At 71.4% G+C, this 51,281-nt stretch carries 48 protein-coding genes and 2 pseudogenes; 34 read left to right on the top strand and 16 right to left on the bottom strand.

Annotated features, from left to right (window positions below; all coding sequences use genetic code 11):
- From QMK28_RS17005 to QMK28_RS16960, 10 genes are all read left to right on the top strand, one after another.
- Window positions 1–654: glutamate ligase domain-containing protein (locus QMK28_RS17005; RefSeq protein ID WP_326438741.1), on the top strand; the 654-nt coding region annotated here is incomplete at its 5' end.
- A 66-nt stretch (window positions 655–720) separates the two neighbouring features.
- Window positions 721–2,109: a putative lipid II flippase FtsW gene (ftsW, locus tag QMK28_RS17000; RefSeq protein WP_326438739.1), complete on the top strand. Its 1,389-nt coding sequence runs from the start codon at window positions 721–723 to the stop codon at window positions 2,107–2,109.
- Between the two features lie 6 nt (window positions 2,110–2,115).
- Entirely contained in the window at window positions 2,116–3,213 is a 1,098-nt protein-coding gene (murG, locus tag QMK28_RS16995; RefSeq protein ID WP_326438737.1) for an undecaprenyldiphospho-muramoylpentapeptide beta-N-acetylglucosaminyltransferase, read from the top strand.
- A 28-nt stretch (window positions 3,214–3,241) separates the two neighbouring features.
- Complete coding sequence (locus tag QMK28_RS16990; protein ID WP_326438735.1) at window positions 3,242–4,036, top strand: cell division protein FtsQ/DivIB; 795 nt, start codon at window positions 3,242–3,244, stop codon at window positions 4,034–4,036.
- Between the two features lie 275 nt (window positions 4,037–4,311).
- Window positions 4,312–5,544: a cell division protein FtsZ gene (gene ftsZ / locus QMK28_RS16985; protein ID WP_326438733.1), complete on the top strand. Its 1,233-nt coding sequence runs from the start codon at window positions 4,312–4,314 to the stop codon at window positions 5,542–5,544.
- Window positions 5,545–5,576: 32 nt separating this feature from the next.
- Complete coding sequence (pgeF, locus tag QMK28_RS16980) at window positions 5,577–6,332, top strand: peptidoglycan editing factor PgeF (RefSeq protein ID WP_326438731.1); 756 nt, start codon at window positions 5,577–5,579, stop codon at window positions 6,330–6,332.
- The gene (locus tag QMK28_RS16975) at window positions 6,329–7,057 is read left to right on the top strand and encodes a YggS family pyridoxal phosphate-dependent enzyme (RefSeq protein ID WP_326438729.1); all 729 of its coding nucleotides are present in this window, start codon (window positions 6,329–6,331) and stop codon (window positions 7,055–7,057) included. The genes pgeF and QMK28_RS16975 overlap by 4 nt, the downstream gene beginning before the upstream one ends.
- A gap of 123 nt (window positions 7,058–7,180) precedes the next feature.
- A complete protein-coding gene (locus tag QMK28_RS16970) occupies window positions 7,181–7,792 on the top strand; it encodes a cell division protein SepF (protein WP_326438727.1) in 612 nt (203 codons plus the stop codon).
- 82 nt (window positions 7,793–7,874) lie between these two features.
- Window positions 7,875–8,159: a YggT family protein gene (locus QMK28_RS16965; RefSeq protein WP_326438725.1), complete on the top strand. Its 285-nt coding sequence runs from the start codon at window positions 7,875–7,877 to the stop codon at window positions 8,157–8,159.
- Between the two features lie 49 nt (window positions 8,160–8,208).
- Complete coding sequence (locus QMK28_RS16960) at window positions 8,209–9,414, top strand: DivIVA domain-containing protein (protein WP_326438723.1); 1,206 nt, start codon at window positions 8,209–8,211, stop codon at window positions 9,412–9,414.
- Window positions 9,415–9,766: 352 nt separating this feature from the next.
- Here QMK28_RS16960 and ileS read toward each other — a convergent pair whose 3' ends face one another.
- Window positions 9,767–12,916, bottom strand: coding sequence for an isoleucine--tRNA ligase (gene ileS / locus QMK28_RS16955; RefSeq protein ID WP_326438721.1), 3,150 nt, complete (start codon window positions 12,914–12,916; stop codon window positions 9,767–9,769).
- Between the two features lie 611 nt (window positions 12,917–13,527).
- On the opposite strand from ileS, the gene QMK28_RS16950 reads away from it, so the two are divergent.
- From QMK28_RS16950 to QMK28_RS16930, 5 genes are all read left to right on the top strand, one after another.
- The gene (locus tag QMK28_RS16950; RefSeq protein ID WP_326438719.1) at window positions 13,528–14,172 is read left to right on the top strand and encodes a TraR/DksA family transcriptional regulator; all 645 of its coding nucleotides are present in this window, start codon (window positions 13,528–13,530) and stop codon (window positions 14,170–14,172) included.
- 108 nt (window positions 14,173–14,280) lie between these two features.
- Entirely contained in the window at window positions 14,281–14,934 is a 654-nt protein-coding gene (gene lspA / locus QMK28_RS16945) for a signal peptidase II (protein ID WP_326438717.1), read from the top strand.
- Between the two features lie 62 nt (window positions 14,935–14,996).
- Complete coding sequence (locus QMK28_RS16940; RefSeq protein WP_326438715.1) at window positions 14,997–15,938, top strand: RluA family pseudouridine synthase; 942 nt, start codon at window positions 14,997–14,999, stop codon at window positions 15,936–15,938.
- Entirely contained in the window at window positions 15,935–16,420 is a 486-nt protein-coding gene (locus QMK28_RS16935; RefSeq protein ID WP_326438713.1) for a GNAT family N-acetyltransferase, read from the top strand. The genes QMK28_RS16940 and QMK28_RS16935 overlap by 4 nt, the downstream gene beginning before the upstream one ends.
- A gap of 211 nt (window positions 16,421–16,631) precedes the next feature.
- Window positions 16,632–18,224 carry a Na+/H+ antiporter gene (locus tag QMK28_RS16930; protein WP_326438711.1) on the top strand — a complete coding sequence of 531 codons (1,593 nt, stop codon included), beginning with the start codon at window positions 16,632–16,634 and terminating at the stop codon, window positions 18,222–18,224.
- A gap of 133 nt (window positions 18,225–18,357) precedes the next feature.
- Here the strand turns inward: QMK28_RS16930 and QMK28_RS16925 are convergent, their stop codons facing one another.
- A complete protein-coding gene (locus tag QMK28_RS16925) occupies window positions 18,358–19,647 on the bottom strand; it encodes a mechanosensitive ion channel family protein (protein ID WP_326438709.1) in 1,290 nt (429 codons plus the stop codon).
- 112 nt (window positions 19,648–19,759) lie between these two features.
- On the opposite strand from QMK28_RS16925, the gene QMK28_RS16920 reads away from it, so the two are divergent.
- Window positions 19,760–20,380 carry a dienelactone hydrolase family protein gene (locus QMK28_RS16920; protein WP_326438707.1) on the top strand — a complete coding sequence of 207 codons (621 nt, stop codon included), beginning with the start codon at window positions 19,760–19,762 and terminating at the stop codon, window positions 20,378–20,380.
- Between the two features lie 51 nt (window positions 20,381–20,431).
- On the opposite strand, the gene QMK28_RS16915 is transcribed toward QMK28_RS16920, so the two are convergent.
- The 5 genes from QMK28_RS16915 to QMK28_RS16895 form a co-directional block, all read right to left on the bottom strand.
- Window positions 20,432–21,181 carry an N-acetylmuramoyl-L-alanine amidase gene (locus QMK28_RS16915; protein ID WP_326438705.1) on the bottom strand — a complete coding sequence of 250 codons (750 nt, stop codon included), beginning with the start codon at window positions 21,179–21,181 and terminating at the stop codon, window positions 20,432–20,434.
- 87 nt (window positions 21,182–21,268) lie between these two features.
- Window positions 21,269–22,900, bottom strand: a complete 1,632-nt coding sequence (locus QMK28_RS16910) for an alkaline phosphatase D family protein (protein ID WP_326438703.1) — start codon at window positions 22,898–22,900, stop codon at window positions 21,269–21,271.
- A 147-nt stretch (window positions 22,901–23,047) separates the two neighbouring features.
- Complete coding sequence (locus tag QMK28_RS16905) at window positions 23,048–23,887, bottom strand: thioredoxin domain-containing protein (RefSeq protein ID WP_326438701.1); 840 nt, start codon at window positions 23,885–23,887, stop codon at window positions 23,048–23,050.
- 48 nt (window positions 23,888–23,935) lie between these two features.
- Window positions 23,936–24,640: a hypothetical protein gene (locus QMK28_RS16900; protein ID WP_326438699.1), complete on the bottom strand. Its 705-nt coding sequence runs from the start codon at window positions 24,638–24,640 to the stop codon at window positions 23,936–23,938.
- Between the two features lie 73 nt (window positions 24,641–24,713).
- Window positions 24,714–26,048, bottom strand: a complete 1,335-nt coding sequence (locus QMK28_RS16895) for a DUF2252 domain-containing protein (RefSeq protein WP_326438698.1) — start codon at window positions 26,046–26,048, stop codon at window positions 24,714–24,716.
- Window positions 26,049–26,203: 155 nt separating this feature from the next.
- On the opposite strand from QMK28_RS16895, the pseudogene QMK28_RS16890 reads away from it, so the two are divergent.
- Both QMK28_RS16890 and QMK28_RS16885 read left to right on the top strand, forming a co-directional pair.
- Window positions 26,204–26,359 (top strand): annotated as a pseudogene (locus tag QMK28_RS16890) (PHP domain-containing protein); the annotation flags it as partial.
- A gap of 183 nt (window positions 26,360–26,542) precedes the next feature.
- Window positions 26,543–26,749: a hypothetical protein gene (locus tag QMK28_RS16885; protein WP_326438697.1), complete on the top strand. Its 207-nt coding sequence runs from the start codon at window positions 26,543–26,545 to the stop codon at window positions 26,747–26,749.
- Window positions 26,750–26,832: 83 nt separating this feature from the next.
- Here QMK28_RS16885 and QMK28_RS16880 read toward each other — a convergent pair whose 3' ends face one another.
- Together QMK28_RS16880 and dnaE are read right to left on the bottom strand one after the other, a co-directional pair.
- On the bottom strand, window positions 26,833–27,153 hold the full coding sequence (locus QMK28_RS16880; RefSeq protein ID WP_326438696.1) for a DUF6300 family protein: 321 nt from the start codon (window positions 27,151–27,153) through the stop codon (window positions 26,833–26,835).
- Window positions 27,150–30,668: a DNA polymerase III subunit alpha gene (dnaE, locus tag QMK28_RS16875; RefSeq protein ID WP_443050747.1), complete on the bottom strand. Its 3,519-nt coding sequence runs from the start codon at window positions 30,666–30,668 to the stop codon at window positions 27,150–27,152. The genes QMK28_RS16880 and dnaE overlap by 4 nt, the downstream gene beginning before the upstream one ends.
- A 453-nt stretch (window positions 30,669–31,121) precedes the next feature.
- Between dnaE and QMK28_RS16870 the strand changes: the two are divergent.
- A pseudogene (locus tag QMK28_RS16870) lies at window positions 31,122–31,498 on the top strand (DNA polymerase III subunit alpha); the annotation flags it as partial.
- A gap of 146 nt (window positions 31,499–31,644) precedes the next feature.
- Here the strand turns inward: QMK28_RS16870 and QMK28_RS16865 are convergent.
- Window positions 31,645–31,818, bottom strand: coding sequence for a hypothetical protein (locus QMK28_RS16865; protein WP_326438692.1), 174 nt, complete (start codon window positions 31,816–31,818; stop codon window positions 31,645–31,647).
- A 281-nt stretch (window positions 31,819–32,099) separates the two neighbouring features.
- Here QMK28_RS16865 and QMK28_RS16860 point away from each other — a divergent pair, with 281 nt between their 5' ends.
- The 4 genes from QMK28_RS16860 to QMK28_RS16845 all read left to right on the top strand — a co-directional run bounded on the left by QMK28_RS16860 (window position 32,100) and on the right by QMK28_RS16845 (window position 36,514).
- The gene (locus tag QMK28_RS16860) at window positions 32,100–33,419 is read left to right on the top strand and encodes an NYN domain-containing protein (RefSeq protein WP_326438691.1); all 1,320 of its coding nucleotides are present in this window, start codon (window positions 32,100–32,102) and stop codon (window positions 33,417–33,419) included.
- An 80-nt stretch (window positions 33,420–33,499) separates the two neighbouring features.
- Window positions 33,500–34,534, top strand: a complete 1,035-nt coding sequence (locus QMK28_RS16855) for an ABC transporter ATP-binding protein (RefSeq protein WP_443050746.1) — start codon at window positions 33,500–33,502, stop codon at window positions 34,532–34,534.
- Window positions 34,535–34,847: 313 nt separating this feature from the next.
- Window positions 34,848–35,729 carry an ABC transporter permease gene (locus QMK28_RS16850; protein WP_443050745.1) on the top strand — a complete coding sequence of 294 codons (882 nt, stop codon included), beginning with the start codon at window positions 34,848–34,850 and terminating at the stop codon, window positions 35,727–35,729.
- 59 nt (window positions 35,730–35,788) lie between these two features.
- Window positions 35,789–36,514 carry an ABC transporter permease gene (locus QMK28_RS16845; protein WP_326438689.1) on the top strand — a complete coding sequence of 242 codons (726 nt, stop codon included), beginning with the start codon at window positions 35,789–35,791 and terminating at the stop codon, window positions 36,512–36,514.
- Between the two features lie 376 nt (window positions 36,515–36,890).
- Here the strand turns inward: QMK28_RS16845 and ybaK are convergent, their stop codons facing one another.
- The 4 genes from ybaK to QMK28_RS16825 all read right to left on the bottom strand — a co-directional run bounded on the left by ybaK (window position 36,891) and on the right by QMK28_RS16825 (window position 41,093).
- Window positions 36,891–37,397, bottom strand: coding sequence for a Cys-tRNA(Pro) deacylase (ybaK, locus tag QMK28_RS16840; RefSeq protein ID WP_326438687.1), 507 nt, complete (start codon window positions 37,395–37,397; stop codon window positions 36,891–36,893).
- A 16-nt stretch (window positions 37,398–37,413) separates the two neighbouring features.
- A complete protein-coding gene (locus tag QMK28_RS16835) occupies window positions 37,414–38,160 on the bottom strand; it encodes an LON peptidase substrate-binding domain-containing protein (RefSeq protein ID WP_326438685.1) in 747 nt (248 codons plus the stop codon).
- A gap of 11 nt (window positions 38,161–38,171) precedes the next feature.
- Window positions 38,172–39,308 carry a hypothetical protein gene (locus QMK28_RS16830; RefSeq protein ID WP_326438683.1) on the bottom strand — a complete coding sequence of 379 codons (1,137 nt, stop codon included), beginning with the start codon at window positions 39,306–39,308 and terminating at the stop codon, window positions 38,172–38,174.
- A 186-nt stretch (window positions 39,309–39,494) separates the two neighbouring features.
- On the bottom strand, window positions 39,495–41,093 hold the full coding sequence (locus tag QMK28_RS16825; RefSeq protein WP_326438681.1) for an oxidoreductase: 1,599 nt from the start codon (window positions 41,091–41,093) through the stop codon (window positions 39,495–39,497).
- Window positions 41,094–41,264: 171 nt separating this feature from the next.
- On the opposite strand from QMK28_RS16825, the gene hisD reads away from it, so the two are divergent.
- The 8 genes from hisD to hisF all read left to right on the top strand — a co-directional run bounded on the left by hisD (window position 41,265) and on the right by hisF (window position 47,238).
- Window positions 41,265–42,656 carry a histidinol dehydrogenase gene (gene hisD, locus QMK28_RS16820; protein WP_326438679.1) on the top strand — a complete coding sequence of 464 codons (1,392 nt, stop codon included), beginning with the start codon at window positions 41,265–41,267 and terminating at the stop codon, window positions 42,654–42,656.
- Window positions 42,653–43,774, top strand: a complete 1,122-nt coding sequence (locus tag QMK28_RS16815; RefSeq protein WP_326438677.1) for a histidinol-phosphate transaminase — start codon at window positions 42,653–42,655, stop codon at window positions 43,772–43,774. The genes hisD and QMK28_RS16815 overlap by 4 nt, the downstream gene beginning before the upstream one ends.
- Window positions 43,771–44,367, top strand: a complete 597-nt coding sequence (hisB, locus tag QMK28_RS16810; RefSeq protein ID WP_326438675.1) for an imidazoleglycerol-phosphate dehydratase HisB — start codon at window positions 43,771–43,773, stop codon at window positions 44,365–44,367. Before QMK28_RS16815 ends, hisB begins: the two co-directional genes overlap by 4 nt.
- 88 nt (window positions 44,368–44,455) lie before the next feature.
- Window positions 44,456–44,623: a hypothetical protein gene (locus tag QMK28_RS16805; RefSeq protein WP_326438674.1), complete on the top strand. Its 168-nt coding sequence runs from the start codon at window positions 44,456–44,458 to the stop codon at window positions 44,621–44,623.
- Window positions 44,620–45,264, top strand: coding sequence for an imidazole glycerol phosphate synthase subunit HisH (hisH, locus tag QMK28_RS16800; protein WP_326438672.1), 645 nt, complete (start codon window positions 44,620–44,622; stop codon window positions 45,262–45,264). Before QMK28_RS16805 ends, hisH begins: the two co-directional genes overlap by 4 nt.
- Before the next feature lie 34 nt (window positions 45,265–45,298).
- On the top strand, window positions 45,299–46,033 hold the full coding sequence (priA, locus tag QMK28_RS16795) for a bifunctional 1-(5-phosphoribosyl)-5-((5-phosphoribosylamino)methylideneamino)imidazole-4-carboxamide isomerase/phosphoribosylanthranilate isomerase PriA (protein ID WP_326438670.1): 735 nt from the start codon (window positions 45,299–45,301) through the stop codon (window positions 46,031–46,033).
- 13 nt (window positions 46,034–46,046) lie between these two features.
- Window positions 46,047–46,463, top strand: a complete 417-nt coding sequence (locus QMK28_RS16790) for a RidA family protein (protein ID WP_326438668.1) — start codon at window positions 46,047–46,049, stop codon at window positions 46,461–46,463.
- Between the two features lie 4 nt (window positions 46,464–46,467).
- Entirely contained in the window at window positions 46,468–47,238 is a 771-nt protein-coding gene (hisF, locus tag QMK28_RS16785; protein ID WP_326438666.1) for an imidazole glycerol phosphate synthase subunit HisF, read from the top strand.
- A gap of 180 nt (window positions 47,239–47,418) precedes the next feature.
- Here the strand turns inward: hisF and QMK28_RS16780 are convergent, their stop codons facing one another.
- Both QMK28_RS16780 and QMK28_RS16775 read right to left on the bottom strand, forming a co-directional pair.
- Window positions 47,419–48,051 (bottom strand): TIGR03085 family metal-binding protein, encoded by a 633-nt coding sequence (locus QMK28_RS16780; RefSeq protein ID WP_326438664.1) that lies wholly within the window; start codon window positions 48,049–48,051, stop codon window positions 47,419–47,421.
- Between the two features lie 111 nt (window positions 48,052–48,162).
- Window positions 48,163–48,291, bottom strand: a complete 129-nt coding sequence (locus QMK28_RS16775; protein WP_326438662.1) for a hypothetical protein — start codon at window positions 48,289–48,291, stop codon at window positions 48,163–48,165.
- An 89-nt stretch (window positions 48,292–48,380) separates the two neighbouring features.
- On the opposite strand from QMK28_RS16775, the gene hisI reads away from it, so the two are divergent.
- The 3 genes from hisI (at window position 48,381) to QMK28_RS16760 (ending at window position 51,139) form a co-directional block, all read left to right on the top strand.
- The gene (gene hisI / locus QMK28_RS16770) at window positions 48,381–48,752 is read left to right on the top strand and encodes a phosphoribosyl-AMP cyclohydrolase (protein WP_326438660.1); all 372 of its coding nucleotides are present in this window, start codon (window positions 48,381–48,383) and stop codon (window positions 48,750–48,752) included.
- Between the two features lie 72 nt (window positions 48,753–48,824).
- On the top strand, window positions 48,825–50,339 hold the full coding sequence (locus tag QMK28_RS16765; protein WP_326438658.1) for an anthranilate synthase component I: 1,515 nt from the start codon (window positions 48,825–48,827) through the stop codon (window positions 50,337–50,339).
- 77 nt (window positions 50,340–50,416) lie between these two features.
- Window positions 50,417–51,139: a TIGR02234 family membrane protein gene (locus QMK28_RS16760; RefSeq protein WP_326438656.1), complete on the top strand. Its 723-nt coding sequence runs from the start codon at window positions 50,417–50,419 to the stop codon at window positions 51,137–51,139.
- Window positions 51,140–51,281: the final 142 nt, after the last annotated feature.

Genomic DNA, 51,281 nt, shown 5'->3' with positions numbered 1-51,281 from the left:
GTCGACGGCATCCTGGTCGACCGGGCTTTCGTCGACAACCGTCAGTCGCACGCGCAGGAGCTGGCCGAGGCCGGCGACGTGCACCCGCCCGCGCCGCACAACATCGCCAACGCGCTCGCGGCGGCCGCCCTGGCCCGCGCCTACGGCGTCACGCCCGCCGCGGTGCGCGACGGACTCCGCGCCTTCAGACCCGACGCCCACCGCATCGCGCATGTCGCCGACATCGATTCCGTCGCCTACATCGACGACTCCAAGGCCACCAACACACACGCCGCCGAGGCCTCACTGGCCGCGTACGAGAGCATCGTCTGGATCGCCGGCGGCCTCGCCAAGGGCGCCACTTTCGACGAGCTGGTCACCAGGTCCGCGAAGCGGCTGCGCGGCGTCGTGCTGATCGGCGTCGACCGCGCCCTGATCGGCGAAGCACTCGCCCGACACGCCCCCGATGTGCCGGTCGTGGACCTCGACCGGACCGACACTGGTGCGATGGCGGCGGCTGTCCGGGAAGCGGCGCGGCTCGCCCGGCCGGGGGACACCGTCCTGCTGGCCCCCGCCTGCGCCTCGATGGACATGTTCGTCAATTACCACGAGCGTGGAGACGCGTTCGCCGAAGCCGCGCTCGCTCTGCCGGCCGTCCGCGCCGAGAACGAATAGGCCGTGTTCTGAAAGGGCCGTCGCGCCGTGGACCAACGGCGTGACGCATCACCGGAGGGGACGAGGATGACGGCCGAGCTGCCCGCGAAGTCCGGCCCTGGCAGCGTCGCCCCGCGCGTCGCCTTCGCCCTGCGCGGCGGCGCCACGGCCCGCCCGGTACGGGCCCGCGCACCCCGGCGCACCCCGGCGGCCGGCGCGGGCGGACCGCGCCCCCCGCGCGCGGGCGCGCTGCGCCGGCTCGTGGAGCAGCTGCGGCGGGCCTGGGACCGGCCGCTGACCGCCTACTACCTCGTCTTCGGCGGGAGCATGCTGATCACCGTGCTGGGCCTGGTGATGGTCGCCTCCGCCTCCCAGATCATGGCGCTGCAGTACGGCCTGCCCGCGACCTACTTCTTCCGCAAACAGCTGCTCGCCGCCGTCATCGGCGGCGGCCTGCTGCTGCTCGCCTCCAAGATGCCGCTCAAGCTGCACCGCGCGCTCGCCTATCCGCTGCTGGCCGGCTCGGTCTTCCTGATGTGCCTGGTCCAGGTGCCGGGGATAGGGCAGGCGGTCAACGGCAACCAGAACTGGATCTCGCTCGGCGGGCCCTTCCAGCTCCAGCCCAGCGAGTTCGGCAAGCTCGCGCTGGTCCTGTGGGGCGCCGACCTGCTCGCCCGCAAGCAGGAGAAGAAGCTGCTGACCCAGTGGAAGCACCTGCTGGTGCCGCTGGTCCCGGTCTCCTTCATGCTGCTCGGGCTGATCATGCTCGGCGGTGACATGGGCACTGCGATCATTCTCACCGCCGTCCTCTTCGGCCTGCTCTGGCTGGCCGGCGCCCCCACCCGGATGTTCGCGGGGGTGCTCGCCATCGCCGGCGCGATCGGGGTACTGCTGATCAAGACCAGTCCCAACCGGATGTCCCGGCTCGCCTGCATCGGAGCCACCGATCCCGGCGCGAACGACCAGTGCTGGCAGGCGGTGCACGGAATCTACGCGCTCGCCTCCGGCGGCCTGTTCGGTTCCGGGCTGGGTGCGAGTGTGGAGAAATGGGGTGAACTCCCGGAGCCGCACACCGACTTCATCTTCGCTGTGACGGGGGAGGAACTGGGCCTGGCGGGCACGCTGTCGGTACTCGCCCTCTTCGCGGCTCTAGGCTATGCGGGTATCCGCGTGGCCGGACGTACGGAGGACCCCTTCGTAAGGTACGCCGCGGGAGGTGTGACCACCTGGATCACGGCCCAGGCCGTGGTCAACATCGGTGCGGTGCTCGGCTTGCTGCCGATCGCCGGAGTCCCGCTCCCGCTGTTCTCCTACGGGGGCTCCGCCTTGCTGCCGACCATGTTCGCCGTCGGACTGCTGATCGCGTTCGCGCGGGAGGAGCCCGGTGCCCGAGCGGCGTTGGCCATGCGGCAGCCTGGGGTGAGATGGAAGACGATGAGACGGCGCGTCAAGAAGCGTCCGTCCGGAGAGCGGTGAATTTCGGTGCATGTTGTACTCGCCGGTGGGGGGACCGCCGGCCACATCGAGCCCGCGCTCGCCCTCGCGGATGCCCTGCGCAGGCAGGATCCGACAGTGGGAATCACGGCGCTCGGCACGGAAAAGGGCCTGGAGACGCGGCTGGTGCCCGAACGCGGCTATGAACTCGGGCTGATCCCCGCTGTTCCGCTGCCGCGCAGGCCCACACCAGAACTGATCACCGTCCCGGGACGGCTGCGCGGCACCATCAAGGCGGCCGAGCAGATCCTGGAACGCACCAAGGCGGACTGCGTGGTCGGCTTCGGCGGCTACGTGGCGCTGCCCGGCTACCTGGCCGCCAAGCGGCTGGGGGTGCCGATCATCGTCCACGAGGCCAACGCCAGGCCCGGCCTCGCCAACAAGATCGGCTCCCGTTACGCGAAGTTCGTCGCGGTCAGCACGCCGGACAGCAAGCTGCGCAACGCCCGCTACGTGGGCATCCCGCTGCGACGCACCATCGCCACCCTCGACCGGGCCGCGGTGCGGGCCGAGGCGCGGGCCGCGTTCGGCCTCGACCCCAACCTGCCGACGCTGCTGGTCTCCGGCGGCTCGCAGGGCGCTCGGCGGCTCAACGAGGTGGTGCAGGCGGCCGCTCCGGCGCTGCAGCGCTCGGGGGTGCAGATCCTGCACGCGGTCGGCCCCAAGAACGAAATGCCGCACCTCGACAACATGCCGGGAATGCCGCCGTACATCCCGGTACCGTACGTGGACCGGATGGACCTCGCGTACGCGGCGGCGGACATGATGCTCTGCCGCGCGGGCGCGATGACCGTCGCGGAGCTGTCCGCCGTCGGGCTGCCGGCCGTCTACGTACCGCTGCCCATCGGCAACGGTGAACAGCGGCTCAACGCCCAGCCGCTGGTCAACGCCGGCGGCGGGCTGCTCGTCGACGACGCGCTGCTCACCCCGGAGTGGGTGCTGGGCCATGTGCTGCCGGTGCTCTCCGACGCGCACCGGTTGTACGAGATGTCCCGCGCGGCGGCCGAGTTCGGCCGCCGGGATGCCGACGAGCTGCTGGTCGGCATGGTGTACGAGGCGATCGCAGCACGCCGGGCCGGTCAGTAGGCCCGCAGGAGCAGGAGGCTAGGGAAGCGTGGCCGGACCGACGACCGCCCAGCGCGGCGAGCGACAGGCGTCGCCGTCCGGCCCGCGCCCGCCCCGCGAGCCGGGGCGCGGGCTCCGCATGCCGCGCCGCCGGACCCTGCTGATCTGCGCGATCGTCGCGCTGCTGGTCGGCGCGGGCGCGCTCTGGGCGCTCTACGGCTCCAATTGGCTGCGCGTCGAGCGGGTGCGGACCAGCGGCACCACGGTTCTGACGCCGCGTGAGGTGACCAAGGCCGCGGCCGTGCCGATCGGCGCGCCACTGGCCACCGTGGACGCGGGCGCGGTGCGCGCGAGACTTCTGGAGAAGCTGCCGCGGATCGCCGCGGTCGAGGTCGTCCGTTCCTGGCCGCACTCCGTTGCGCTGAAAGTGAGCGAGAGAACGCCGGTAACCCTTATCGAAAAGGGCGGAAAGTTCACCGAAGTAGACGCCGAAGGGGTGCGTTTCGCAAGGGTCGCAACCGCGCCGAAGGGCGTCCCGCTGCTGGAGATGGATGTGCGGGAGTCGCCGAGCCTGCGCCGGTTCGGCGAGGGACGGCTGCGCCGGGAAGCGGCCCGCGTCGCCGCGGACCTCCCCGAGGCGGTGCACCGGGACACCCGGGTCGTCCGGGTACGGTCCTATGACTCCATCCGGCTGGAGTTGACGGGTGGTCGTACGGTCGTCTGGGGAAGCGGAGAGTACGGACGGGTGAAGTCGAAAGTGCTCACCGCCCTGATGAGGGCCGAACACGACGCCGGGAAGTTCGACGTCAGCGCGCCCAGCGCCCCGGCGGCAGCGGCGAGTTGAGGGTGTTTCGGACACCTCGGCACCCTGGTTCGCTAGCGCTATGGGTGATCACATAGGGTGAAAAGAAAAACGGGAGGTTCGGCGTGTTCATTGAACGCGTGCCACTTGTCGACTTAGTGTCCTGTTCCAAAGAGTCCAGGAACAGTGGCACTGGTAACCCTAAACTTCACCGTTAGGGTTCGGGTCGGCATTCAGGACCGCCCCATCGGCATCAGTCGGCGCACCGCACCATCCATGGGGCGACGACACGTAACTCGAGGCGAGAGGCCTTCGACGTGGCAGCACCGCAGAACTACCTCGCAGTCATCAAGGTCGTCGGTATCGGCGGCGGTGGCGTGAACGCCATCAACAGGATGATCGAGGTCGGTCTCAAGGGCGTCGAGTTCATCGCGGTCAACACCGATGCGCAGGCCCTGCTCATGAGCGACGCCGACGTGAAGCTCGACATCGGTCGCGAACTGACCCGCGGCCTCGGCGCCGGCGCGAACCCCGACGTCGGCCGCAAGGCCGCCGAGGACCACCGCGAGGAGATCGAGGAGGTCCTCAAGGGGGCCGACATGGTCTTCGTCACCGCGGGTGAGGGCGGCGGCACCGGCACCGGCGGCGCACCCGTCGTCGCCAACATCGCCCGCTCGCTGGGGGCCCTGACGATCGGTGTGGTCACCCGGCCGTTCACCTTTGAAGGCCGTCGCCGCGCCAACCAGGCCGAGGACGGCATCGGGGGTCTTCGCGAGAACGTCGACACCCTGATCGTCATCCCCAACGACCGGCTGCTGTCCATCTCGGACCGTCAGGTCAGCGTGCTGGACGCCTTCAAGTCGGCGGACCAGGTACTGCTCTCGGGCGTCCAGGGCATCACCGATCTCATCACCACCCCGGGTCTGATCAACCTCGACTTCGCGGACGTCAAGTCCGTGATGTCCGAGGCGGGCTCGGCGCTGATGGGCATCGGTTCGGCCCGCGGCGACGACCGGGCGGTGGCCGCGGCCGAGATGGCGATCTCCTCGCCGTTGCTCGAAGCGTCCATCGACGGCGCCCGTGGGGTGCTGCTCTCCATCTCCGGCGGCTCCGACCTCGGTCTCTTCGAGATCAATGAGGCGGCGCAACTGGTGAGCGAGGCCGCGCACCCCGAGGCCAACATCATCTTCGGCGCGGTCATCGACGACGCGCTCGGCGACGAGGTCCGGGTCACCGTCATCGCCGCCGGGTTCGACGGCGGCCAGCCGCCGCCGAAGGGCAGCCGCGACAAGGCGCTCGGCTCGACGTACAGCGCCGAGAGCACCGCGACCCCTCCGCCGCAGCAGTCGCGTCCTGCCGAACGCGCCGACGCCCGCCCCGCCTACGGCGGTCTGGGCAGCGTGCCCCGGCACGAGGACGAGCAGGTCTCGGCCGACTCCACGGCGTACGAGGTCCCGACACCCCCCGTCGCCGCGCCGCAGGTCCCGCCGGCCCGTCCTTACCAGGACAGCCAGGCCGAGGAACTGGACGTTCCCGACTTCCTGAAGTAACTGCGCTCTGAAGTGATAGGGCAACAACAGCAGTGATACGCAACGAACCGAACGGCGCGCACTTCGCCTTCACCGACCGGTGGGGCGGGGTGAGCGCCGTTCCGTACGACGAGCTCAATCTCGGCGGCGCGGTCGGCGACGACCCGGCCGCGGTGCGGACCAACCGCGAGCTCTCGGCGAAGCAGCTCGGCCTCGACGCCGGGCTGGTCGTCTGGATGCGGCAGGTGCACGGCCGCGAGGTCGCGGTGGTCGACGGTCCCTGGGGGGATCGCGAGATCCCGGCGGCCGACGCGGTGGTGACGGCCCGTCGGGGTCTGCCGCTCGCGGTGCTCACCGCCGACTGCACTCCGGTGCTGCTGGCCGACCCGGTCGCCGGAATCACCGGAGCCGCGCACGCGGGCCGTCCCGGACTGCTCGCCGGGGTCGTCCCGGCGACGGTCGAGGCGATGCTCGCACTCGGCGCGGACCCGGCGCGGATCGTCGCCCGTACCGGACCGATGGCCTGCGGCCGCTGTTACGAGGTGCCCGAGGCGATGCGGTCCGAGATCGCGGAGGCGGTCCCCGAGGCCTGGGCCACCACCCGGCAGGGCACCCCGGCGGTGGACGTCGCGGCCGGAATCCGGGCCCAACTGGTCCGTTCCGGGGTCAAAACGGTTGAACAATCTCACATCTGCACGATGGAATCGGCAGATCACTTCTCGTACCGGCGTGAGCGAACGACAGGCCGGCTCGCGAGTTACGTCTGGCTGGGCTCGCCCCCGCCGAAGGCTGGAGAGGCCGAGCTGTGACGGATCGCGCAATGGAACTGTCGGACAATCTGGCGCGGGTGGAGGAACGTATCTTCGCCGCGTGCGAGGCCGCCGGCCGTAAGCGGGAGGAGGTGACGCTGATCGTGGTCACCAAGACCTACCCCGCGAGTGACGTCCGGCTGCTGGCCGGGCTCGGTGTGCGGCACGTCGCGGAGAACCGCGACCAGGACGCGGCGCCGAAGGCCGCCGAGTGCGCGGATCTCCCGCTCACCTGGCACTTCGTCGGTCAGTTGCAGACCAATAAGGTCCGTTCCGTGGCGGGTTACGCCGGTGTGGTGCAGTCGGTCGACCGGCCGCGGCTGGTCGACGCGCTGTCCAAAGCGGCCGTGAGCGCGGGCCGGGAGTTGGGCGTTCTGCTCCAAGTGGCCCTCGACGCGGAGCCCGGCGAGCAGAGCGGGCCGGGCACTCGCGGCGGGCTCGCGCCGGAGGACGTCGGGGCGTTGGCGGACACGGTGGCCGCGGCCGAGGGGCTGCGGCTCGACGGACTGATGACCGTCGCACCGCTGGCGGGACCTTACGCTGGGCGGCAACAGGCGGCGTTCGAGCGGTTGATGGAAATCTCATCGAGCCTGCGCGCGGCGCATCCTGCTGCGAACATGGTCTCCGCGGGGATGAGTGCGGACCTTGAGCAGGCCGTGGCGGCCGGTGCGACACATGTACGCGTCGGCACTGCGGTACTCGGAGTCCGTCCCCGGCTCGGGTAACGTCGCCAAACAAGTCGGACCACAGCAGAAAATATGGTCATTTCCGCCGCAGGCGGACAGGCCAAGTGGATCCTAGGCACCCGGTGACGGAGCCGATCCACCACAGAGCGGAGGACGCAGAGAATGGCCGGCGCTATGCGCAAGATGGCGGTCTACCTCGGCCTCGTGGAGGACGATGGGTACGACGGCCCGGGGTTCGACCCCGATGACGAGTTCGAACCCGAGCCGGAGCCCGATCGGGGCCGGCGGCAGCACCAGCCCCAGTCCGAGCCACGCCCGGAGCGCGATGAGCCGGTGCGAGCGGTGCACCCGCCGGCGCAGCGGGAGCCGGTGTCGCTCGGTGCTGAAAGTGGACGACCTGCGCGAATCGCCCCCGTGGCGTCCATCACACCTGAACGCCACAATCTGGAGAAGAACGCACCGGTGATCATGCCCAAGGTCGTGTCCGAGCGGGAGCCCTACCGCATCACCACATTGCACCCCCGGACCTACAACGAGGCCCGTACCATCGGGGAACACTTCCGCGAAGGCACTCCGGTGATCATGAATCTGACGGAGATGGACGACACGGATGCGAAGCGACTTGTCGACTTTGCCGCCGGTCTCGTCTTCGGCCTGCACGGCAGCATTGAACGGGTGACGCAGAAGGTGTTCCTGCTGTCTCCTGCTAACGTCGATGTCACGGCGGAGGACAAGGCTCGTATCGCAGAGGGCGGGTTCTTCAACCAGAGCTGAGACGCACTGACCGCCACACCGACAGTTGAAGCAGTACTGCGGCCGTGAGGCCGGACACGAGCAGGGGAGAGGGACGCGCGGGATGGGCATCGCATTGCAGGTGGTCTACATCGCGCTGATGTGCTTCTTGATCGTGTTGATCTTCCGGTTGGTGATGGACTACGTCTTCCAGTTCGCCCGCTCGTGGCAACCCGGTAAGGCGATGGTGGTCGTGCTCGAAGCCACCTATACCGTCACTGATCCGCCACTCAAGCTTCTGCGGCGGTTCATTCCGCCGCTGCGTCTCGGGGGCGTGGCGCTCGATCTGTCCTTCTTCGTACTGATGATCATCGTCTACATCCTGATCACCGTCGTGAGCCGGCTGTGAACGATACGGTCTTGCCGATTGCCGACGACTACGTTGAGGTGAAGAAGAGATGCCGCTGACCCCCGAGGACGTGCGGAACAAGCAGTTCACGACCGTCCGTCTCCGAGAAGGCTATGACGAGGACGAGGTCGATGCCTTCCTCGACGAGGTCGAGTCGGAGCTGACCCGACTGCTGCGCGAGAACGAGGATCTGCGCGCCAAGCTGGCCGCGGCCACCCGCGCCGCAGCCCAGAACCAGCAGCAGCAGGGCATGCGCAAGCCGGAGCAGCAGGACAACCGCCCCGGCGGAGCCCCCGTTCCCGCCGCCATATCCGGACCGCAGCCAGTGCCTCCGCAGCAGCAGATGGGCCCGCCCCAGTTGCCGGGCGGCGTACCGCAACTGCCCGCCGGTCCCGGCGGCCAGATGCAGCAGGGCCAGCACCCGCAGCAGCAGCAGCAGGGCCAGCACCCGCAGCAGCAGCAGGGCCAGCACGGTCCCGGCCAGATGGGCCAGGGCGGTCCCGGCCAGATGCAGCAGGGTGGCCCGATGCAGCAACAGGGCGGCCCGATGCAGCAGCAGGGTGTCCCCATGCAGCAGCAGGGCGGCCCCATGGGCGGTCCCGGCCCGCAGCTTCCGCAGCCCGGCCAGGGCCCCGGCGGCGACAGTGCCGCCCGTGTGCTCTCGCTCGCGCAGCAGACCGCCGACCAGGCGATCGCCGAGGCCCGTTCCGAGGCCAACAAGATCGTCGGTGAGGCACGCAGCCGCGCCGAGGGTCTGGAGCGCGACGCCCGTGCCAAGGCTGACGCCCTGGAGCGGGACGCGCAGGAGAAGCACCGCGTGGCGATGGGCTCCCTGGAGTCCGCCCGCGCGACTCTGGAACGCAAGGTCGAGGACCTGCGAGGCTTCGAGCGTGAGTACCGGACGCGGCTGAAGTCGTACCTGGAGAGCCAGCTCCGTCAGCTGGAGAACCAGGCCGACGACTCGCTCGCCCCGTCGCGGACCCCCGCGGCCGCCTCGCTCCCCGCGTCCCCGTCGATGGCTCCGGCCGGCGCGGGTTCGATGGGGCACAGCATGGGCGCCAACCAGAGCATGGGCGGGCACGGCGGTCACACCAACCACGGGCAGCAGGGCGGCGGTCAGAACTACGGCGGCCAGCAGCAGATGTCCCCGGCGATGACCCAGCCGATGGCACCGGTCCGGCCGCAGGCGCCGCAGCCGATGCAGCAGGCGCCGAGCCCGATGCGCGGCTTCCTGATCGACGAGGACGACAACTGAGCGGCAGCGCGCTGAGCGCGTAGCCGTCGGCACGGCAAAGGGCCGGGCTCCGAGGATTCAACTCCTCGGGGCCCGGCCCTTTCGCGTGCCCGCGGCCCCGCCGTCGCTGCCCCCTGGCGCTGCCGCCGCCGTAGCCCTCGCGCCGGTACGGGAACGACCCCTCGCGCCGGTACGGGAACGACACGCGCCGGTACGGGAACGACACGCGCCGGTGGGGGAACGACACGCGCTGGTGGGGGAACGACAGAGCCCCCGGCACCCGCTCGCTGCGCGGGTGCCGGGGGCCGCGTGCTCGGCTGGTCGGGCCCTGCCGGCTACGCCTCTCTGGTTGCGCCTCTGGTTGCGCCTCTGGTTACGCCTCGGCCTTGCGCAGCCGGAACGTCAGGCCCAGCGACTCGTCGGTGAAGGGGTCGCCGAAGGCCGCGTCGGCTTCGCCCTCGGCGGTGTCGACCGCGAGGACCTCGTCGGCGATCAGGCCGGTGTGCTCGGTGAGGGCCGCCGCCGTCTCGGCGTCGGCGGCCTGCCAGCGCAGCGCGATCCGGTCGGCGACGTCCAGGCCGCTGTTCTTGCGGGCCTCCTGGATCAGCCGGATCGCGTCGCGGGCCAGGCCCGCCCGGCGCAGCTCCGGGGTGATCGCCAGGTCGAGGGCGACGGTCGCTCCGGAGTCGGAGGCCACCGACCAGCCCTCGCGCGGGGTCTCGGTGATGATGACCTCGTCGGGCGAGAGGGCCACCCTCTCGCCGTCGACCTCGACCGAGGCGGTCCCTTCGCGCAGCGCGAGCGAGAGCGCCGCCGCGTCCGTCTGGGCGACGGCCTTGGCCACCGCCTGGACGCCCTTGCCGAAGCGCTTGCCCAGCGCCCGGAAGTTCGCCTTGGCCGTGGTGTCGACGAGCGAGCCGCCGACCTCGGAGAGCGAGGCGAGCGAGGCGACGTTCAGCTCCTCGGTGATCTGGGCGCGCAGGTCCTCGCTCAGCGCGCCGAAGCCGGCCGAGGCGACCAGCGCGCGGGAGAGCGGCTGGCGGGTCTTGACGCCGGACTCGGCGCGGGTCGCGCGGCCGAGTTCGACCAGCCGGCGGACCAGCAGCATGTCGGTGGAGAGCGCCGGGTCGATCCGCTCCTCGTCGGCCTTCGGCCAGCTGCCGAGGTGCACCGACTCCGGGGCGTCCGGGGTGACCGGGACGATGAGGTCCTGCCAGACCCGCTCGGTGATGAACGGCACCAGCGGGGCCATCAGCCGGGTGACCGTCTCGATGACCTCGTGCAGCGTGCGCAGCGCGGCCGGGTCGCCCTGCCAGAAGCGGCGGCGCGAGCGGCGGACGTACCAGTTCGACAGGTCGTCGACGAACGACGACAGCAGCTTGCCGGCGCGCTGGGTGTCGTACGCCTCCATGGCCTTGGTGGTCTCGGCCACCAGGGTGTTCAACTCACCCAGCAGCCACCGGTCCAGCAGCGGCCGGTCGGCGGCGGCCGGGTCGGCCGCGGAGGGGGCCCAGCCGGAGGTGCGGGCGTACAGGGCCTGGAAGGCGACCGTGTTCCAGTAGGTGAGCAGGGTCTTGCGGACCACTTCCTGGATGGTGCTGTCGCCGACCCGGCGGGCCGCCCAGGGGGAGCCGCCGGCCGCCATGAACCAGCGGACCGCGTCCGCGCCGTGCTGGTCCATCAGCGGGATGGGCTGCAGGATGTTGCCCAGGTGCTTGGACATCTTGCGGCCGTCCTCGGCGAGGATGTGGCCGAGGCAGACGACGTTCTCGTAGGAGGACTTGTCGAAGACCAGGGTGCCGATGGCCATCAGCGTGTAGAACCAGCCGCGCGTCTGGTCGATGGCCTCGGCGATGAACTGCGCCGGGTAGCGCTGCTCGAAGGTCTCCCTGTTCTTGTACGGGTAGCCCCACTGCGCGAACGGCATCGAACCCGAGTCATACCAGGCGTCGATGACCTCGGGGACGCGGGTCGCCTCCAGCGAGCAGCCGTCGGCGGTGCAGCCGAAGGTGACCGCGTCGATGAACGGGCGGTGCGGGTCGAGGGCCGACTGGTCGCCGCCGGTCAGTTCGGAGAGCTCCTGGAGGGAGCCGACGCAGGTGAGGTGGTCCTCGGCGCAGCGCCAGATGGGCAGCGGGGTGCCCCAGTAGCGGTTGCGGGACAGCGCCCAGTCGACGTTGTTGTTCAGCCAGTCGCCGAAGCGGCCCTTCTTGACCGAGTCCGGGTGCCAGTTGGTCTTCTCGTTCTCCCGGAGGAGGGCGTCCTTGACCTGGGTGGTGCGGATGTACCAGGACGGCTGCGCGTAGTAGAGCAGCGCGGTGTGGCAGCGCCAGCAGTGCGGGTAGCTGTGCTCGTACGGGACGTGCCGGAACAGCAGGCCCGCGGAGGCGAGTTCGGCGACGAGTGCCTCGTCGGCCTTCTTGAAGAACTGGCCGCCGATGAGCGGGAGGTCCTCCTCGAAGGTGCCGTCGGGGCGGACCGGGTTGACGACGGGCAGGCCGTACGCCTTGCAGGTCTTGAGGTCGTCCTCGCCGAAGGCGGGGGACTGATGGACCAGCCCGGTGCCGTCCTCGGTGGTGACGTACTCGGCGTTGACGACGTAGTGCGCGTCCTCGATCTCGACGTAGTCGAAGGGGCGCCGGTAGGTCCAGCGCTCCATCTCGGCGCCGGTGAAGGACTCGCCGGTGGCCGTCCATCCCTCGCCGAGCGACTTCTCCAGCAGCGCTTCGGCCACCACGAGCTTCTCGGCCCCGTCACTCGCCACGACGTAGCGCACCCCGGGGTGGGTGGCGATGGCGGTGTTGGAGACCAGGGTCCAGGGGGTGGTGGTCCAGACGAGCAGCGCGGCCTCGCCGGCCAGCGGGCCCGAGGTGAGCGGGAAGCGGACGAAGACCGAGGGGTCGACGACCGTCTCGTAGCCCTGCGCCAGCTCGTGGTCGGACAGGCCGGTGCCGCAGCGGGGGCACCAGGGGGCGACCCGGTGGTCCTGGACGAGCAGGTCCTTCTCGAAGATCTGTTTGAGTGACCACCAGACCGACTGGATGTAGTCGGGGTCCATGGTGCGGTAGGCGTCGTCCATGTCGACCCAGTAGCCCATGCGTGTGGTCAGCTCGGCGAAGGCGTCGGTGTGCCGGGTGACCGAGTCGCGGCACTTCGCGTTGAACTCCGCGATGCCGTACGCCTCGATGTCCTTCTTGCCGGTGAAGCCGAGTTCCTTCTCGACGGCGAGCTCCACGGGCAGGCCGTGGCAGTCCCAGCCGGCCTTGCGGCCGACGTGGTAGCCCTGCATGGTGCGGAAACGCGGGAAGACGTCCTTGAAGACGCGGGCCTCGATGTGGTGCGCGCCAGGCATGCCGTTGGCGGTCGGCGGGCCCTCGTAGAAGACCCACTCGGGGCGGCCCTCGGACTGTTCGAGGGTGCGGGCGAAGACCTTGTTGTCACGCCAGAAATCGAGCACGGCGTGCTCCAGGGCGGGCAGGTCGACCTGGGCGGGGACCTGGCGGTACTGCTGGGGTGGCGTCATCGGGCTTCCTCCGGCGGAGTGCGCTTTCCGTCGGAGGGACGAGAGCGACAGCCCCCGCGGTACCACCCTCCTTGGCCGCCGGACGGGTACGTCCGCGGCCCCCTCATTGGGGTCGCGCTGCCGGTTCTACTCGCTCACGGGGAGCTTTCTTCCAGCGGCTCGGGGGTGATTTTCGCACCGCGCTCGCCCCCGGGCTCGCACCGTCCCCGGGTCGCTCATGACTGCGTACGGAGCTACTCGCCCCTTCCATGCCTCTCGCTCGGGCCAGTGTACGGGCCCGGCCCCAGGCCGGCCGACGGATTTTCCCGCCGGGGGCGCTGTTTTCCGGGGCTTGTACGCCGCGTCCCGGCCGCCCGGGACCCGCCCCGCCGGCTGCGTCGAGTGAGCTGGTCGTGCCGAGGGGCTTGACCCGAATGCCGATCCGCGCGCTCGGAGCGAGTGCGCCGTCGGGTTACCGGGCGAAGACTGGGGCACAACGGATGCAGACCGCGCTGTTCTGCGGTCAAGCCGGGCTATTCGGGCGGCGTGCCCCGTTGCCGCGTGCCTGGAGTCGATTTATCGTTCCGGCACGATTCGCGATCAACATCACAGAATGTGAAGGGGCCGCGGCCATGGTGGCTAAGAAGTCCGCCGCGAAGAAGAGCGCACCAGCAGCGAAGACACCAGCAGCGAAGAAGAGCACAGCCAAGAAGGCGGCACCGGCGAAGAAGGCCGCACCGGCCGAGAAGCCGGTGCCCGTGAAGAAGGCGGGAGCCAAGACTGTGGTTGCTAAGAAGACTTCGGGTGGGGCTGGCGCGGCCGAGCGGGCCACGGCGGCGGCGACCGCGGTGCCCGGGGCGCGGACGGCCGCCGCGGTGCCCGGCGAGCTCCCGGTCCGGCCCGGCGAGGACCCCTGGTCACCGGAGGAGGTCGCCGAGGCGCGCACCCGGCTGGAGACCGAGACGCTGCGGCTGCGCGCCGAGATCATCTCCTCCGAGGAGGCCATCGCCGGGCTGATGCGCGACTCGGGCGGCGGGGCGGGTGACGACGACGCGGACACCGGCACCAAGAACATCACCCGCGAACACGAGATGTCGCTCGCCGCGAACGCCCGCGAGATGCTGGAGCAGACGGAACGGGCGCTGGAGCGGCTGGAGGCCGGCACCTACGGGCTCTGCGAGAACTGCGGCAAGCCGATCGGCAAAGCCCGGATGCAGGCCTTCTCCCGGGCCACGCTGTGTGTGGAGTGCAAGCAGCGGCAGGAGCGCAGGGGCTGAGTCCGGCCGGGGGCGGGCCCCAGGCCCCCGGTACCTGTCCCGGTGTGTCGTACCCTCGTCCTCAGTCAGGCAGGGCCTGGCGCTGGACTCCATAGTTGAGGGATTCACGTGACAGAGGTGGAGCGGACCATCGGTACGCCGGATCCGGATGCCGAGCGGACCGGCGAGCAGTCCGGCGCGCGACCCGTCGAGCCCGCCGGCCCCGCCGAGTCATCGGCCGGGGCCGCGCCCTCGGAGGGGGCCGAGGACGGCACGGCGGGTACGACGGCGACGAGGGGCAAGCGGCGCATCGCGGTGCTGCTCGCGGTCGCCGCGCTCGCCTATGCCCTGGACCTCGGCACCAAGCTGATCGTGGTGGCTCAGCTGGAGCACCACGCGCCGGTCGAGGTCATCGGCAGCCTGCTGCGCTTCGAGGTGATCCGTAACCGCGGCGCCGCGTTCGGCATCGGGGAGGCGCTGACGATCTTCCTGACGCTGATCGCCGCGACGGTGATCGTCGTCATCGCCCGGCTGGCCCGCAAGCTCTACAGCCTGCCCTGGGCGATCGCGCTCGGCATGCTGCTCGGCGGCGCCTTCGGCAACCTCACGGACCGGATCCTCCGCTCGCCCGGCGTCTTCCGCGGCGCGGTGGTGGACTTCATCGCCCCCTCGCACTTCGCCGTCTTCAACCTCGCGGACTCCGCGATCGTCTGCGGCGGCATCCTGATCGTCATCCTCTCTTTCCGGGGCCTCGACCCGGACGGCACCGTCCACAGGGACTGAAGCGCGGGCCGGTCCGCCGGATCGGGTCAGGGCGGCGGCTCGCGGTCCGGCATACTCGTTGGGTGAGTACCCTTCCCGAAACCCGCACGCTGCCCGTCCCCGAAGGCCTGGAGGGCGAGCGCGTCGATGCTGCCCTGGCCAGGATGTTCGGCTTCTCCCGTACCAAGGCGGCGGAGCTGGCCGCTTCGGGAAAGGTCCGGGTGGACGGCTCCGAGGCCGGGAAGTCCGACCGGGTGCACGGTGGCGCCTGGCTCGAGGTCGAGATGCCCCCGCCGGCCGCTCCGGTGCGGATCGTCGCCGAGCACGTCGAGGGCATGCACATCGTGCATGACGACGACGACATCGTCGTGATCAACAAGCCGGTCGGCGTCGCCGCCCACCCCAGCCCCGGCTGGACCGGCACCACCGTCATCGGCGGCCTCGCCGCCGCCGGCTACCGCATCTCCACGTCGGGCTCCGCCGAGCGCCAGGGCATCGTGCACCGGCTGGACGTCGGCACCTCGGGGCTGATGGTCGTCGCCAAGTCCGAGCGCGCCTACACGCTGCTCAAGCAGCAGTTCCGCGAGCGCGTCGTCGACAAGCGCTACCACACGCTGGTCCAGGGCCACCCGGACCCGATGAGCGGCACCATCGACGCGCCCGTCGGCCGGCACCCGACCCACGACTACAAGTGGGCCGTGACCGCTGACGGCAAGCCCAGCGTCACGCACTACGACCTCATCGAGGCCTTCCGCGCCGCGAGCCTGCTGGACGTGAAGCTGGAGACGGGCCGTACGCACCAGATCCGGGTGCACATGGCCGCTCACCGGCACCCCTGCGTCGGCGACCTGACGTACGGCGCCGACCCCACCATCGCCAAGCGGCTCCAGCTCACCCGGCAGTGGCTGCACGCCGTCAAGCTCAGCTTCGAGCACCCCTCCGACGGCCGCTGGGTCTCGTACGAGACCGGCTACCCGGCCGACCTCCAGCTCGCGCTGGACATCATCCGGGCCGAGAGCGAGTGAACCCCGCCCCGTACCGGATCCAGGTGCTGGACGGGTCCGATCTTTCGGGGTGCCACGCGGTGTGCCGCGAGGTCTTCATCGTCGAGCAGGGAATCTCCGAGGCCGAGGAGATGGACGCGTACGACCCGCACGCCGTCCACCTGCTCGCGACCGCGGCCGGCGGCTCCGCGCCGCTGGGCACCGTCCGGTTCCTGTACGGAGCGGGCTCCCGCGAGAAGTACCCGGACGCCGCCCTCGACCACGACAGCACGGCCGTCATCGGCCGGCTCGCGGTCAGCGGCGCCGCGCGCGGCACCGGGCTGGGCGTCGCGCTGGTCCGGGCGGTCGAGGACGAGGCGCGCAGGATCGGGCTGACCGAGATCTACCTGGAGTCGCAGACCCACGCGCTCCGGTTCTACGAGCGGCTCGGCTACACCGCGTTCGGACCGGAGTTCGACGAGGGCGGCGGCATCCAGCACCAGGCGATGCGGCGCTCGCTCTGATCCCACGCCGGGGGCGTGCGGGGGCGCGGGCGGGCGCGTGCGAAGGACGCGGGAGACCGGGCCGCGCGCCGGTCCCGCCGGGCGCGGGGCACCACTGCCGGGCGTACGGGGGGCGCGCTGCGCCGACCCCGTGTTCACGCCGGTTGATCGCGGGCCGTGGCAGTCTTGAGTTCTTGATCGACCACCCCCGACCGTCCGGAGCGTACCGACCGTGGACCAGCTCGCCCTGCTGTTCGTGCTTCTCCTCGGCGCTGTGGTCATGGTCCCGCTCGGTGACCGGCTGGGGCTGCCCGCGCCGGTGCTGATGACGCTGGGCGGCATCGTCCTGGCGCTGCTCCCGTTCGTACCCAACGTCGAGGTGCCGCCCGAGTTCATCCTGCCGCTGGTGCTGCCGCCGCTGCTGTACGCGGCTGTGCAGCGCACCTCCTGGCGGCAGTTCGCGGCCAACAAACGGGCGATCTTCCTGCTCGCGGTGGCCCTCGTCTTCATCACCACGGCGGCCGTCGCGGCCGTCGCCGACGCCGTCGTCCCCGGCCTGCCGCTCGCCGGCGCCGTCGCGCTCGGCGCGCTGGTCGCCCCGCCGGACCCGGTCGCGGCGACCGCGGTGGCGGGCAAGCTGGGGCTGCCGCGCCGGATGGTCTCGATCCTGGAGGGCGAGGGCCTCTTCAACGACGTGACCGCGATCGTGCTCTACCACGTGGCCATCGCGGCGGCCGTCAGCGGCACCTTCTCGGTGCCGCACGCGGCCGGTCAGCTGGTGCTCTCCGCCGTCGTCGCCATAGCGGTCGGCCTCGCGCTGGGCTGGGCGGCCAACAAGCTGATGGGACTGCTCGGCGACGCGACCCTGCAGATCGGGCTCACGCTGCTGGTGCCCTTCGTCTCGTACGTGCTCGCCGAGGAGTTCAAGGGCTCCGGCGTGCTCGCCGTGCTCACCACCGCGATCTTCCTGGCCGAGCACGCGGTGGACGCCGACGACGTGCTCGGCAGGCTGGCCGGCAACACCTTCTGGGAAGTCGTCGACACCCTCGTCACCGGCGTCGCCTTCGGCCTCATCGGCCTGGAACTGCACAACGTCTTCGGCACCGCCTCCGGCCGCTGGCCGCAGATGCTCGGCGCGAGCGCCGCCGTCATCGGCGTCGTGATCGGCGTACGGCTGGTCTGGCTGCTCCCGGCCGCCTACCTGGCCAAACGGATGCACCGACGGCGGGACTACGAGGAGGACATCCCGCTGAGCTGGCGGGAGACCGTCGTCATGTGGTGGGCCGGGATGCGTGGCGTCGCCTCGGTGGCGCTGGCACTCGCCATCCCGCTCTCGGTCGAGGGCGGCGACGACTTCCCGGCCCGCGACGAGATACTCTTCATCGCCTTCGCGGTGATCATGGTCACCCTCGTCTTCCAGGGGCTGACCCTGCCCTGGCTGGTCAAGAGACTCGGGGTGCGCGCCGACGCGGACGCCGACGAGGCGCTGGAACGGCAGCTCGCGATCCGCGTCATCAAGGCGGCCAAGCGGCGGCTGCGCGAGATCGAGGAAGTCGAGGAGCTGCCCGACGAACTGTCGGAACAGCTCACCCGGCGCGCCTACGACATCGGCACCCGGATCTTCCCCGACATCGTCGAGGGCGAGCGGCGGGTCACGCACGACAAGCGGATCAAACGGATCAAGCGGGTGCAGCGCATCCAGGGCGAGATGATGTCGGCCGCCCGCCACGAGGTGCTGGCGGCTCGCAGTGAGCCGGGGACGGATCCGGAGGTTGTGGACCGGGTGTTGCGGCACCTTGACGTGCGGAGCTTGCGGGGCAGTTAGCACGGGGTGGCCGGGCAGGGTTTTTCGGGTTCGGCCCGGTGGGTGGGTGCTCAATCTCGCCCAGCCTTCGTCCGAGAGGTGCCCCCAACGGGCTGAATTCCGCCCGTACCCGGTCCACCACCACCGACATCGACTAGCTGCGCGGCCCGCCATCGTGGCCAGCCGAGCGGCGTGCCCGGCCCTGGGCGTCGTCGTAGTCCTCGCGGGAGGCCCGGTCGCGGGCGCGGCCGTGCGAGTCCGCGGGCGCGGCCTCGGTGCCGGTCGCCGCGCCGGTCGCCGCGCCGGTCGTGGAGCCCGGCTCGCGGTCCCGCGGCCGGTCGGACGGCTCCGTCCGGTCCTGCCCCCGCGCCCGGTCGAGAGCAGGGCTGACGACCGGACTCGTGTCGAGGCCCGGGGCGGGCGCCGTGGCGATGCGGGGCAGGGCGTACGGGTGCTCCTCGTACAGCCAGGTGATCATCCGCTCGCGGACCTCGCAGCGCACGTTCCAGATGGCGTCGGCGTCCCGTGCGGTGACCAGCGCGCGGAGCTGGACGGTGCTCGGGGTGGTGTCGGTGACGGTGAGGCTCAGGCCGCGGCCGTCCCAGTCCGCGCACTCCCGCACGATCTTCTCCAGCTGTACGCGCATCTCGCGGACCGGCGCGGAGTGGTCGAGGTGGAAGAAGACCGTGCCGGTCATCTGCGAGCCGCCGCGCGACCAGTTCTCGAACGGCTTGCTGGTGAAATACGACACTGGCATGGTGATCAGCCGCTCGTCCCAGGTGCGGACGGCCAGAAAGGTCAGCGTGATCTCCTCGACGGTGCCCCACTCGCCGTCCACCACCACCGTGTCGCCGAGCCGCACCATGTCGCCGAAGGCGATCTGGAGCCCGGCGAAGAGGTTGCCGAGGGTGGACTGGGCGGCGATGCCGGCCACGATGCCCAGCAGTCCGGCCGAGGCGAGCATCGAGGTGCCGACCGTGCGCATCGTCGGGAACGTCAGCAGCATGGCGGAGACCGCCACCACCCCGACGACGGCGGTCACCACCCGCTGGATGAGCGTCACCTGAGTGCGCACCCGCCGCAGCCGGGCCGGGTCGCGGGTGGTGGCCGCGTAGCGCGAGTAGCTGGACTCCACGATCGCCGTCGCGATCCGCACCACCAGCCAGGCCGTGGCGCCGATCAGCACCAGGGTGAGGAACTGGCCGGTTCCGGCCCGGTGGTCGCGGGCCAGCCGGGCCTGGTCGTACGAGCCGCGCAGCAGCGCCGCGCACAGCACCAACCGGAACGGGACGCGGCAGCGGCGCAGCCGGCCCCACAGCGGGGTCTCCGGGTGCCGGGCGTCCGTGCGGCGGAGCAGTACGTCGGCCGTCCAGCCGACGGCGAAGGTGATCGCCACCGATCCGCCGATCACGATCAGCGGACGCAGTACTTCCTCTGTGGACACCTCGGTCCTCCTCCAGTCGTCGCGGTCATCGCGGTCGTCGTGGTCGTTACCGCGGGCGCCCCCGTCCGAGCCTGTCAGCCTTCCCGCGTTTCCCGCGACCGTAACTGGCACGATGGGGTCCGTACGAATCAGCCACAAGAAAGAGACACCCGTGACGGACCCCTCGACGATCGTCCTGTTCCACTCGGCCTTCGGACTGCGGCCCGCCGTGCACACGGCCGCCGAGCGGCTGCGCGCCGCCGGGCACGAGGTGCACACGCCGGACCTGTACGACGGGCGGACCACCGACACCGTCGAGGACGGCATGGTGATCAAGGACGAGATCGGCGCGGAGGAACTGCTCAAGCGCGCCGTCAGGGCCGTCGCGCCGCTGTCCGAGCGGGGCCTGGTCTACGCGGGCTTCTCGCTGGGCGGGTCCATCGCGCAGAACCTCGCCCTCGCGGACGAGAAGGCCCGCGGGCTGCTGCTCCTGCACGGCACCTCGGACATCGCGGACGACGCCGCGACCGACGGCCTGCCCGTACAACTGCACGTCGCGGACCCGGACCCCTTCGAGCCGCACGACTGGCTGAACGCCTGGTACCTGCGGATGCAGCGGGCGGGGGCGGACGTGGAGGTCTACCGCTACCCCGGCGCGGGGCACGTGTTCACCGACCCGGAGCTGCCGGACTACGACGCGGAGGCCGCGGAGGAGACCTGGAAGGTCGCGCTCGGCTTCCTCGCCGAGCTGTAGGCGTACGCGGGCCCAGGCGGCTACGGGGCGGTCGCTGTCCTCAAGCGCGCACTAGCGAGGCTTCGGCGTCCCGGTGGAGCCGGTGAGCTTCCCCGAGCCCGACGCCTTCGCTCCCGGCTCGGCCGCCTTGAGCGGCTTCGCCTCGCGCACCATCCGCAGGTACCGGTCCCAGTCCCAGTGCGGCCCCGGGCAGGTGTGGTCCGTGCCGGGCACTTCCACATGGCCGATGATGTGCTCACGGTCCCGGGGAATGCCGTAGCGCTCGCAGATCCCGGCGGTGAGCACCGCCGACGCGCGGTACATCGTCTCGGTGAGATAGCGCGGCCGGTCCACCCAGCCCTCGTGCTCGATGCCGACGCTGCGCTCGTTGAAGCCCACGTTCCCGGCGTGGTAGGCCACGTCCAGCTCGCGTACCAGCTGCGCCACGTGCCCGTCGGCGGACCGCACCACGTAGTGGGTGGCCGCCCGGTGGCCCGGGTCCTGGAAGACCTTGAGGGTCACCGGGAAGGTCGCCTGCGGGACGTGGATGACGACCCGGTCGATCGAGTAGTCCGAGGGCCGGTCGGCCCGCCGCCAGTTCGCGGCGGAGGCGGGCACCCACTCGGCGCCCGGGTGGTCGACCGCGCCGTCCTCGCGCGGCCGGTCCACACCGGGCACCCGCCACCACATGTCCTCGGCGGGGCCGCTCAGGGCGTACACGGCCCCGCCGGCGACCGCCGCGCCGCCCGCGAGCAGCAGACCGCGCCGGCTGATCCCACGCCCGCCGTTCGCGCCGCCGCCACTGCCCTTGGCCCCCGCCATGTCCACTCCGTGCGTCTCCGTACGACCGCTGCCGCCCGGGCGGGTGCCCGGGCGGGTGCGTACGGATCGCCGTACGCACCGCTCAGGTCAGCGTACGGGCCGGTCCGCGCGCTCGACCCGCTGTGTGCCGGTCGGGGTGCGGTAGGAGCGGGCCCACTTCGCCGTCGCGGTGGGGTCGGACTTGTCGGAGAGGACGTAGTAGTCCATCTGCGAGCGCTCGGCGGTGACGTCGAGGACGCCGTAGCCGTGCGAGTCCATGTCCAGCCACTTCACATGCCGGTTGGCGGCCTTGATGGCGGCCGCCGCGACCAGCGACACGGTGTGCGGCAGGACATGAAGGATGTCGTCGAGGTTGTCCGAGGTCACCGAGGTGACGACGAACTCGGTCGCGGCGGACGCGGAGTGCGGGTACGTCGCGGCCTTCACCGGCACGTCGTTCGCCCACGCCATGTGGATGTCGCCGGTGAGGAAGACGGTGTTGTCGACGCCGCGGTCCCGCAGGTGGGTCAGCAGCTCGCGCCGGTCGTCGGTGTAGCCGTCCCACTGGTCGACGTTGATCGCCAGGCCCTCCTTCGGCAGCCCCAGCAGCTCGGCTATCGGGCCCAGCAGATGAGCCGGCAGCGAGCCGAAGGCCACCTGGGAGATCATCACCGAGGTGCCGACCAACCGCCAGGCGGTGTCGGAGGAGGCCAGCCCGGCCTTCAGCCAGTCGAGCTGGGCGCGCCCGGTGATCGTCCGGTCCGGGTCGTCCACGTCGCCGTTGCCCACCGTGGACTGCTCCGAGCGGAACGAGCGCAGGTCGAGCAGGTGCAGCTCGGCGAGGGTGCCGAAGCGCAGCTTGCGGTAGGTGGTGCCGGAGGTGGAGGTGCGGACCGGCATCCACTCGAAGTACGCCTGCTTGGCGGCCGCCATCCGCTGCGCCCACGCGCCCTCGGCGCCGGGGGTGTGGTTCTCCGCGCCGCCCGACCAGGCGTCGTTGGCGAACTCGTGGTCGTCCCAGATCGCGATCACCGGGTGCGCGTGGTGCAGCGCCTGGAGGTCCAGGTCGGTCTTGTAACGGCCGTGCCGGATGCGGTAGTCGGCGAGGGTGGTGATCTCGTGGGCGGGGGAGTGCGGGCGCACGACGTACTTCTGCTCGGGGTATTCGGCGGACTTGTACTCGTAGATGTAGTCGCCGAGGTGCAGGACGGCGTCGAGGTCGGGGCGGGCGGCCAGGTGCCGGTAGGCGCTGAAGTAGCCCGACTCCCAGTTGGCGCAGGAGACCACGCCGAAGCGGATGCCGGGGGCCGCCGCGTCGTGAGCGGGGGCGGTGCGGGTGCGGGCGGCGGCGGAGGTCACCGAGCCCGCGGTGAACCGGAAGTGGTAGTCGGTGGCGGCGCGCAGGCCGCGGACATCGGCCTTGACGGTGTGATCGCCGGCCGCGGCGGCGGTCGCCGTGCCGTGCGCGACGATCCGGGTGAACGCCTTGTCCTCGGCGACCTCCCAGCCGACGGCGACGTCCGGGCCGCGCCCGGAGCCGGGCAGCGCGTCGGGGGTGGGGGTGACCCGGGTCCACAGCAGGATGCCGTCGGGGAGCGGGTCGCCGGACGCGACACCGTGCAGGAAGGCGGGGGCGTCGGCGGCGCGCGCGGACGATGCGGCGGCGAACGGCAGCAGGGCTGCGGAGGCGGCTACGGCCGTGACGGCCGTGCGGCGCGAAATGTGCGCAAGATCGGTCACGAGCGATCACATTACTGGCTGGTATGGCCACGGGTGGGCGAACTCGGTAAGTTCGCCCACCCGTTGATGAAACGTCAGCCGGTGGTCGCGGCAGCCTGCTCGCCGAAGGCCCGTCCGTCAGGAATCCTCCGGCGAGGACGGCGGCGGCTACTTGGCGGCGATCTCCTTGTCCACCAGGGAGTTGAACTCCTCCGGGGTGCTCGGCGCCGTGCCCTTGGCGTCCTTCTGGAGCTTCTTGCCGTCGAGCTTGAAGGACGGAGTGCCCTGCATGCCGCTCTTGTCGAACTGCTTGTTCATCTCCAGCGCCCACTTGTCGTAGGTGCCGTTCTTCACGGCCTTCTCGAAGGTCTTGTTCCCCTTGAGGCCCTCGACCTGCTGCGCGATCTTGATCAGCTCGGCGTCGTCGGCGAAGGTGTCGCTGGTCTCCGCCGGGTGGTTCTTCACGGAGTAGAGCGCGGTCTTGTAGTCCAGGAACTCCTGCTTGCCGACGTTCAGCGCCGCGCCGAGGGCGGAGGTGCCGTTCTTCGAGCCGTTGCCCTTGGGCGTCAGCACCTTGTCGATGAAGCCGGCGATCGTGAAGGACGCCTTGTACTTGCCGTCCTTGATGTCCTTGAGCAGGACATCGCCGGTCGTCTGCTCGAACTGGGCGCAGGCCGGGCAGCGCGGGTCCTCGTAGACGTCGAGGGTGTGCTCGGCCTTCTTGTCGCCGATGACGATGCTCAAGCCGTCCTTGCCGGACGTGTTGGCCGGGGCGACCAGCTTCTTCTTGGCGGCGGCCGACCAGACCTTGCCGCCGCCGCTCTCGTCGTCGCCGCTCATGTTGGAGACGGCCACGCCGATGCCGGCCGCGATCGCGATCACCGCGACGACGGCGCCGCCGACGACCAGCTGGCGGCGCAGCTTGTCCTTCTTCGCCTGCTGCACGCGCTCGGCCTTGAGCCGCTCACGCGCCGACTGCTTGTTCTCCCAGGTGTTCCGCTTGCTCATGATGCTGCCTTCTTCGAAGTGTCGTGACGTGGGTGCGGACCGGTGCGCTCAGGCGGTTGCCGGGGAGCACGGCGGGCCACGCCGGACGAGGGAGTGCAGCAGCAGCGGATGCGCGAGAGCGGTGCGCACCCGGCGCACCGGCCGGGGGGCCGGGCGGCGCGGTGCGAGCGCCGCGCAGACCGAGGCGGCGACGGTGGCGAGGGCGGTCAGCAGCGGCCGGAAGGTGAGGACGCCGACCGCGCGCAGCAGCTGGCCGAGCGCCGCCTCGCCGCGCCGCAGCCAGAGCGCGGCGGCCAGACCGACCGCGACATGGGCGGCGAGCAGCAGCCAGGGGGCCGTCCAGGACGTCGCGCCGTCGCCGATGCGCAGCGCGGCGCCGTCCCGGGCCGCGGCCATCCGGGCGAGCGGGGTGCCGAAGCTGCCGCCGCCGCAGAGCAGGTCGACGCCGACCGAGCGCAGCGGGCCGGTGACCGGGCCGCCGGACTGCCCGTAACAGGCGTGCTGGCCGGTGGTGAAGACGGTGTCGGCGGCCAGCTCCAGCGGGACGAGCAGCGCCGCGATCCGCCAGTAGCCGCGCTCCCGGCCGGCCAGTGCGTACGAGAGCGCGAACACGGCGGCGCAGAGCGCCAGGACGGTGCTCAGCGGCAGCGGCACGCCGGACAGCAGCACATGCGAGGCCGCGGACAGCGTCACGCACAGCGCTGTGAAAAGCGCCGCGCGCAGTGCCCTCGGTCCTGCCGCTGATATGTCCATCGCGGGAGAGTGTGCCACGGTCGCGGGTAAGGGGTGCTTAAACGCCCCGGCCCCCGCGGCCCGCGCCGTCTCGCTAAAGACCCGGTATGGCGCCATTGCGGAACAGGTCGACGAAGGTCTGGTGGTCCGCGCGGGCCGTCGCGCCGTAGGCGTGCGCGAAGTCGATCAGGAGCGCCGCGAAGCCCTCCTCGTCGGCGGCGATGGCCGCGTCGATGGCGCGCTCGGTGGAGAACGGCACCAGGGAGTGGCCGCTCTCGTCGTCCGCCGCCGCGTGCATGGTGGCGGTGGCCCGGCCGAGGTCGGCGACGACCGCCGCGATCTCCTCCGGGTCGTCGAGGTCGGACCAGTCGAGGTCCACCGCGTACGGCGAGACCTCGGCGACGAGCTGGCCCGAGCCGTCCAGCTCGGTCCAGCCCAGCCATGGGTCGGCGGCGGCCTGCAGAGCGCGCTGCGAGATGACCGTGCGGTGGCCCTCGTGCTGGAAGTAGCCGCGGACCCGCTCGTCGGTGATGTGCCGGGAGACGGCCGGGGTCTGCGCCTGCTTCATGTAGATCACGACGTCGTTCTCCAGGGCGTCGCTGTTGCCCTCCAGCAGGATGTTGTACGAGGGCAGCCCGGCGCTGCCGATCCCGATGCCCCGGCGGCCGACGACGTCCTTGACGCGGTAGGCGTCGGGCCGGATGCGGCTGGCCTCGGGCAGCGTGTCCAGATAGCCGTCGAAGGCGTCCAGCACCTTGTAGCGGGCGGCCGCGTCCAGCTCGATCGCGCCGCCGCCGGAGGCGAAGCGCCGCTCGAACTCGCGGATCTCGGTCATCGAGTCGAGCAGCCCGAACCGGGTGAGCGCGCGGGCGTCGCGCAGCGCGCCGAGCAGTGGGCCGGTCGCGGTGTCCAGCGTGAAGGGCGGCACCTCGTCGTTCTTGGCGCCGGTGGCCAGGGCGTGGATGCGCTCGCGGTAGGCCTCGGCGTAGGTGCGCACCAGGTCGGAGATCACTTCGTCGCTGAGCGCCTTGGTGTAGCCGATCAGCGCTACGGAGGCGGCGAAGCGCTTGAGGTCCCAGGTGAAGGGGCCCACGTACGCTTCGTCGAAGTCGTTGACGTTGAAGATCAGCCGGCCGTTGGCGTCCATGTACGTGCCGAAGTTCTCGGCGTGCAGATCGCCGTGGATCCACACCCGGGCGGTGCGCTCGTCCACGTAGGGGCCGCTGACGTTATCGTCGCCGGCCCGCTCCAGGTCGGCGTAGAACAGGCCGGCGGTGCCCCGGTAGAACGCGAAGGCCGAGGCGGCCATCTTCCGGAATTTGACCCGGAACGCGGCCGGGTCGGCTGCCAGCAGCGCGCCGAAGGCGGTCTCGAAGACGGTGAGAATCTGCTCGCCGCGCTGTTCGTCGTGGACCTGCTGGCTTGCCATCCGGGTGCGCCTCCTGGGCGTGTGGTGCGGGGTGGTTCTGTCGGTGACAACGCGTGAGCGTACCCGCGAGTGCCCGTTGGCTGTCAGTCGGTCGACGCAGACTTCGGGACCGTCTCACCCACCTGTCGCCGACCGTTCGCCGTAGGTCTGTCACCGTGACCAAGCCGCCCTTCACGCACCTGCACGTCCACACCCAGTACTCGCTGCTGGACGGTGCCGCGCGGCTCAAGGACAGGTTCGAGGCGTGCGATGAGATGGGTATGTCGCACATCGCCGTGACCGACCACGGCAACCTGCACGGGGCGTACGACCCGGCTGGCTGACCAGCACGGTGCGACCGCTGGAAGACGGTCAGACCGTCGTCGTGGTGGTCGCGCGCGCGACCCCGTGACACCTTTCCATCCCGTCGCACACAAAGGAGCACAGCTCATGAGCGACACACTGACCAATCCGGTGGAGGCTCAGAGCCTCAACCTCGACGCCCCGGACCCGGGGTGAGCGCAGCCGACGTGGACGCCTACACCCACCTCGCCGCGGCGGGGCTCATCGGTTCCGGCGCGAACAACTGCGCGGTAGCCCAGAACAACGCCGCGCTGCGGCCGGACACCAGCGTCACCCTGGGCGGAGGAACCACGGAAACCGATGACGGTGACATCGTCCCGCCGGACGACGTGTCCGATGAGGGCTCCGAGGAGAAGTAACGGCGCCAGCAGCTGAACGAGGCCCGGGACGCACAGTGTCCCGGGCCTCTCGCTGCAGAGCGCCGTCTTTCCAGCGCTGCTCCTCATCGGCGAGCGCGTCGAGATCCACCGTCTGCGACCGGGATGTTCTGCACCCATGCCGCGGCGAGTGCGGTGAACACCGTCACGTTGGCCTGGTCGAGCTGCCCGTCCACGAGGAACAGGGCCAGCAGCTCGTCGGCGGCCGGCTCGCCACGCTGGCGCGCCGGGCACAGCGCTGCCTCCCGCACCCCTGTGACGTCTTCGCCCCGGGCGTTCTTCCACGCATGCGGGAAACGGGCCAGGAGCAGCGTGGCGCCGTCGCAGTCGCGGCACGCCGGCGGTGCGTCGAGTCGCAGCCGGATCTCCTCGGTCTGCTCGGTCATACCGCGCCGAGCCACGCTTCCGGGCCGAAGGAGCCCTTCACGTCGGAGGCGAGCGAGTTCGGATCGACCAGGTAACCGAGTTCGAACACGGTCGTCTTGTCCGGCCCCTGGACGCGCAGCCGCACCGGGCTCTCGCCCCGGTGCGCGGTGAGGATGCGTTTGAGTTCCTTGACGCTGGGCTCGTTGACCTTGTGGGAGCGCATGAACAGCTGCACGGGCGGCCTGCCTCCGTGTTCGGCGGAGGACACGTCCAGTTCGCCGAGCTCCTGGCCGATGATGTTCATGGTGCCGTCCCGGTCCTGCGCGCGGCCGAGGACGGAGACGACGCTGTCCGGGATGAGCGCGTGGCCGACGAGTTGGTAGGTCTGCGGAAAGAAGCACACCTCGATCGAGGCATCGCGGTCGGTGAACTGGACCGCCGCCCAGGCGTTGCCCTGCTTCGTCATCTTCCGCTCCACGCTGGTGATCAGCCCGGCGATCTTCACCTGCCCTTCCTGGCCGCTCGCCATGATCTCGGCGACGGTGGTGTCCCGGTTGCGGGCCAGGATGTGCTCGGTGCCGTCCAGCGGGTGCGCGGAGACGTAGAGGCCCAGCATGTCCCGTTCGGTGGCGAGGAGTTGCTTGCGGGGCCACTCGCTCTCGTCGATGGGGAAGTCCAGGCCGAACGCGGGCGTGTCGTCGTCTGGCCCGCCGAGGTCGGCGAAGAGGTCGTCCTGCCCGTACGAGGCGGCCTTCTTGACCGGGATGATCGCATCGATGGCGTCTTCATGGATGCGGGACAGGCCCTTGCGGCTGTGGTCCAGGGAGTCGAAGGCGCCAGCCTTGATCATGGACTCCACGGCCCGCTTGTTCAGCGCCCCGATCTCGGATTTGTCGAGGAAGTCGGCGAAGGAGCTGTATTTTCCCTTGGCTTTGCGGGTGGCGACCAGCGACTCGATGACGCCCTCGCCGACGTTGCGTACCGATTGCAGGCCGAACCGCACGTCCTCGCCGACGGCCGTGAATTCGGCGAGCGATTCATTGACGTCCGGGGGCAGGACCTGCACGCCGCTCTTGCGCGCGTCCGCGAGGTAGACGGCGGCCTTGTCCTTGTCGTCGCCCACCGAGGTCAGCAACGCGGCCATGTACTCGGCCGGGTAGTTCGCCTTCAGGTAGGCCGTCCACACGGAGACGAGGCCGTAACCGGCGGTGTGGGACTTGTTGAAGGCGTAGCCGGAGAAGGGGAGCATGACGTCCCAGAGCGCCTTGATGGCCTCCTCCGAGTACGTGTTCTCCCGCATGCCGGCGTGGAACTTCTCCCACTCGGCCGCCAGCACTTCCGGCTTTTTCTTGCCCATGGCGCGGCGCAGCAGGTCGGCGCCGCCGAGGGTGTATCCGGCGAGCTGGCGGGCGGTGGCCATGATCTGCTCTTGGTAGACGAGCAGGTGGTAGGTGTTGCCGAGGATCGGCTCCAGGGCGTCCTTGAGCTCCGGGTGGATCGGCTCGATCGGCTGGTTGCCGTTCTTGCGGTGCGCGTAGTTGGTGTGCGCGTTCGCTGCCATCGGTCCGGGCCGGTACAGGGCGATGGCTGCGGCGATGTCCTCGAAGCGGGTGGGCACCATCAGTTTGAGCAGCGCGCGCATGCCGCCGCCGTCGAGCTGGAACACGCCGAAGGTGTCGCCGCGGGCGAGCAGCTCGAAGGTCTTGGTGTCGTCCAGGGGGATGGTCTCCGTGGACAGTTCGACGCCGCGGTTCGCCCGGATGTTCTGGATGGCCTGGTCGATGACGCCGAGGTTGCGAAGCCCCAGGAAGTCCATCTTGACCAGTCCCATGTCCTCGCAACTGGGGTAGTCGAAGCCGGTGATCTTGACGCCGTCTTTGGCCCGCATGTGCAACGGGATGCGGTTGGTCAGTTTCGTCTTGGACAGGATGACCGCGGCCGCGTGCACGCCCGTGTTGCGGATCAGGCCCTCGACGCCCATCGCGGCGTCGATGACCTTTTTCACGTCCGGCTCGTTCTGGTACATCTGCCGGATCTCGCCGGCCTCGCCGTAGCGCGGGTGCGCGGGGTCGAAGATGCCGGGCACCGAGATGCTCTTGCCCTGCTGGTCCGGCGGCAGCGCCTTCGTGATCCGCTCACCGTGGTTGTACGGGTAGCCCAGGACGCGCGACGAGTCCTTGATCGCGTTCTTCGCCTTGAGCTTGCCGAACGTGTTCACCATGGCGGTGTACTCGTCGCCGTACTTGTCCACGACGTAGCGGACCATGATGTCGCGCTTACGGTCGTCGAAGTCGAGGTCGACGTCCGGCGGGTTGATGCGCTCCGGGTTCAGGAACCGCTCGAAGAGCAGACCGTGCTCCAGCGGGCACAGCTCGGTGATCCGGGTCGCGTACGCGACGATCGAGCCGGTCGCCGAACCACGGCCGGGGCCCACCGGGATCTTGTTGTCCCGCGCGTACTTGCAGATGTCCGCGACCACGAGGAAGTACGAGGAGAAGCCCATCGGACCGATGACCTTCATCTCGGTCTCGAACCGCTCCATGACCGGCTCCGGGACCGGGGTGCCGTAGCGCATCTCCAGACCCGTGAGGACGTCCTTGCGCAGCCAGGACTCCTGGGTTTCTCCCTCGGGCACGTCCGGGAACTGCGGCATCTCATCGACTTCGTCGAAGACCGACGCGTAGGACTCGATGCGCTCCGCGATGAGCAGGGTGTTGTCGCACGCCTCGGGCAGCTCCGAGAACAGCTCCCGCATCTGGGCGGCGGTCTTGAGGTAGTAGCCCGAGCCGTTGAAGCGGAACCGGCTCGGATCGTCTTTGTTCTTGCCGACCCCGATGCACAGCAGGTTGTCGTGCGCGTCCGAGTGCTCTTCCAGAACGTAGTGCGCGTCGTTCGTGGCGAGCAGCGGGATGTCGAGATCCTTCGCCAGCCGCAGCAGGTCGGCGCGGACGTTGCGCTCCAGGTCCAGGCCGTGGTCCATCAGCTCCAGGAAATAATTCTCCTTCCCGAGGATGTCCTGATAGGCCCCGGCCGTCTCCCGCGCCTCGTCGTACTGCTTCAGCCGCAGCCGGGTCTGGATCGCCCCGGAGGGGCAGCCCGTGGTCGCGATGATGCCCTCGGCGTGCTCGGCGATCAGCTCACGGTCCATACGGGGCTTGCCCGACGGGAACTGCCCGGTGTACGACGCCTCGGTCGTCAGCGAGAAGAGATTCTGGAGACCTTGGACGTTCCGCGCCCACATCGTCATGTGGGTGAACCGGCCGCCACCGGAGACGTCCTTGGAGCCTTCGCCGTCGTCCGACATGGCCCGCACCCCGCCAGGACCCCAGAACTCCTGCTTGCGGTTGCGGCGCGAGGACGGGGCCACGTACGCCTCGATGCCGATGATCGGCTTGACCCCGTCAAAGCCCTTGGCCACCTGCTGGAACTCATACGCACCGAACATATTGCCGTGATCGCTCATCGCGATGGCCGGCATCTCCTGACGCGCGACCTCGGCGAACATCGGCTTGAGCCGCTGAGCACCGTCGAGCATCGAATATTCAGTGTGATTGTGCAGGTGAACGAAGCTGTCAGCCACCGAGCGGGCCTCCGGTCAGGGGTTGTGGGAAGCCTCCACCCTATCCCTCACGGCACACCGGAATCTTCCCGTCGCGGCACCTGGCACCATGATCGAAAACGGGCATATCCCTGACCTCGCGTTGTCTCCGAGGGTGGCCGGAAGACTCTTACGAGTAGCCGCTGGGGCGTTCCCTCGCATGCGCTGCGCTCGACGGTCAAGGCCCCTCCGAGCGGGGCGGCCTGTAACGCCTGGGCTTCCCACTCCGTCCATAGAGAGAAGCTCGGACGAATGGCTCGGGCGACCTGCTGTGCCGCCAGGAGGAACCACCGTGCCGCCCTCCGTACTTGATCAGCTTGAGATCCGGCTCTTCCCCGAATCCGCCCGCGCGCTGGGCTGCCCGTACGCGGTCGGCGACCGCCTCACCACTGCATGTTCTTCCCCGCCACCTATCAGCTGGTCTCCACCCAACTCGTCGAGGACACCGTGGTGTTCGTCAAGGGCCGCCTCGACAAGCGCGAGGACGTGCCGCGGCTGGTCGCGATGGAGCTGATGGTCCCCGATGTGTCGAGCGCCGGCACCAACGCGCCCGTGACGATCGCCATCCCGACCGTGAAGGTCACCCCGCCGCTGGTCGAGAAGCTCGGCCAGGTGCTCGGCCGGCGCCGGGGCGACACCGAGGTGCGGACAAGCTGCAAGGGGCCCGGAAGACCACCGTGCTGCGGCTGGACAAGCACCGGGTCACGGCGGACCCCGCGCTCTTCGGCGGCCTCAAGGTGCTGCTCGGCCCGGCCTGCCTGGCGGGCTGCCCGCCCCGGAGGGCCGGATCAGGGGACCGCACGCGGGCGCCCGGCCCGGGAAGCACGCTCGGGCACCCGACCCGGGAAGCGCGCGCGAGGGGCGCGCCCATGGCGGGCGCGCCCCTCGGACAGCGATCGTGCCGATACGACGGTCAGTTGTGTCCGAACCTCCGCTGGTGCTTGCGGGCCACGTCCGATGGACTGCCCTGTGCCGGCGCCTGGACCTGAGTCTGAGCCTCCATCGCGGTGCTCTTGGCCTGTTCCTCGCCGCGCTCAGCGGTACTGGCGCGGTTCTGCTGGTTGCGCTCGCGCTTGTGCTTGCCCATGAGGTTTCCTCCAGTTGGAGTGTCGGAGCGTGGGCTTGCTTCAGGCTTACATGTGTCGACAAAGCGCGCATGTCGGGCAATTACTCTCCGTAAGAAGATCGTGTACGCACCGCAGCGCACATCCGCCACGCCGATGATCGAGTTCGGGCAGATAACCCTCGTACGGTCGGGCAGACTCGATGCACAGCAGAGGAATTCCAGAGGGAAACTCCAGAGGGAACCGCTCGAAAGTCCGACCCGGGGGGCGACCGGACGTTCAGGACCGAGAAAGAGGGTGGAACGTGGACCGCTGCGTTGTCCTGGTGGACGCCGGTTACCTGTTGGGCGCCGCCGCGAGCCTGCTCGCGGGCGAACCCGCCCGGTCCCGGATCACCGTTGATCACGCCACCCTCATCCAGGGGCTGCGGGAACGGGCCGAGGCCGAGACCGAACAGCCGCTGCTCCGCATCTACTGGTTCGACGGGGCCCCCGACCGCGTCCCGCAGCCGGAGCACCGGCGGCTGCGCGTCATGCCGCGTGTCACCGTCCGGCTCGGCGCGCTGACCCGAAGTGACGGCCGCTGGGCGCAGAAAGGCGTCGACGCCGCGATGCACGCCGAGCTGACCGAACTCGCGCGCAACCGCGCCTGCACCGACATCGTCCTGGTCACCGGCGACGGAGACCTGCTGCCCGGCCTGATGTCCGCCAAGGAGCACGGCGTTGCCGTCCACCTCTGGGCGGTGCAGGCCGCCGACGGCGACTACAACCAGTCCGAGGACCTGGTCGCCGAGGCCGACGAACGCCGGGTCCTCGACCGCACCTGGATCACCCGGGCCGTCCGCGCCACGGAACTCGGCGGCGTCTGCGCGCCCCCCCCGCCGCCGCGCCCCGAGATCGCCGCGATCCTCTCCGCGCCGCTGCCCGAATCGGCCGTCGCCGCCGCGGCGGCCGCCGTCGCCGACCAGACCACGGACGAGCACACCCCGGCCCGCAACGGCGCCCAGGTCAGGCCCGCCCCCGCCGACGACGGCCCGGCGGGCCCGTCCGGCCCGGAGACCGCCCCCGGAACCGAGGGCGGCGAAGCGGGCGACGTCAAAGGCCGCCCCACCCCCAAGGACCTCGCCGGCCTCGGCCGCGGCCACGGCGTCGGCCCCGCGGGGCACCCGGCGCCGCACCCCGTGCCCAACGCGACGCTGCGCTGGTCCTCCGACAAAGGCTGGGTCGAACGCGGCCCCGGCGGCGGCCCGAGCGGCCCCGGCGAGCCCTCGGAGACGGCGCTGCTGCCCACCCTGGCCCAGCTCACCACCGCCGAGCAGCGCTGGGCCGACCGCGAGGCGGACATCACCGCCGTCAGCGGCGACCCCTTCGAAGTAGGACAGGTGTTCGCCCGGCGCTGGACGGAGCGCCTCTCCGACACCGTGCACCTCCAACTGCTCTCCACCGAGTACCCGCGCATCCCGCACCGCATCGACGGCGAACTGCTGCGCTACGCCGCCCGATTCGGCCTGCTGGCCCACAAGGACGACCAGATCGACGAACACGACCGCTACGCGATCAGGGCCGGCTTCTGGCGCGAGGTCGACCTCCGCACCGCCTCGGAGCACGCCCCGGCGGGCGAGTAGGCCCAGGCAGACCCGCGGGGCCCGCCCCCCCCCGGGCCCCCGGGACGGCGACACCCCCCGGCCGCGTACCCTCATAGCTCGTGAGCACGGGCACAGGACAGGCGGAGCAAGGCACCAAGGCCGACCAGGCCGCAGCCGATTCGGTGTGCGTGGTGCGGGACCTGGTCAAGACGTACCCGGCGGTGCGCGGACGCCGGGGATCGGCGGCCGTGCCCGAGGTGCGCGCCAGCGACGGCATCACCCTCGACGTGCGCCGCGGCGAGATCTTCGGCCTGCTCGGACCCAACGGCGCCGGCAAATCCACCCTCGTACGACAGCTCACCGGACTGCTGCGCCCCGACTCCGGCAGCGTCACCCTGCTCGGCCACGACCTGGTGCGGCACCCCGAGCGCGCTTCGCGGCTGCTCGGCTACCTCGGCCAGGAGTCCACGGCCCTCGACGAACTGACCGTCTCGCTGGCCGCCGAGACCACCGGCCGGCTGCGCGGACTCGACGTGCGGACCGCGCGGGCCGAGCGCGACGCGGTGCTCGAAGAACTCGGACTCGGCGATCTCGCCGGGCGGGCCGTCAAGAAGCTCTCCGGCGGCCAGCGTCGGCTCGCCTGCTTCGCCGCCACGCTGGTCGGCGACCGGCCGGTGCTGGTGCTGGACGAACCGACCACCGGGATGGACCCCATCGCACGACGGGCCGTCTGGGCCGCCGTGGACCGCAGGCGCGCGGAGCGCGGCGCGACTGTGCTGCTGGTCACCCACAACGTGATCGAGGCGGAGACGGTCCTGGACCGGGTCGCGGTGATAGACCGCGGCCGGGTCATCGCCTGCGACACGCCCAACGGGCTCAAGGAACTGGTCGGCGAGGAAGTACGGCTCGACCTGGTCTGGCGCGAGCGCCCGCCGCTGGAACTGCCCGAGATCGCGGCGCTGCGCCCTTCCGCGCGGGCGTCCGGCCGCCGCTGGACGCTGCGGCTGGCCCCGGACGAGGCGCGCGCGGTCGTCGCGACCGTCACCGGCGGCCCGGCCTTCGCGGCCCTCGACGACTTCACCCTGACCACGCCCAGCCTGGAGGACGTCTACCTCGCGCTCGGCGGGCGCACCGACGGACTGGTGAAGGCGTGAGCGCCGCGAACGGCACGGATGACGCGTATGGCGCGTATGACCCGAACGGCCTGAACATGCGGGGCGCCGGCCCGGCGAGGGGCAGTATGGGACGTCCGCGCGGCACCCGGACGCCGATCGCGGCGGAGTCCGCTCATTCGGCCAACTCCTCCGGTCCGGCCGCCCCGGCTCGTACGGTGGGGCCGGGCGGCCCGCAGGGGCACGGCGCCGGGCCCGCCCGGCGGTCCGGACGGCCGGGGTCCGCATCGCAGGCAGAACCGGCGCGCGGCGGGTGCGCCGCCCATCGGTCCGTACGGAACAGGAGCTGTGCAGCGTGAGTGCAACGTCCGCGCCCGCGGGGGTGAGCGTCGCCGCACCGGCGTCGCAAGGAGGCGTCCGGACGGAGTCCGACGCCGGCGTCGCTCCCCGGCCGAGGCCACAGAGCGCAGGCGCGGCCCCGCTCGCGCCGCGGGCCAAGCTGCTGCCCGCTCTCGCCGCGGTGTACCGGGCGCAGCTCTCGCGCGCCAGGGTGGCCCGCATCCCGCTGCTGTTCGTGGCGACCTTCCAGTCCGTCGGGATCATGGTCCTGATGCGCGGGGTCGTGGACGGCGGCGCGGGCGGCGTGGAGGCGCGCTCCGTGGTCGCCGGGTCGAGTGTGCTCGTCGTGGCGTTCGTCGCGCTCAATCTGCTGGCCCAGTACTTCGGGCAGCTACGGGCCTCCGGCGGCCTCGACCACTACGCGACGCTGCCGGTGCCGCCCGCCGCCGTGGTGCTCGGGGCGGCCGGCGCGTACGCCTCGTTCACGGTGCCCGGCACGATCGTCACGGCGGTCGCGGGCAGCGTGCTCTTCGGGCTGCCGATGGCGAACCTGTGGGTGCTCGTCGCGGTGATCCCGCTGGCCGGGGCGGCCCTCGCCGGGCTCGGCGCGACGCTGGGGCTGCTCGCGCCGCGCCAGGAACTCGCGACCCTCTGCGGACAGCTCGGGATGTCCGCAGCGCTGCTGCTGGGCGTCCTGCCGACCACGCACATGCCGACCGTGGTCGTGTACGCGCGTGATCTGCTGCCGTCCACGTACGGGGTCGAAGCCCTGATACAGAGCTTCGACGCGCACCCCGACTGGCTGCTGATCCTCGCCGATCTCGCGGTCTGCGCCGGCGTCGGCGTGGCCGCGCTGGCCGCCGCGACCTGGGCCTATCGAAGGGCGGCCGTGCGATGACGCGCCCGGAAGAGCCTCCTGCCGCCGGGGGCACACCGCCCACCTGGCACGATGACCATGTGACCGCACCTCTGACGCCGCCCGGCCGGCCGCCCCACGGGCGGCACCACGACGAGCAGCCCGAAGACCAGCAGCACGGCTCGCAGCATCAGCACGAGCAGCAGGACGAGCACGATCACCCGCACGACGACCACTGGCAGAAGCAGGCGCTCGGCTCCGGCCCCGCCTACCGAACCCCAAAGGACCCGAGCCCGGCCCAGGAGCTGCGGCAGGCGGCTGTGGTGGCGGTGCTGGTCGCCGTCGCCGGCGTGCTGCTGGGGCTGCTGTGGCTCTGGCTGTCCCCGCGCATCCCGCTGGTCTCGAACGGCAAGGCGATCTTCCTCAAGAACTCCGAGGGCGAGGAGGCGATCGGCGCGGACGGCACCTTCGTGCTGCTGGCGCTGGCCTTCGGCGCGCTGAGCGCCGTCGCGGTGTTCTGGTTCTTCCGGCGCGGCGGGATCGCGATCGTGCTCGGGCTCGCGCTCGGCGGCCTGCTCGGCTCGCTGCTGGCCTGGCGGCTGGGCCTGTGGCTCGGCCCGACGGAGGACGTCGTGGCGCACGCCAAGGCGGTCGGCAAGGGCGTGACGTTCGACGCGGGCCTCCAGCTACGGGCCAAGGGCGCGCTGCTGGGCTGGTCGCTCGCGGCGGTGGGCGTGCATCTCGGCTTGACCGCGATGTTCGGGCCGCGCGAGCCGGAACCGTCGCCGGATTGGCCGGGTCACCCTACGGTGCCGCCGTCCGGCTAGGGCGCGGTGTCCTCAACCTCGTTCGGGAGTCGGCCCTGGGTACGAGCCTTGGGCCGGGCTGTCCTCAAACGCTGGGGGAGCGCTGAATTCAGCCTGTCCTGGGGGCACCTCCCGGCCGAAGGCTGGGGGAGTTTGAGGACACCCGTACACCGGCCGGGCACGGTCAGTCATCGCGCTCACAGCACTCACGCGCTGGCCTACGCGGGACGCCGCCCGTGGTTGGCCCGGCCCTTCTTGATGCGCCAGCGGCGTTTCCTGGTCTTCTTCGACATGGTCCGCCTCCCCTGAGCGGGGAGCGCCACGTGCTGCCCCGCCCCTCGGTCCTACCTGAGGAGGCCGTGACCGTCCAGACCCGCCGCACCGCCGGCTTCGCCGGTCAGCCGCGGGTGATCGGGGCCAGTACGGCGTCGGTGAGGGCCGCGAGATCGGCCGGCGACAGTTCCACTTCGAGGCCGCGGCGGCCCGCCGAGACGCACACGGTGGGGTGCCCGGAGGCGGAGGCGTCGAGCACGGTGCGCAGCGCGCGCCGCTGGCCGAGCGGCGAGATGCCGCCGCGTACGTAGCCGGAGCTGCGCTCGGCCGCCGCCGGGTCGGCCATGGCGGCGCGCTTGCCGCCGACGGCCGCGGCGAGCGCCTTGAGGTCGAGCGAGCCCGCGACGGGGACCACAGCGACGGCCAGCGCGCCGTCCACTTCGGCGACGAGGGTCTTGAAGACCCGCTCCGGTTCCATCCCCAGCGCTTCCGCCGCCTCTTGCCCGTACGAGGCGGCGGCCGGGTCGTGCTCGTAGGCGTGCACGGTGAAGGCGACGCCCGCCGCGCTGAGTGCCACGGTCGCCGGGGTGCCGCCGGGCTGCTGCTTGCCGGCCCTCTTCGCCTTCGACAAGGTGCTGGTTTCCCGGTCAGTTGGGGCTGGTCGGCCGCTGGGTGAGATCGACGGCGGGCAGTGAGGGGAGCTGGGCGATCACCGCGGTCTCCCGGCGCAGCAGTTTGAGCTCCTCGGCGAGCCGGGTGGCGGTGTCCGGGGCCTGGAGCAGCCGCTGTCTGGTCGGGTTGTCCAGCACGACCGCCGCCGCCACCAGGTAGGACAGCACGGAGGGCTCGGCGGGCAGGTCCTGGCCGGTGGTCAGGGTGCGCTCGCGGGCGCCCGCGAGGCGCTGCTGGTAGGTGCGGAAGGTGCGGACGACACCGGAGGCGAGCGCGCCCGCGCCGTCGCCCTGGTCCTCCTCCAGCTCCTCGACCTCACCGGTCAGATAGGGGCCGGAGGCGTCGACGGAGAGCAGCCGGAACCGGGTGGTGCCGGTGGCCAGCACCTCGTAGCCGCCGCCGGCCTGCTCGGGGTTCTCACGGATGGTCGCCGCGTCCGCGACGCAGCCGACGGAGTAGAAGGATTTGATCGGGTCGGAGCCGAAGCCGGCGGCGGCTCCGCGTTCGGGCAGCGCGGTGGGATCGGGCAGCCCGGGTGAGCTGGCGGCGACCTCCCGGCCGTCGCGGATCGCCACGACGCCGAAGCGCCGGGCGTCCTCGGGCAGCGCCAGGAGGTCGAGCATCAGGGCGCGATAGCGCTGTTCGAAGATGCTCAGGGGCAGTACGAGCCCGGGGAACAGCACCGAGTTCAGCGGGAAGAGCGGCAGGCGCACGGTGGTCACGACGGCCAAGCCTAATGGTCGTTCGCGATCTCTTGGCCGGGCCGGTGCCGCAGCGGGATCGTGGAGGCCAGCTGAATGCGTACGCCGTCGCGCACTTCGAGGAACTGGCCGAGCGGATCGTCCGAAATGTGCTGCCAGGGCAGCGAGGTGGCGTGCGGGCCGATCAGCCGGAATTGCGCGAGTGCGTCGGCCCACCGGCTGCGGGTGACCAGGGTGTACGCGAGCAGATTGCGGACCTCGGCGGGCCAGGGGTCGCCCGGCTCATAGCGCGCGGACATCTCGATGGCCAGATCGGCGGCCGTGTCGACGCGGCGCTCGTCGATGCCCGCGGCGGCGCGGGCGGGTACGCCGGACCCGCTGCTCCGGTGGGCCCTTCGGCCCGTACGGGCGCCTCTGCCCACACTGCCGCCCCCGCCGCCGCCGAGGCCCATGCCGCTGTCGGCCAGGGCGGCGTGCGGGGTGGCCGCCGCGTCGAGGTGGGCGTAGGCGGTACGCAGCGGCAGGGCGCGGAGCAGTGAGCGGGGGAGTGCCTGCGCGGCGGCGTTCTCGGCGAAGTCGAGGCACTCGGCGGGCGAGGAGTCGGGCCGGGAGCCGAGGTAGCGCAGGGCGGCGACGTGACAGCCGTAGTGGTGCGAGGAGCGGCGCACGGCCTGGTCCCAGTGCGCCGCGAAGGCGGTGCGCGGTGCGCGGCTGTTGCGCGCGTGGTCGAGCGCGATGCGCCAGGGGACCGGGTCGGCGTCGTCGGCGGACGCGGCGGCCTCGATCAGCGGGACGACCTCGCGCAGCAGGGTGGTCTCGGGCAGCAGCTCGGTGCGGCTGGCGGCGCGCTGCGCGGTGATCAGCGCGGCGTCGGGGGAGTGCGGGTCGGCGGACTGCCAGTCGGCGAACCAGCCGGGCCGGGACCGGGTGAAGGCGGCGAGCCGGGTGACGTAGCGGTCGCGGGACTCCCACTCGGCGTTCTCGCGGGTCGCGGCGAGCAGCTCGGCGGCGGGCTTGAAGTCGTCCGCGGCGGCGGCGACGAGTACCGGCGCCAGCCGGCCGTCGGGGGCGTCGAGCAGCACCTCGTCGTCCGGCGGCAGTCCGGCGGAGAGGTGCGCGGTGTGACGGATCATGCGCGCGGTGGCGACCAGAGCGCGGAGGAAGACCATGGTCTGGTCATTGAAGGCCGCCCGTGCGGGGTGGGCCAGAGGGATTCGATGACGCTTCGGTATCAGCTGATCGGTTGCCCTGCATACAGTCAATGCTTGGCAAAGAGTGCAGGTCCCAGGGGGGTGGTGGGTGCGCTCCCAGCACCACCCACCTGGGGCTTGTGGCCGCGCGGTCGCCCGCCGCCCCTACTGCCGCCGCAACAGCCGGGACGCTCCCGCGGCGACCGTCGTCGCGAGCACCCAGCCGAGCAGGATCATCGCGGCCGCCGCCCACTGGTAGAGCCCCTGCTGTCTCCAGTAGCCGTCCTGCCCGAGGTCGATGACGGGGAGCAGCAGGTCCAGGGCGTACAGCGCGGAGTTCCAGTGCGGCGACTCGCCGGGCTTCAGCTCGCTCGGCCGCTGGTGGAAGAAGAACGCGCCGACCGCCCAGAGCACCGCCATCCAGATCGCGGCCCGCCCCGGCTTGTAGCCGTACGCCACGGTCCAGTCCTGGAGGTAGCCCCACAGTTTCCCGGCCAGCGGCAGCGTTTCGCGGCGGCGGCGCTGCTTGGCGAGCAGCACGACCCGGGCGTCGGCGTCCTCACCGCTGAGCCGCAGCGCGTTGGACAGCATCTCGTAGGGCTCCGGCGCGTACTCGGGCGTCGCGTCCGCGACCCACTCCAGCCGCCGGGACAGCGGGAAGTGGCCGCGCGGGATCAGCGTCTCGTACGCGAACCCGGCCATCCACAGCCCGCCCGCGCCGGGCCAGCTGGTCGACTTGTCGACCAGGTTGACGACCCGGGCGCCCGAGAGGATGACCCGCCCGCGCTGCGGGCGCTCGCCGAGGAAGCGCATCTCGGGGGTCTGTATGCGGCGCAGCGACAGCTCCTGGTCCGCCTCCATGATGAAGCGGGCCTGGTAGAAGTCGATCGCGTCGCCGAACCGGCCGTCGTCGAGCCGTATCCCGCCCTCGCACTCGAAGCGCTGCATCCGGGTGCCGCGGGTGGGGGTGTTGGTGATGCCGTACGGCGGGGTGGCGCCGCTGGTGAACGGCGAGCTGCCGAGCCCGGCCGCCGTCAGGTAGAGCGTGCGCTCGACGGTGAGCTGCGGGGCGTTGAGCGCGCGCTTGCCGTGCGGGTTGCGCAGCAGGCTGCCGCGCAGGCTGAGCGAGACGCCGATCTGCGCGCCGCGCAGGCTCAGCTCGCCGTACGACTCGATCATCTCGGCCTGTAGGTCCTGGGCCACGGTCAGACCGTCGGCGGCGATCGAGCGGCCCTTGCGGTCCTTGTGCACCACGAGCTGGTTGATCAGCAGATCCGTGCCGATGTGCGCGTCGGTGAGCCGGATGCCGTTCGCGACGAAGCAGCGCGGCAGATGTAAGTCGCCCTCGGTGGACAGCCGGGCCGCCTCGATCCGCGGGATCGAGCAGCCGACCATGCGCAGGGTGGTGAACTTGCTCTCCGGGAGCAGCAGCTGCTGCTCGAAGCGGCAGTTGTGCAGCTCGACGTACGGCTCGACGGTGCCGCCCGCGAGGTCGAGGGTGCCGGTGATGTGCACGCCGTTGAGCTTGAGCGCGGCGACCCGGCCCGGTGTCGCGGGCGGCCCCTTGAGCAGCAGGAGCGCGACGACCCTGGCCCGCACGCTGCGCTCCGGGCCCCAGGGGTGCAGGGCCTTCGGGTTGTTCTGCGCCGGGTCGCGGCTGCGCAGGTCGCAGGTGCTGCCGTTGCGGAAGGCCTGCCACATCCCCCACTCGGCGGTGGTCAGTTCGAGTCCGGTGGGCGGCTCGCCGTCCGGTGGCTCGCTCACGCTGATGTTCCCTCCGCCGATCCGCCTGAGCGGAGTTCGTACTCCTGTACGGACCCCCATTCCCGCTGAGTGACTGCTTGAACGCGGGAAGTCAGGATCAACTTAAGGGGTACGTATCAGGGAGTGATACGGCGGACCGGACGCTGGAACGGGTCTGAGACAATTGACCTCGTGATCTCCCGAATCGATCTGCGCGGTGACGCCCTCCCCGAGGGCGCCGCCCTGCGCGACCTGCTGCCCCGTGCCGAGTTCGACGTCGAGGCCGCGCTGGAGCGCGTCCGGCCGATCTGCGAGGACGTGCGCCATCGCGGCACCGCGGCGCTGATCCATTACGCGCAGCGCTTCGACGGCGTGACGATCGACCGGGTCAGGGTGCCCGCCGCCGCGATCGACCGCGCTCTGGCGGAGCTGGACCCGGCGGTCAGGGCGGCCCTGGAGGAGTCGATCCGGCGCGCCCGCATCGTCCACCGGGAGCAGCGGCGCACCGACCACACCACCCAGGTGGTGCCCGGCGGCACGGTCACCGAGCGCTGGGTGCCGGTCGAGCGGGTCGGGCTGTACGTGCCCGGCGGCCTCGCCGTCTACCCGTCGTCCGTGATCATGAACGTGGTGCCGGCCCAGGAGGCCGGAGTCGAGGGCATCGCGGTCAGCTCGCCCCCGCAGAAGGAGTTCGGCGGTCTGCCGCACCCGACGATCCTCGCCGCCTGCGCCCTGCTCGGCGTCGACGAGGTCCACGCGGCCGGCGGCGCCCAGGCCATCGCGATGTTCGCGTACGGAACCGCGGGCACCGGAGCCGTCGGAAGCGCCGGAAGCACCGGAAGCACCGACGCCGCTGACGGCGCCGAGGCCCCCGACGGCTGCCTGCCGGTCAACCTGGTCACCGGCCCCGGCAACATCTACGTCGCCGCCGCCAAGCGGCTGCTCAAGGGCCGCATCGGCATCGACGCCGAAGCCGGCCCGACCGAGATCGCCGTCCTCGCCGACGCGAGCGCCGACCCGGTGCACGTCGCCGCGGACCTGATCAGCCAGGCCGAGCACGACACCCTCGCCGCCGCCGTCCTGGTCACCGACTCGCTCCCGCTGGCCGAGGCCGTCGAGGCGCAGCTCAAGACGCAGGTCGCGGACACCCGGCACCGCGAGCGGGTCACCGAGGCGCTGGCCGGACGGCAGTCCGCGATCGTCCTGGTCGACGGGATCGACGAGGGCCTGAAGGTCGTCGACGCCTACGGCGCCGAGCACCTGGAGATCCAGACCGAGAACGCCGCCGCCGTCGCCGCCCGGGTCCGCAACGCCGGAGCCGTCTTCGTCGGCACCTACGCGCCGGTCTCGCTCGGCGACTACTGCGCCGGCTCCAACCACGTACTGCCCACCGGCGGCTGCGCCTGCCACTCCTCCGGACTCTCCGTCCAGTCCTTCCTGCGCGGCATCCACGTCGTGGACTACACCCGCGAGGCGCTCGCCGAGGTCACCCACCACGTGGTGACGCTGGCGGATGCTGAAGACCTGCCCGCGCACGGCGACGCCCTGCGGGCGAGATTCGACTGGACGGTACCGACCCAGTGACCGGCAACGCACCCTCCCCCCAATGGGGCGAACTCCCCATCCGGGACGAACTGCGCGGCAAATCCCCGTACGGGGCCCCGCAGCTCGACGTCCCGGTGCGGCTGAACACCAACGAGAACCCGTACCCGCTGCCCGAGATCCTGGTGCGGCGGATCGCGGAGCGCGTCGCCGAGGCCGCGCGCACCCTCAACCGCTACCCGGACCGGGACGCGGTCGAGCTGCGCACCGAGCTCGCGCGCTACCTCACCCGCACCGCCGGGCACCCGGTCGCCGCAGCCGGCGTCTGGGCGGCCAACGGCTCCAACGAGGTCATCCAGCAGCTCCTCCAGGCCTTCGCCGGCCCCGGCCGCACCGCGATCGGCTTCGAGCCCTCGTACTCCATGCACGCGCTGATCGCCCGCGGCACCGGCACGGACTGGATCTCGGGACCGCGCAACGACGACTTCACCATCGACGTCGAGGCGGCCGTACGGGCCATCGGCGAGCGGCGGCCCGACGTGGTCTTCATCTGCTCGCCGAACAACCCGACCGGCACCGCCGTCGACTCCGCCACGGTCCTCGCGCTGTACGAGGCCGCCCAGGCGGCGAAGCCCTCGATGGTCGTGGTCGACGAGGCGTACGTCGAGTTCAGCCACCGCCCCTCACTGCTGCCGCTCATCGAGGGCCGCCGCAACCTCGTGGTCAGCCGCACCATGTCCAAGGCGTTCGGCGCCGCCGGACTGCGGCTGGGCTACCTCGCGGCCGACCCCGCCGTGGTCGACGCGGTGCAGCTGGTCCGGCTGCCCTACCACCTGTCCGCCGTCACCCAGGCCACCGCCCTCGCCGCCCTGGAGCACACCGATACGCTGCTGGGGTACGTCGAGCAGCTCAAAGCCGAACGCGACCGCCTCGTCACCGAGCTGCGCGCGATCGGCTGCGAGGTCACCGACTCCGACGCCAACTTCGTCCAGTTCGGTCGCTTCGACAGCGCCCAGCGGGCATGGCGCGGACTGCTGGACCGGGGCGTCCTGGTCCGGGACAACGGAGTACCGGGCTGGCTGCGGGTCACCGCGGGCACTCCGGCCGAGAACGACGCGTTCCTCGATGCGGTACGCGAGTTGATGAAGGAGAACGCATGACCCCCCGCGTGGGCCGCGTTGAGCGCACCACCAAAGAGACCTCGGTCCTCGTCGAGATCAACCTCGACGGCACCGGCAAGGTCGACGTCTCGACAGGCGTCGGCTTCTACGACCACATGCTCGACCAGCTCGGCCGGCACGGTCTCTTCGACCTCACCGTCAGGACCGAGGGCGACCTGCACATCGACACCCACCACACCATCGAGGACACCGCCCTCGCGCTCGGCGCCGCCTTCAAGCAGGCGCTCGGCGACAAGGTCGGCATCTATCGCTTCGGCAACTGCACGGTGCCGCTGGACGAGGCGCTGGCCCAGGTGACCGTCGACCTGTCCGGCCGCCCGTACCTCGTGCACACCGAGCCCGAGACGATGGCGCCGATGATCGGCACCTACGACACCACCATGACCCGGCACGTCTTCGAGTCCTTCGTCGCACAGGCGCAGGTCGCGCTGCACATCCACGTGCCGTACGGGCGCAACGCGCACCACATCGTGGAGTGTCAGTTCAAGGCCCTCGCCCGCGCGCTGCGCTACGCGTGCGAACACGACTCGCGCGCTGCCGGGATTCTCCCCTCCACCAAGGGCGCGCTGTGAGCGACGCACGCGCGGCCGCCGAGCCGCGGACAACCGCGATGGCCGCGCCGCCGCGCCGCGCGGGCTCAGAAGCGAACGGAATGACCCTGTGACCGGCCTCACCACCATCCTGATCGTCGTCGGACTCTTCCTGCTCGGTGGCGTCTACTCGTTCTGGAAGCAGAAGATGTCCGCGAGCCTGATCACCCTGCTGGCCATCGGGGCCGTCATGTGCCTGGTCGCCGGCATCATGCGGCTGCAAGGGGTCTGGGAATGAGCGCTCCGGCCAAGCGGGTCGTCGTCTTCGACTACGGCTTCGGCAATGTGCGCTCCGCCGAACGCGCGCTGGCCCGGGTCGGCGCCGAGGTCGAGATCACCCGCGACTTCGACACCGCCATGGCCGCCGACGGCCTGCTGGTGCCCGGCGTCGGCGCCTTCGCCGCCTGCATGAAGGGCCTCATCGAGGCGCGCGGCGACTGGATCGTGGGGCGCAGGCTGTCCGGCGGACGCCCCGTGATGGGCATCTGCGTCGGCATGCAGATCCTCTTCGAGCGCGGCATCGAGCACGACGTCGAGACCATGGGCCTCGACGAGTGGCCCGGCACGGTCGAGCCGCTGCGCGCGCCGATCGTCCCGCACATGGGCTGGAACACGGTCCGCGCCGCCGAGGAGTCCCGGCTCTTCGCGGGGCTCGACGAGGAGGCGCGCTTCTACTTCGTGCACTCCTACGCGGTGCGCGAGTGGAGTCTCGAAGTCACCAACGCGCACATCCGCGCCCCCAAGGTCACCTGGGCCACGCACGGCGAGCCGTTCGTCGCCGCCGTCGAGAACGGCCCGCTCTGCGCGACCCAGTTCCACCCCGAGAAGTCCGGCGACGCCGGCGCCCAGCTGCTGACCAACTGGCTCGAAACCCTCTGACAGCCCCAACGGCCCCCAACGGAGACCACCCGCGATGACTGCGTCTGCCCACCGCCTCGAACTCCTCCCCGCCGTCGACGTACGGGACGGCCAGGCCGTCCGCCTCGTCCACGGCGAGTCCGGCTCCGAGACCTCGTACGGCGACCCGCTGTCCGCCGCCCTGGCCTGGCAGCGCTCGGGCGCCGAGTGGCTGCATCTGGTGGACCTCGACGCGGCGTTCGGCACCGGTGACAACCGGGCGCTGATCGCCGAGGTCGCGCACTCCATGGACATCAAGGTCGAACTGTCCGGCGGCATCCGCGACGACGCCTCGCTCGCCGCCGCGCTGGCCACCGGCTGCACCCGGGTCAACCTCGGCACCGCGGCCCTGGAGACCCCCGAGTGGGTCGCCAAGGTCATCGCCGAACACGGCGACAAGATCGCGGTCGGCCTGGACGTGCGCGGCACGACGCTGCGCGGGCGCGGCTGGACCCGCGACGGCGGCGACCTCTACGAGACGCTGGCCCGGCTCGACAGCGAGGGCTGCGCCCGGTACGTCGTCACCGACATCGCCAAGGACGGCACCCTCCAGGGGCCCAACCTGGAGCTGCTGCGGAACGTCTGCGCGGTCACCGACCGGCCCGTCGTCGCATCCGGCGGCGTCTCCTCCCTTGACGATCTGCGGGCGATCGCCACGCTGGTACCCGAGGGCGTCGAAGGAGCGATCGTGGGTAAGGCCCTTTACGCCAAGGCGTTCACCTTGGAAGAGGCACTGGAGGCCACATCGTGATGGAAGCAGCTGCATGACATCAGAGCCCGGCACCGACTCCGACTCCGTCCGCCGCGTCTCGTCCAGCTCGCCCTGGGAGGACGCCTTCGGCTTCACCCGGGCGATCCGGCTGCCCGGCGGTCTCACCCTGGTCTCCGGCTGCACGTCCATCGAGGACGGCGTCATCCAGTTCGAGGGCGACCCGTACGAGCAGGCCAGGGTCGCTTTCGGGGTCGCCTTCACAGCGCTGGAGAAACTCGGCCTCGGCCGCCAGGACGTCGTCCGCACCCGGATGTACCTCACCCACGCACGGGACGTGGACGAGGTCGGCCGGGCCCACAAAGAACTCTTCGACACCGTGCGCCCCGTCGCGACGATGCTGGTCGTCTCCGGCTTCGTCGACTCGCGCATGGTGGTCGAGGTCGAAGTAGAAGCATTCCGAGGAGCCTGACCCCATGACCCTCGCGGTCCGAGTCATCCCCTGCCTCGACGTGGACAACGGCCGCGTCGTCAAGGGTGTCAACTTCCAGAACCTGCGCGACGCGGGCGACCCGGTCGAAATGGCCAAGCTCTACGACGCCGAGGGCGCCGACGAGCTGACGTTCCTCGACATCACCGCCTCGTCCGGCGACCGGGAGACGACGTACGACGTGGTCCGCCGCACCGCCGAGCAGGTCTTCATCCCGCTGACCGTCGGCGGCGGCGTGCGCGCCACGACAGACGTGGACAAGCTGCTGCGGGCGGGCGCGGACAAGGTCGGCGTCAACACGGCGGCCATCGCCCGCCCCGAGCTGATCCACGAGATCGCGCAGCGCTTCGGCAGCCAGGTGCTCGTCCTGTCGGTCGACGCCCGCCGCTGCCCGCAGGGCACGGTCACCGACTCCGGCTACGAGGTCACCACGCACGGCGGCCGGCAGGGCACCGGCATCGACGCCGTCGAATGGGCGCACCGCGCGGCCGGGCTGGGCGCGGGCGAGATCCTGCTCAACTCGATGGACGCGGACGGCACCAAGGACGGCTACGACACCGCGATGATCGCAGCGGTCCGCGAGCACGTCAGCGTCCCGGTCATCGCCAGCGGCGGCGCGGGCAGGCTCGCGGACTTCGCCCCGGCCGTCGCGGCCGGCGCGGACGCGGTCCTCGCGGCCTCCGTCTTCCACTTCGGGGACCTGCGCATCGGCCAGGTCAAGGACACACTCCGGAAGGCCGGTCACCCGGTCCGCTGATCCGGGCGCCGAGCCGGACCGGGAACGACACCGGAACCGGACCGGGAACGACACCGGAACCGAACGAAGGGGGCCGGACGCCCGCACCGCGGACGCCCGGCCCCCTTCGCACGCCTCGCCCCGCTCCCGGAGGCCCGCTCCCGGAGGCCCGCTCCCGGACCTGAGGCGGGCTTCGCGTCCCTACACGCCCAGCTTCGCGTCCAGGACCTTGGCCACCGCTTCCTTGTCACCGTCCAGCTCGACCTTCGCGGCCTCCTGCCGCCCGAAGGTGAAGACCGTCAGCTCGGTCGGCTCGCCGGTCACCGTGACCACCGGGGCGCCCCGGCGGGCGACCGCCGTCCGGCCGTCCGGCCGCCGCAGCACCAGGCCGACCGGGGACTTCCGGCCGAGCACCCGCGCCATCCGCTCCAGCCGCTTCCACAATGCGTCGGCGAAGACCGGGTCGGGCAGCCGCGGCGTCCAGTCCGGCTGCGCGCGGCGGACGTCCTCGGCGTGCACGAAGAACTCGACGGTGTTGGCCGCCTCGTCCAACTGCTTGAGGGCGTACGGGGAGAACCGGGGCGGCCCGGTCCTGAGGAGCTGGATCAGCTCCTCGTACGGCTTCGCGGCGAACTCGGCCTGCACCCGCTCCAGACGCGCGGCGAGCGGCTTGATCAGCAACCCGCCGGCCGCGTCGGCGCGGCGCTCGCGCACCACCACGTGCGCGGCGAGATCGCGGGCGGTCCAGCCGTGGCACAGCGTCGGGGCCTCGGGACCGGAGCTCTCCAACAGATCGGCGAGGAGGAGACGTTCGCGCTTCGCGTGGGTCGACATACCGCCAGCGTACGACCGCGGCCCGGCCGGGGCCATGGTGCCGCGCGGCGACCGGCCCGGCCGGAGCCGCCGCGCCGTCCGGCCGGCTCAGCCCCGCCCGAGCCGCCGCCGTCACTGCCTGCTGAGCAGCACCGCGCCCACGATCAGGGTGGCCAGCAGCACCGCGGCCAGCACGAACGTCGCGACCTTCGGCACGTTGTCGCCGGTCTGCGGAGGCTGCTGCCGGTGCGGATGACTCATCTGCGAAGGATGCCGCAGGCCGGCCGCGGGCCCGCCGCCGGGGTCGGCGCGGTTTTCCCCCGCGCCCCGGCCGACGGCACAATGGACGCATGCCCAGTACCACCGGCCCCGCCGCCCTCGACCCCGCCGTCGCCGCCCGCCTCAAGCGCGACGACGCCGGCCTCGTCCCCGCCATCGCCCAGCAGTACGACACCGGAGAGGTACTGATGCTCGGCTGGATGGACGACGAGGCCCTGCACCGCACCCTGACCACCGGCCGCTGCACCTACTGGAGCCGCAGCCGCCGGGAGTACTGGGTCAAGGGCGACACCTCGGGACACGTCCAGCACGTCAAGTCCGTCGCCCTCGACTGCGACGGCGACACGGTGCTGGTCAAGGTGGACCAGATCGGCGCGGCCTGCCACACCGGCGAGCGCACCTGCTTCGACGCGGACACCCTGCCGGTCACCGGCGCTCGCTAGGCCGTCTCTTACGGATCGTGCCGGGCTCGCGGGGCGGCCTGATCCAAAAGAAACGGCCTAGGATCAACTGCCATGACCACGGGCAACGCCACTCCGGACCTCGACACCTTCCACACCCTCGCGAAGGACCGCCGGGTCATCCCGGTCAGCCGCAGACTGCTCGCCGACGGGGACACCCCCGTCGGCCTCTACCGCAAACTCGCGGGCGAGCGCCCCGGCACCTTCCTGCTGGAGTCCGCCGAGAACGGACGCACCTGGTCCCGCTACTCCTTCATCGGCGTACGCAGCTCCGCGACCCTCACCGAACAAGACGGCCGGGCCCACTGGCTCGGCACCCCGCCGGTCGGCGTGCCCACCGACGGAGACCCGCTGCAAGCCCTGCGCGGCACCGTCGAGGCGCTGCACACCCCGCGCGACCTCATCGAGGGCTCCGGACTGCCGCCCTTCACCGGCGGCATGGTCGGCTACCTCGGCTACGACATCGTGCGCCGCCTGGAGCGCGTCGGCGACAGCACCCGCGACGACCTGCGGCTGCCCGAACTCACCATGCTGCTCACCTCCGACCTGGCCGTCCTCGACCACTGGAACGGCACCGTCCTGCTGATCGCCAACGCGATCAACCACAACGACCTCGACACCGGCGTCGATGAGGCGTACGCGGACGCGGTGGCCCGGCTCGACGCGATGGCCGCCGACCTGTCCCGCCCGGCGCCCGCGAGCGCCGCCGTGCTGCCGCCCTCCGAACTGCCCGAGTACACCGCCCTGTGGGGCGGCGACGCCTACATGGCGGCGGTCGAGGACATCAAGGAGCGCATCAGGGCAGGCGAGGCATTCCAGGTCGTGCCCTCGCAGCGGTTCGAGGCGCCGTGCACCGCCTCCGCCCTCGACGTGTACCGGGTGCTGCGCGCCACCAACCCCAGCCCGTACATGTACCTGTTCCGCTTCGACGACTTCGACGTGGTCGGCTCCAGCCCCGAGGCGCTGGTCAAGGTCGAGGACGGGCGCGCGACGCTGCACCCGATCGCCGGGACACGGCCGCGCGGCGCGACCCAGCGGGAGGACGCCGCGCTCGGCGAGGAACTGCTCACCGACCCCAAGGAGCGCGCCGAGCACCTGATGCTCGTCGACCTCGGCCGCAACGACCTCGGCCGGGTCTGCGAGCCCGGCAGCGTCGAGGTCGTCGACTTCATGGCGGTCGAGCGCTACAGCCACGTCATGCACATCGTCTCCACGGTCACCGGCCGGCTCGCCGAGGGCCGCACCGCCTTCGACGTGCTCACCGCCTGCTTCCCGGCAGGCACCCTCTCCGGCGCGCCCAAGCCGCGCGCCCTGCAGATCATCGAGGAGCTGGAGCCCACCAAGCGCGGCCTGTACGGCGGCTGCGTGGGCTACCTCGACTTCGCCGGCGACTCCGACACCGCGATCGCGATCCGCACCGCGCTGCTGCGCGACGGCACGGCGTACGTCCAGGCCGGCGCGGGCGTCGTCGCCGATTCCGACCCGGCGGCCGAGAACGCCGAGTGCCGCAACAAGGCCGCCGCCGTGCTGCGCGCCGTCAACAGCGCGAACCGTCTCGGCGCGCCCTGAGGGCGACCGGACCGAACGTGACCGGAATCGCGTGCCCCGGGGCACCGGAGCCGTCGGGGAGGGGCGATAGTGGTGATGTGAGCGCCGTACCCCAAACCCGTACCGAGGCCGCAGCCGACGCTGCCGCCGACACCACCACCGCCGGGCCCGAGGCCGAGCACGGCGGTGGCGGCAGGCGCAGTCTCGCCGCCGCCCTGCTGTTCGGGGCGCTCGGCGCCACGCTCGCACTGCTCGCCTCCGGGCAGGTCTGGGGCGAGGCGACGACCGCCGCCGCACAGGGCGCGCTGGACCTCTCCGCGAGCGGCGACGACGTCACCGGCGTCCCCGGCGCCATGGCGATCGTCGGCCTGGCGGCGCTGGTCGCGGTCTTCGCGGTACGCCGGGCCGGCCGAATCCTGGTCTCCGCGCTGCTCGCGCTCAGCGGCGCCGCCACCGCCGTCACCTCGCTGCTCGGCACCTCCGACACAGCCGCCCTCAAGACGCAGGCCGCCAAGGCGACCGGGCTCTCCGGGGCAGCCGTGGAACACGCCACGCACACCGCCTGGCCGTGGATCTCCGCACTCGGCGGCCTGCTGCTGCTCCTCGCCGGGCTGCTCGCGCTGCGCTGCGGCAGGGGCTGGCCCACGATGTCCGGCCGCTACGAGCGCGGCGACGGCGCCCCGGACAGCGGCCCGCGCCGGGCCCGCACACCGGTCGACCCCGATCGCCCCGAGGAGATCTGGAAGGCGCTCGACCGCGGCGAGGACCCCACCCGCGACCTCGACCGCGACTCCGGGCTCGAGCCCGGCCACACGACCTGAGCCCCGGGCCGGCGCGCCGCCCACGCGGAGCGCGCCGCCCCCACCCCAGCTCACCGCGTCCGGGCCCGTCAGGGACAATGGACGCCGAGCGTCCACCGCGCCCCGACCCAGGCGCACACAGCAACGAGGAGCACTCATGGCG

Origin of the sequence: Streptomyces sp. H27-D2 (genome assembly GCF_035828615.1) — a bacterium.
GTDB lineage: Bacteria > Actinomycetota > Actinomycetes > Streptomycetales > Streptomycetaceae > Streptomyces.
Note: the sequence above shows the minus strand (reverse complement) of the source record. Positions and strands in the feature narration are given on the sequence as shown.

Bases quoted from the DNA above. Each gene is read 5' to 3' on its own strand.
- QMK28_RS16950 (WP_326438719.1), top strand. From the start codon at position 13,528: ATGGTGGCTAAGAAGTCCGCCGCGAAGAAGAGCGCACCAGCAGCGAAG.
- ftsW (WP_326438739.1), top strand. From the start codon at position 721: ATGACGGCCGAGCTGCCCGCGAAGTCCGGCCCTGGCAGCGTCGCCCCG.
- QMK28_RS16790 (WP_326438668.1), top strand. From the start codon at position 46,047: ATGACATCAGAGCCCGGCACCGACTCCGACTCCGTCCGCCGCGTCTCG.
- QMK28_RS16905 (WP_326438701.1), bottom strand. From the start codon at position 23,887: ATGAGCAAGCGGAACACCTGGGAGAACAAGCAGTCGGCGCGTGAGCGG.
- QMK28_RS16830 (WP_326438683.1), bottom strand. From the start codon at position 39,308: ATGGTCTTCCTCCGCGCTCTGGTCGCCACCGCGCGCATGATCCGTCAC.
- QMK28_RS16765 (WP_326438658.1), top strand. From the start codon at position 48,825: ATGACCACGGGCAACGCCACTCCGGACCTCGACACCTTCCACACCCTC.
- QMK28_RS16920 (WP_326438707.1), top strand. From the start codon at position 19,760: ATGGGGTCCGTACGAATCAGCCACAAGAAAGAGACACCCGTGACGGAC.
- QMK28_RS16780 (WP_326438664.1), bottom strand. From the start codon at position 48,051: ATGTCGACCCACGCGAAGCGCGAACGTCTCCTCCTCGCCGATCTGTTG.
- hisF (WP_326438666.1), top strand. From the start codon at position 46,468: ATGACCCTCGCGGTCCGAGTCATCCCCTGCCTCGACGTGGACAACGGC.
- hisB (WP_326438675.1), top strand. From the start codon at position 43,771: ATGACCCCCCGCGTGGGCCGCGTTGAGCGCACCACCAAAGAGACCTCG.
- QMK28_RS16970 (WP_326438727.1), top strand. From the start codon at position 7,181: ATGGCCGGCGCTATGCGCAAGATGGCGGTCTACCTCGGCCTCGTGGAG.
- dnaE (WP_443050747.1), bottom strand. From the start codon at position 30,668: ATGCTCGACGGTGCTCAGCGGCTCAAGCCGATGTTCGCCGAGGTCGCG.
- ileS (WP_326438721.1), bottom strand. From the start codon at position 12,916: ATGACGCCACCCCAGCAGTACCGCCAGGTCCCCGCCCAGGTCGACCTG.
- hisI (WP_326438660.1), top strand. From the start codon at position 48,381: ATGCCCAGTACCACCGGCCCCGCCGCCCTCGACCCCGCCGTCGCCGCC.
- QMK28_RS16880 (WP_326438696.1), bottom strand. From the start codon at position 27,153: ATGACCGAGCAGACCGAGGAGATCCGGCTGCGACTCGACGCACCGCCG.
- QMK28_RS16775 (WP_326438662.1), bottom strand. From the start codon at position 48,291: ATGAGTCATCCGCACCGGCAGCAGCCTCCGCAGACCGGCGACAACGTG.
- QMK28_RS16915 (WP_326438705.1), bottom strand. From the start codon at position 21,181: ATGGCGGGGGCCAAGGGCAGTGGCGGCGGCGCGAACGGCGGGCGTGGG.
- QMK28_RS16895 (WP_326438698.1), bottom strand. From the start codon at position 26,048: ATGGCAAGCCAGCAGGTCCACGACGAACAGCGCGGCGAGCAGATTCTC.
- priA (WP_326438670.1), top strand. From the start codon at position 45,299: ATGACTGCGTCTGCCCACCGCCTCGAACTCCTCCCCGCCGTCGACGTA.
- hisH (WP_326438672.1), top strand. From the start codon at position 44,620: ATGAGCGCTCCGGCCAAGCGGGTCGTCGTCTTCGACTACGGCTTCGGC.
- QMK28_RS16965 (WP_326438725.1), top strand. From the start codon at position 7,875: ATGGGCATCGCATTGCAGGTGGTCTACATCGCGCTGATGTGCTTCTTG.
- QMK28_RS16960 (WP_326438723.1), top strand. From the start codon at position 8,209: ATGCCGCTGACCCCCGAGGACGTGCGGAACAAGCAGTTCACGACCGTC.
- QMK28_RS16900 (WP_326438699.1), bottom strand. From the start codon at position 24,640: ATGGACATATCAGCGGCAGGACCGAGGGCACTGCGCGCGGCGCTTTTC.
- QMK28_RS16865 (WP_326438692.1), bottom strand. From the start codon at position 31,818: ATGGGCAAGCACAAGCGCGAGCGCAACCAGCAGAACCGCGCCAGTACC.